Genomic DNA, 55,917 nt, shown 5'->3' with positions numbered 1-55,917 from the left:
CCCATCGGCGGCGCCACGGGCGGCGCGCCCATCGCCGGCGGCTTCGGCGCGGCCGTCGGCTTCGGCGCGGCCGGCGGCACCGGCGGCGGCGCGAACGCGGGAAGCGCAGGCGGCGCCGCGGACGTCGGCTCCGGCAACTTGGGCAGTGCCATCACCGTGTCCGCGAGCTCCAGCCGCTTGCCTCCCACCTTCCCTGCGGCCGCCGGATCGAGCACCTCCGGCAGCGTCGGGGGCACGATCGCCGGCGGAGCGTCGACTCTCCCCGCTCCGGGCGTGAGAGGGGGAGGAATGGGCGTGACCTTCCCCGCTCCGGACGTGAGCTTGGAAGGACCGGGGACGACCTTGTCCGCGCTGCCCCCGACCTTCGGCCCTGACGGGACGACCTTCTCCGTCCCGGTCATGACCTTCGCCGGCGCAGCCATGACCTTGCCCGATCCGAGCGTGGGCGGCCCCGGTGGAGGCGTCACCCTGTCTTTTCGCGCCGTCACCTGATCGGGTTCGGTGATCGCCAGCGCGGCCTTCTCCCGCTCCTCGGCGGTGAAGCCCATCGCTGCCAGGCTGATGCCCGAGCGCGACGTCGCATCTTCGAAGAGCTGATCGAACAGCTCCTCGTCCGGCACCGATTCCTTCCACTCGCTCTCGGGCACCACGGCCCCGAGCGGCGCCGCGATCGACGGCTTCGACGGCCCCCGCGCCGCGCCCGCCGGCGTCTGCGCCGGCCGCACCGTGGGCGCCTCCGGCTGCACGTCCGCCTCGGCCTCGACCACTGCGAGCGGTAGCTTCGGCGGCCCCGGAACGCGCTCGGCGAGGGCCCGCAACAGCGGGTACACCGAGGCCGGCCCATCGCCGCCGTCCGCCGCGGGTCGTTCCGACAAACGCCCCGGCGGCCGTGAAGGCGGCGGCACCGAGAGCCGCTGCTTGCTCGACGGCGGCGGCTTCGCGGGCCGCACCGACTCGAGCGGCACCCGCTTCCGCGGCCCGCCCTCCCCTTCGGTCGCCTTCGACCGCGGACCCTTGAGCGGCGCGACCTTCTCTTCGAGGTCCTTCTGCCCCAGTTCGATCCCCGGCGCCTTGTTCAGGACCCGCTCGAGCTCCTGACACGACACCTTCCGTTTGTCCGGGGAGGGCTCCAGCGCCGCGTCGATCGCGCTCGTCAGCTCCTTCGGCAGATCCGACCGCAGCACCGCGAGCGGCATGGGCCGCGTGCCCACCTCGGGCGGCTTCGCCCCCGCGTAGAGCGACCAGAGCAGCACCGCGAGCCCGTACGCGTCGGCCTTCGGCGTCACGCGCTCGCCGCGCGCCTGCTCCGGCGCCATGAACCCCGGCGCGCCCTTGATCACGAACGCCACCGTGTCCGGGCTCCGCCCGAGGATCTTCCCGAGCCCGAACCCCGTCAGCCGCACCTGACCGTCCCAGCCGATCAGCACGTTCTCCGGGTGCATCGTCCGGTGGATGACGGGCGTCGGCGTCCCCTCCTCGTCCTTCGCCGCGTGCGCGTGCGCGAGCGCGCCGCCGAGCGCGCGACCGAGGAACGCGATGGTCCGGTCGTCGAGCTTCGACTTCTGCCGCCCGAGCACGTCCTGGAGCCGATCGAGCGTCACGCCTTCCACGTGCTCGAGCACCAGCACGAGGTGCTTGTCGTGCTCGAAGAAGTCGAACATCCGCTGGATCGACGGGTGGTTCAGCACCGCGCAGATCGCCGCCTCGCGCACGAGCTCCTCGGCGAAGTGCGCGTCGCCCTCGATCGTGTTCCGGACGAGCTTCAGCGTGCAGAGCCGCGAGAAGCCCATCGGACCTTCCATGCGTCCGACGTACACGTCCGCCGAGCCCGCTCCGGACAACCTTCGGAGCACTTTGTACGCCCCGATACGCTCGGGAACGGGCTCACTCGGGAACATTGGCGCGATCATACCGGAGCCGAGTCGTCTTCCCCAAATCGCAGGCACGCTGTCGGCGGATCCTGTCCACACGCGCAGGTTTCCCCCCGCCACGGACGGAAAAATCGAGCAAAGCGTGCGCAACCGTGGGGTACGGGCGCTTCGACAAAAGTGTGCTCAACTACATCAGCTCGATGTACCTCCACCCCGTGCGCCTCAAGGTGCGGCCTTCCAAGCGTGTGCGGCTGGCGCGTGCGCTCGACACGCTGGGCATCCTGGACCGGCTGCTCTCCATGCGGACGAAGCTCGTCGCGCGATCCCTCATGGTGCTCACGTACCACCGGATCGCCGACGCCTCGGCCGTGGGCGAGCTCGACGCCGACGTGCGCGAGACCGACGCGCGCGGGCTCGCCGAGCAGATCAAGGTGGTGAAGCAGCACGGCGCGTTCGTGTCGCTCCACGACGTGCGCCGCTTCCTCCGGGGCGGGCCGCTGCCCGCGAACGCCGTGATGCTGGCCTTCGACGACGGCTACCGCGATTGCCACGACGTCGCCCTGCCCGTTCTGACGAGAGCCGGCGCGACCGCGACGTTCTTCGTCCCCACGGCCTTCCCCGACGCGGGGCGCATGTTCTGGTGGGATCGCATCGCGCTGCTCCTCCGGCGCTGCCAGAAGCGCACGCTCGTGATCACGTATCCGCGCACGATCCTGCTCGACCTCGGACGTGATCCCGCCGCCGCCAAGCGCTTCCTGCTCGACCTCGTCAAGCGCACGCCGGGGCTCGATCTCGCGCGCTTCTTCGACGAGCTCTCGCGCGCCGTCGACGTCACGCTCGACCCCGCGGAGGAGCGCTCCATCGCGGCGCGCACCATCATGAGCTTCCGCGAGGTCCGGGCGCTCGCGGACGCCGGGATGAGCGTCGCCTCGCACTCGCACGAGCACCGCGTGATCGCCACGATGACGCCCGAGGAAGCGCTCACCGATCTCGGCCGATCGCGCCGCGTGCTCTCCGACGTGCTCGAAGAGGACGTGCGCACCGTGGCGTATCCCGTGGGCCATCAGGTCCAGGGGCCGTTCCTGCGTGTCGCGCGCGACGCGGGCTTCGACCTCGGCTTCACGAACGCGACGGGCTTCTGCATGCGCGACCGAGCGGACCCGCTCAACGTGCCGCGCATCGCGATGGGCCCGGAGTTCGAAGGACCGCTCTTCAAGGCGCTGATGATCGCACGGCCTTGATGGGGCCTTGCAGCCCGGACGTCCTCTCGGGAGCGGCTCCGATCTGCCCATCCGCGAGGCCCGGTGTTTGCCCATCTCGTTCGCGGGCTTCCGCCCGGGAAGGTCAGGTGGCTCGTGTCACGCAAACTCCGTCGTCGCTCCCTCGGGGCTCTCCTGCTTTCGCTCGCCATGGCCTCCGCCGCCTTCGCGGCCGTGGGTTGTGGAGCTGCGCCGAAGGGAAACCGGGACGCCCGCTCGGCCAATCCGAACATCGTGAAGGTCGCGGGAACCACCGAAGATCCGGCCCTCGTGGAAGCGGCCGACGAGCGAGCCGCGCAGCGCGTCTGGTGCGAGTACCTCGAAGCGCTCTACCAGCGCGCCACGGGCGACAAAGAGCGCTGGCCGAGCCGGGACGAGTGCATCGAGGCGAAGACGATGGCGTCGCCGGAGATGCTGAGGCGCACGGCGAGCTGCTCGCGCGCCGCGCTCGACAAGTTCGACGGCGATCCGTTCACGAGCGCCTACGCGGCCGAGGTGAGCCGCTGCGGATCGTCCGCGCTCGACGCGGTGGTGGTGAAGGTCGAGGAGATCACGCCGTACGTCACCGCGATCTGCGGGCGCATGGCCCGATGCGGCGAGGCCACGTACGACGAGTGCCGAGGCGAGCTCGGCAATGGCCTCGCGCCACACCTCGAGCGCGCCGTCGGCGCGATGAACCGGCGCGGCCGCATGGCGTTCGAGGTTTGCCTGAAAAACCTCTCGTGCGGCGACGTCGGCTCGCAGGTCGTGAGTTGCCTCGAGCCGATCATGGACGGCCTGCTCTGGCTGCCTGGTTGATACGGACCTGGGTTATGCTGAGCGGGTATGGGTAAGAACGTCATCGTGTCGGAGGAGACGCTCCGGGATCTCCTGGAGGCGCACGCATCTCTTTCGGCCTGGTATTACGAGCTCTCGGCCGCGCTCGCGACGGCCGGGGCCTCGGCGCGGTCGCCCGACGACGCCTCCCGCGCGGCGTTCGTCGAGGGGATCGGCAAGATGTTCCCCGAGGTCGCGCAGGTCGCCGCCTCGATCCGCGTGCCCCGCCCCTTCGTCCCGCCCCCGCCTCGCGTGTCGATTCCGGTCCCCGCCCTGGTCCCGGACGATCAAAAGCGCTGACGCTAGCTTTCGGCGTCCACGACTCGCAGGACGAACCACGCGAGCCCGAGCGCGGCAATGCCGAGGCTCAGGATCTTCACGCCGCGCTTCTCCAACCATTTGCGCTTCTGCGCCGTGACGAGCAGCGGCAGCACGACCGCGAGCACGGCGATCTGCCCGGCCTCGACGCCCAGGTTGAACGCGAGCAGCGCGCCTGGAATCTGCGGCCTGGGGAGCGCGATTTCCCCGAGCGCGCCCGCGAACCCGAAGCCGTGCACGAGGCCGAACGGGAACGTGATGAGAAAGCGTTTCTCGGCGTCCTTCACGAACTGGTTCTCGACCCCGACGTACGCGACGGAGAGCGCGATGATCGGCTCGACGATCCGCCCACTCGGCGCCCAGATCCCGAGCACGGCGAGCCCGAGCGTGATCGAATGCGCCACCGTGAACGCCGTGACGACGAGCAGGAGCGAGCGCAGACGGCCGCCGACGAGCACGAGGCCGAAGAGGAAGACCAGGTGGTCGTAGCCGAAGAGGATGTGCTCGATGCCCATCCGGAAAAAACCGACGAAGCCTTCGCTCTTCGGCTCGGCTTTCGGCGCCGCCGCGGACGCGCCGCCGCCGGGCAAACCCGCGATCCCCATCTCGCGATTCGCCCCGAAGAGCACGTGCTCGGTGGGCCCTGTGCCCACGTCGGCGCGCGCGACGTGGCGATGGCCGTAGGGGAGATCGTCGAGCACGTCGAGGCGCACGCGCACCGCGCGGGGAGGCGCCGGGCATCGGTACACGATGCGCAGGGAAAAACCGTCCTCTTCCACGAGAAACGCGTCGTCGAGCCTCCCCGGACAAACGCCTTCGCCGGCGCGCACGGAGACCCGCTCGACCACCGCGCGGCCGAGCGCATCGCGGGCGTGCTGGATCTCGGTCGGTGAAATCGCCCCGTCGCCGTCCTCGTCCATGCTCCGGACGAGCGACAGCACCTCGCGCCGCGCGAAGACGAGCTCCGCGGTGATCGTGGCCCCGTCGATCTTGTATTCGCCCCGGGACAAACCCACCTGATGGGCCGACGCGTCCCGCGAGAGGAGCACGAGGAGCACGCCGAGGAGCGTGATCAGCGCGGCGAAGCGGGCGCGGAATCGCACGCCTAACCTCCCTCGCCGAGGAGCTTCTTCGCCTCGGCCACGGCGGCCGCGTCGAAGTGCGGGTTCATGGTGAGCGCCTCGCGCACGAGCTTCTCGCCTTCTTTCTTCTCGCCCTGCGCGATGCGGATCGCGCCCGTGTGAAACAAGAGCATCGGCTCACGCGTGCCGTGCGCGCGCGCCGCGTCGCTCTCCTTGCGCGCGGCGGCGAAATCGCCCTTTCGGTAGAGCGCCCACGCGAGGACGTCCGTCGTGTGGATGCCTTTGCGGACCTTCATCTCCTCGCGGATGAGCGCGAGCGCCTCGTCGTGCTCCTCGTCCTTCGACGCGAGGAACGCCGCGAGCGTGCGCTTGTCGCTCGCGCGGCCGATCTCCCGGACACGCTTGTACGCCTCCTCCGCGCCCTTCTCGTCGCCCGCGGCCTTCCGCGCGTCGCCGAGCAGCCACGCCGTCTCGCAGAGCGGGCTCTTCGCGAACGCGCGCGCGGCGAGCTCGGCGGCGCGCTTCGCGTCGCCCTTCGCGAGCGCCACGCGCGCCTTGCCGACGAGCGCCGGCGGATGGTCCGCGACGGCGCTGAGCGCGCGATCGAAGCCCTTGTCCGCGCCGTCGACGTCGCCCTCGTGCCAGAAGACCTTCGCCGCCTCCACGAGCACCCACGCCAGCGGCTCGGGATCACGCGGATCACTCGCGTCCATCGCCGCACGGTAGTTCTTCTTCGCGGCCGCGGGATCCCCTTGCAGCCAGCGCAGAAGGCCCGCGCGCCCGTACGCCGGCAGGCTCGGCTTCAGATCCATCAAGCGCTGCGCGCTCGCGAGCGCCTCGTCGAAATTGCCGAGTTCGAGCGCCGCGTCCGCCTTCGTCCCGAGCGCGAGCAGATCCTCCGGATCGTCGGCGAGGATCTGATCGGCGAGGTCCTTCGCCTCCACGAACGCGTGGCCATCCAAGAGAACCGCTGCGCGCAGGTTCCGCGCCGGCCGGTTCTTCGGCTCGCGGCCGAGCACCAGATCCGCGACCGCGCCGGCATTCAAGTAGTACCCCGGATCCGACTCGTGCCGAGCTTTCCGGATCCACGCGCGCCCGAGCAGGATCCATGGATCGATCGGATCGGGCGTCTTCTCGATGCGCCGCTCGAGGATCTCGATCTCCTTGTCGACGGCGCTCGATCCGCTCGGTTTTTGCAGGGCGAGCGCGCGTGTCGTCCTCGTCGCTTCGTCCTGCGTCGTGGCCGACGAAGCGACGGCGGCCGAGGCGATCGGCGCGGGCCCGGCTTCCTGCTCGGCCTTGTTGCAGGCGGGGATCACGAGGACGAGCAGGGCTGCGAGGCAACGCATGCTCGGGGTTCGGGAGATACGCTCGCTCGGGGGCACGATGGCTTCACGCGCTACGCGCAACGGGCCTCTCCGGCCCCACGAAAACGTATCAAAAAAAAGCCTTGCTGGGCGGGGACCGTCTCTGCGATGCGATGATCTACGCATGAGGCCCGCTTTCCTTCTGCTCTTCGTTTTCGCCGCGTTCGGCGGCTGCACGTGCGGGAAGGACGCGGGCCGAGAAGCCGCACCTTCGGCGAGCGCGAGCGCCTCCGCGGCGCCGAGCGCGAGCGCGCCGACCGCGAACAAGTCGTCGGGTGACGACGAGGTGCGCCCGGTCTACCCGAAGACCAATGACCCGCCCGATCCGCTCGCCGAGAAGCTCTGCGAGGCGCTTCACGGCGTGCCCACGAAGCGCAAGGCGACCTGTTGCGGACACGCGCCCGGGTTCTCGCTCGCCGCCGAATGCACGCGCACCTTGAGCTACGCGCTGCGGGAAAAGGCCGTCTCCGTGGACGCGGCCGCGGCCGACGCATGCATCGCCGCGATGGAGAAAGCGCACGACGGCTGCGATTGGGTTGGTCCGACGGGCGCGCCGCTGCCTGCCGCGTGTGACGGCCTCGTGCGGGGTACGGTCGCCGCGGACAAACCATGCCGATCGTCGCTCGAATGCAGCGACGGACTCCGATGCCTCGGCGTGGGCCCCACGGACATGGGCACGTGCCGCAAACCGCTCCCGACGGGGTACCCGTGCGGCGTCTCGGTCGACACGCTCGCGGCCCTCACGCGGCAGGACACGTTCGAGGCGCGCCACCCCGAGTGCTCAGGCTACTGCGGGCAGCGCCGTTGCCGCGATCTCGTGGTCGAGGGCGGCGCGTGCAAGCTCGACGTCGAGTGCGGCGCGGGCAAGATCTGCGACGAGGGCAAATGCCGCGCGGGCGCTCTCCCGCGCGAGGGACAACGCTGCAAGCGCGTGTGCGCCCCGGGGTTCTCCTGCGAGGTGGGCACATGCATCGGCCCGAAGGAGCCGGGCGCTCCGTGTGATTACGACATCGAATGCCGCGGCGGCTGCCTGCACCGCGGCGCGAGCAAGGCCGGCACGTGCGGCATGAAGTGCAGCATGTTGTGACGAACGAGCGAGCTCGCTCAACGCCACTGCAACATGTCCGCGTCCATCTGCGGCGGCGGCGTCGAGGGCTTCGGCGGCGGCCCGGGCTGGCCCGTATACGGATCCTTCCCATCGAGCGGGCGCAGCAGCGAGAGCTGCACCTTCCCCCCGCGCACCGTCACCTTCACCTGCCCCGAATCGAGCAGCGCTTGCACCTTGCGCACCGCGGCCGCTCGCTCCTCGGCCGAGCCTTGCTCTGCCGCGCGCCGCGCCGCTGCGACGTCGCCCTCGGGCGGCACTTCCGTCGCGTGGATGCGCGACACCATGCCCTCGACGCGGGCGAGCCGGGCGGACATCTCGGCGATCCGCTGATCCCGCTCGTCGTCCTTGTCCCTCCGCGCGTCGCGGCCATAGCTCGCTTGCGCCAGGGCCATCACCATGGCCATCTGCTGCGTGAACGCGGCTTGCCGCTCCTCCAGCACGCGGATCTGCGTCTCGCGCGCGGCGGACTCTCGCCTCACGGCGTCCATCTCGGCGAGCGCCCTGTCTTCTCGCCCCGGATCGACGCACCCGGCCCCGAAGACGCCGAGGCACATGATCACGAAGCACCTTGTCACCCAGCGACTGGCCATGCCCACCTCCACCAAACTCCATCGTATCCCGACCCTCCGGCGGGCGAAATGCCCGCCGCTTCCGGCCGCTGAGGTCCTCCGATGAGCGGCAGCATGTCGGGCGGCCATTTCCTGGGTTTTTACGTCGCCGTCCTCGGGCTCGTGACGCTCGTCGTGGCCCTCGCCCGCCCGCAGATCAAAGCGCGCCTCGGCGACCGCAGGCTCCCCGTCGGCCTCGCCGGGATCGTGCTCCTCGTCGCGCTCGCCTTCTTCGGCAGCGGCAGCCGCCGCATCACCCTGCGCACGGCCATCGGACCGAGCAGCGGCCTGCCCGCGCGCCTCACGCAGGCGCACGTCGACGCGGCGCTCGCGAAGGCCACCTCGCCCTCGTTCGTCGCGTATGTCGCGGCCGTCTGCGACCTCCCGCCGCTCGACCACCCCGAGCGGCTCGGCGCGCGTTTGTCCGTGCGTCACGTCTCCGGCTTCGACCTTCCGAACGAGGGCATTCGTGTCTCGCCGCCTCCGAAGGTCGGCGAGCCCTGGATCCTCGTCTCGTACGACGACACCGAGAATGCCGTGCTCGCGGCCTTCGACGGGGGCGAGGGCATGCGTCGCATGCAGGTCGTGCAGCGCCTCGCGATCGACGTATTGCCCGAGCTCGTCGTGATCGAGGCGCTCCGCGCGGCGGAGACGGACGCGGAGAAAATCGAGATACTCCGCGGACAAACCCTCACGGTGCCCCGCGCGGCCGAATTTCTGGCCCACGCGCTCGACGACATCGCGACGACCGCCTCGCCCGCGCTGAAGGACGTGATCGCGTCGAAGCGCGCCTACGTGCAAAAATACATCGACGACCCGACGATGCGAGGTTTGCCCCCGGGGACACGCCTCTCGCCCCCCGCGTTTTCCCCCAGATAGCGGAAAGCCCCGCCGAGGCGGGGCTCTCCATGGCAACCGATTGCGATCGAGAAACCGCGATCACTCCCCCTTGCCGCGCGTCGACCCCTCCCAGGGCGGCGCGAGGTACGGGAACGTGCTCTTGAACGTCGCGTCGTTCGTGTCCACGCCGTCAGCCACGGGCGCCGCGAGCTTGCAGAGCAGCAGGCTCAGCTCGACGTCGGTCACGTCCTCTTCCTTGTTCGTGCCCTTGTTGACCTTGCGGCCGTTCGGGAACGTCGAGGCAATGCCGAGATCGACGCGCAGCACGTCGCCGATCGCCGTGATGTTGTGCCCGAGCGCGCCGTTCAGGCTGATGATGTCGATGATGTCCGTGCGGTTCGACTTGAGCCCCGCCGCGCCGCCCGGACAACCCGCGAGCGGACCGCCGGCCGCGTAGAAACCCGCAAACTCGGCGTCGCGCACGATCACCGGATTCAGGATGTACGCGCCGAAGTTCGCGACGTCGTCCTTCGGGTGCGTCCGGTTGAACTTGTCCTTGTCCTGAATGCCGATCACCGCCTCGTTGATGAGCGGCAGGCCGAGGCGCGAGACCTGCACCCAAGGGCCGAAATCGTCATGCGCCTCCTTCTTGCGCAGAATGCGGGTCTTGCGGCGGCTCGCCGAGGCCCAGACGCCGATCGTCTGGGCGTCGTTCGCCGTGCCCGGGACGACCGCCGTGCCGCCGTTCGCCACCGTGAGCGGGATTTCGAGCGCGATCGTGTGCACGTTGTATCCCGACACGTTGTCGTAGGGCGTGCCGCCGAGCACGGTCTCGAGGCCGGCGAGATCGAAGACCGCGCCGAGGTCGACGCTGAAGCCGTCGTCGCGCGGGCCGGCGAAGACGCGGCCCTCGCCGCCATTGAGGCTCCGGATGACGGACGTCCCGCTCTCGTCCACGAAGAACTGCTCGTACGTCGTGCCTGCCGGGATCTCGTAGGCGATCGAGTTCGTCCGGGGACCGACGTTCGGCGGGGCGACGGGCGCGTTCTGCACGATGATCGTCGGGTTCTTCCCATCGACGAGCTTCGTCACCGAATACGTCTGCTTCGAGCCGGAGAGCTGGGAGAAGAACTCCTTGCCGCCGCCGACGGGGGCCTGCATGTTCGCCGGATCGACGACCGGATACGGCGACGAGCTGAAGCGGATCTGATAGGTCAGCGCGTCATCGAGGCTGTTCGGGCCGCGCGCGATGTGAATCTCGTAGAGCACGTCGTCCGAGAACTTGTGCCAGTTCGGGCCGGCGGCGGGCTCCTCGAGGGGAATGTAGTTCGCCAGGATCACGAGGTTCTGCCCCTCGACCCAGGCATATAGATCGGTGTTGTCGGCGCGGGGGTCCTCGCCGATCGCCGGCGCCTCGCCGTGGCTCGAAGCCATCGCCGTGCCCGCCGTTCCGAGAATCGTGAGTGCCGCGAGGGCAGCGCTCGTCCGGATCATTCGCTTCATCATGATGAGACAAACTCCTTTTTTTGCCCTCTGGCGCTCACGGTAACGTCACGCGGAACACGGTCCCACCGTTGGCCGTGCTATCGACGAAGGCGAACGTATTGCCGCCCTTCTTGGCGCGATGCAGGCCCGCGGCCTCATGGAACGTGTCGATGTCCTGCGACAGGTACGTCGGCGCGTTCGTCCCGAGATCCACGGAGATCAAGACGTCGGTCTGCTTGCCCGTGTCGAGCGCGGAGACGAGCAGGGTGCTGTCGCCCTTCGTGAGCGCGACGCCGCAGGGATACCCCACGCGAATGCCCGAAAGGATCGTCGTCATCTGGCCATTCTGCGGGACGGCGACGATGCTGCCGAGCCCGTCGCCGCTCACGGTATTGCAGGTGTACACGGTGCCCTCGACCGACACCGCGACGCCGCTGGGGTCCACGATATCGGGCCCCTTGGCGACGTTCGACACGCTGCCGCTTCCATCAGCGGCTAGCTTGAAAATGCCGGGGATGCCGTTCGGATCGGTGCCGGCGAAATAAATCACGTCCTTGCCGCCCTCATCGCGAATCTCGATGCCGCGCGGCCGGTAGGCGTCCGCCGCCGTGATTTCGATCAGCGTGCCGCCGTCGTTCGCGATCGAGAAAATGCGACCGCGATCGCCCGTGGGATCCTCGGCGCCCACGTCCGCGATGAAGAGCTTGCCGCCGTCCGTGCTCGTCGCGAGGTTGAGCGGCGCCACGAGCGGCGCGCCCTTGAAGAGCACCTGCGGAGGCGCGGAGTTATCGCCCTTCGCCTTGAAAATGGCCGGGTCGCCATTCGCGTCGAGCCCCGTGAAATAGACGTCCCCGCCCGCCGGATCCGGGGTCGCGTCGAACGGGCGCCGGAACGACGCGTGATTCGAAGCGGTCGCGACATCGAACGTGCCCGCCCCCCCGCTGCCGCCCGTGCCCCCGGCGCCTCCCGTGCCCCCGGTGCCTCCCGTGCCCCCTGTCCCGCTGCTGGACGAGCTCGACGACGTCGTCGTGTTTCCAGGCGGCTTCGGATCGTCACCACAACCCTGCGCGGCGATGGCGGCGAAAAGCAAGCCCGTCACGGCGATGGGGCGCAAGAGGCGGAAATGCCTCGTTTCCCTCATGCTTCCTCCTTCAATGGGCCTCCCCACCCAGCCGCCGCGCTTGCAGCTCGTGCCACGACCGATTAAATCGGTGGCACGAACCTCGACGAGAGGGATGCGTGGATCGACCGGCGATACCCCTTTATCGGGGTTCGCGGGCTACGCCCGACGAGTGGCCGCGGTTGCGCGATGCTGCACGTGATTCGGGGAATGGCGCGATTCCCTGACGGAGGAAGCGGGCATCGACCACGAACGCCCCTCGATCTAGACTGCGCGCGCCATGTTCGACGTTGCGAAGTCCATCTACGCCCAGACCCTCAGCGAGATACGTTCGGCCGGCCTCTACAAGGACGAGCGCGTCGTCACGACGCCCCAGGGCGCGAGCATCCGCACGACCGGCGGCCCCGCAGGCGCCGCGCCGCGCGAGGTCCTGAACTTCTGCGCGAACAACTACCTCGGCCTCTCCTCGCACCCCGAGGTCATCGAGGCGGCCAAGCACGCCATCGACACGCACGGGTTCGGCCTCTCCAGCGTCCGCTTCATCTGCGGCACGCAGGACCTGCACAAGCAGCTCGAGGGCACGATCAGCCGCTTCTTCGGCACCGATGACACGATCCTCTACTCGTCGTGCTTCGACGCGAACGGCGGCCTCTTCGAGACGCTGCTCGGCGAGGAAGACGCGATCATCTCGGACGCGCTGAACCACGCCTCGATCATCGACGGCATCCGACTCTGCAAGGCCGAGCGCCACCGCTACACGAACGGCGACATGGCCGCGCTCGAGGACGCGCTGCGAAAGACGCAGGACAAGCGCATCCGCATGATCGCGACCGACGGCGTCTTCTCGATGGACGGCTACCTCGCGAAGCTCGACGTGGTCTGCGATCTCGCGGACAAGTATCGCGCGATGGTGATGGTCGACGACTCGCACGCGACGGGCTTCATCGGCGCGACGGGCCGCGGCACGCCCGAGGAGTGTGGCGTCCTGCACCGCATCGACGTCATGACGTCCACGCTCGGCAAGGCCCTCGGCGGCGCGAGCGGCGGCTTCACCACGGGCCGGCGCGAGATCATCGACCTGCTCCGCCAACGCTCGCGGCCGTACCTGTTCTCGAACACGGTCGCGCCGCCGATCGCGGGCGCGTCGATCGCGGTCTTCGAGCTGCTCGAGCGCGAGCCCGCGCTGCGCGAGCGGCTGATGTCGAACGCGCGCCGCTTCCGCGAGGGCATGACGGCGGCGGGCTTCACCATCAAGCCGGGCATCCACCCGATCGTGCCGATCATGCTGGGCGACGCGCGCCTCGCGGGCGAGATGGCCGCGGCGATGCTGGAGGAAGGGATCTACGTGATCGGCTTCTCGTACCCGGTGGTGCCGAAGGGCGAGGCCCGCATCCGCGTGCAGCTCAGCGCCGCGCACACGCCCGAGCACGTGGAGCAAGCGATCGAGGCGTTCACGCGCGTGGGAAAGAAGCTCGGCGTCCTGAGCTGAAAACGCGCCTCCACACCCCTCTCCCGCGACGGGAGAGGGGCCGGGGGGGAGGGTGTTTCAGCTCAATACCGGATGACGACCTTCGGATAGGTCGTGATCGCCTTCTGGAAGTCCGACGCGTCGTACTCGCGGAAGTCGAACATCGTCCCCTCGCCGCGCTTCAGGATGACCTCCCAGATGAGGTCGTGGATGTTCGGATCACGCGACTCCAGGAGATGCCGCGTGATGTGCCACGTCTCGAAGATCCGGCGGCCGATCACGCTGTGCAGGCTGATGCCGTCGACGATCAGCCGATCGAAGTTCTCGATCACCGCGTCGCCGCTCTTCAGGCCGAACAGGATCACGTCGCCGCCGCGACGAACCGCGTGAATCGCGTTGTTCACGCTCGAGTTCACGCCGCTCATCTCGAGCGCCACGTCCACGCCGACGCCGTCCGTCAGCTTCCGGATGCGCTCCGTCAGCTCCGGGTCGCTCTTGTGCGGTTTGTCCTTCGAACCATTCTGCAGCTGCGGCCGGAGCACCACGTCCGCGCCGAGCCGCCGCGCCATCTCCGCGTGGCTCTCCATCGGCTCGACGCCGATGATGTAGTTCGCGCCCATCGCCCGCGCGACGGCCACGGCGAACAGGCCGATCGTCCCGCATCCGACGATCGCCACGCGCTTGCCGCGCAGGTTCACCTTCGTGCACGCGTGCACCGCGTTGCCGAACGGCTCCTGGATCGCCGCGACCTCCGGCCGGATCTTCGTGATGTCCGTCCTCCAGAGGTTCTTCGCGGGCAGCTTCACGAGCTCGGCGAAGCAGCCGTCCTCGCTGATGCCGATGATCTTGTCGTCCGCGCAGACGTGCGTGTCGCCGATGCGGCACTGGTAGCAAACGCCGCAGGGGATGTGGCTCTCCGTCGTCACCACGTCGCCCACCTCGAGCCCGAATTGCCGCTTCGCGTCCGTGCCGAGCTCCACCACGCGGCCGAGCAGCTCGTGCCCGATCACGCGGGACGACTTCTTGTCGCGCTCGAGCGACTTGAAGATCATGTCCTTGAAGGCCGTGCGGAACCAGATGCCACGATCCGAGCCGCAGAAGCCGGTCATGATGGGCTTGATGAGCACCATCGACCGATCGTGGTAGTCGCTCGTCTCGTCGATGCGCGGCTTCTCCACCTCGGTCTTTCGCAGGCCCGTGGTGTTTTCCCACGGATCGGTCTCGCGGTCGTACGTCAGGGCCTGCATCGCGTCGCTCACGTTGTGCGCCTCCTCGAAAGACACGTCGGCCAGTGTCGTCGCGGCGCGCGACGGCGCAAGTCCCAAGGCGAACGATCGCTGCTTGACGCAGCGAGCTAACGCAGCTTGCGACCTGGCGGAGGCGTCGTCTGGGAGACCGGCGGGCGCTCGCGCATGCACTTGTCGAGGCCTGCTTGCAGCGAAGCGTCGAGCCCGCCGGGGAGCTTCGGACGACCCATCACGTTCACGAAGAGCCTGTCCTGCGCGATACCGCCGCCCGGCGCGAAGCTCATCCACACGAACATCGCGCGGCCCTTGATGTTCTCGAACGGCACGCCCGCGCCCATCCCGCCGCGCCAGCTCCGCGAGTCGTGGCTGTTGTAGCGGTTGTCGCCCATCACCCACACCTCGTTCGCGCCCACCTTGAACGGGCCCTGGTGATGACCGCAGATCCCAGCCTTGCACGACTGCCCGATCCCGCAGTCCTCTTGCCCCTTGCACACGGGTTCGTCGGGGCCGTTCGGGTGCGTGTCGTCGTGCGCGAACAGCGTGAAGTACGACTTGTCCTCCAGGTACTCCACGTACAGCCAGCCGTCGCTGCCGTAGCGCCCCACGTAGCAGTGCGGCACGAGCCAGCCGTTGATGATCGGGCGGCCGTTGATCGCCTCCAGCGTGTCGCCGGGGCCAGCGATCGCCCGCTTGATGAAGTCCTGCTCCTTGTTCTCCGGGAACTTGAAGACCATCACGTCCCCGCGCGTGGGCGGCAGGCTCGAGAAGAGCCGCTTCTCCGTCCACGGGATCAGCGGGCCGTAGGTCAGTTTGTTCACGAAGATGTGATCGCCGATCATCAGGCTCGGGATCATCGAGCCGCTCGGGATCTTGAACGCCTCGATCACGAACGCGCGCAGGATGAGCGCGACCGCCACGGCCACGCCGATCGACTCGGCGTACTCGCGCATCTCGCCCTTGCGCCAGCGCGACAGGTGCTCGCCCACCGCGCGGTCGGCGCGCGTGTGCGCCGCGTCGAACTCCGCGAGGTCGAACGACTCGGCGGTCATCGCCTTCTCGAGGCTGCTGATGGCCTCTTCGAGGCGCTCACGCTCGGCCGACCGGAGCCCCGAGTTCACCTCGCGCGCGTTCTGCTTGAGGATGCGCCGCGCCTCGTCGACGAGCGCCTGCGCCTCCTCGTATCGCGCCCGCGCTTGCGGCGGGATGTCCTTCCGCCCGACGCCGATCGCGCTCGAGAGCGGCAGCTCGTAGCGGAAGTGCCACGCGAGCATCGCGAAGATCGTGAAGAGCACGATGCCCGCGGGGATCGGCTGATCCTTGACGAACTCTCGCAGCCCGCCGGCCAGGACGTCCTCGGGCGACGGCGTCAAGAGCCAGACGACGAGGATGGCCAGGACAAACGGCAGCGTGACGACCCAGATCGCGTAGAAAAGACCGCGGAGCCAGGTCGGTCCGGCGCTGCCCGTGTTCGGCCGGGGCGAAGGAGACGGGTCGGATCCCTCCGTCGCGCCGCCTTCTTTGGCGAGGGCGGGCGAGCTCTCGGGAGACCGTTCTTCCGGCGTGGTTGCCAAGGGGTTAGCCTTTCTATACGCCGCCCTGGGGCAGGGCAAGGGCGAGAGGCACCGCGTAGCTCAAGGCGCGGCCCCGACTTCGACCGCGTAACTCACGAGCGCGGCTCGGTCATCACCGGCCGCGCTGGGCGGAGCCGTCCTGCCGGCCGCCGCCGTGTTGTCGAAGACCACGTAGTACTGCCCGGCCGGCAGCGGCAGCGGTCTCCGCCACACCATGCCGCTCGTCACGGGCTCGTCCAGGACGGGGGGCGCGGGCGGAGGCCCGAGCGCCACGCTCGTCGTGTACTGCTGCAGCCACGCGTCACCCACGCCGCGATGCACGACGATCACGTCGACCGCGGGCGCGCCGTCGACCGCCACGCTGAGGTAAAGGGCCTGCCCCTTCCCCTTCACCTCGAAGGGCCCGGTGTAATCACGCTGGTTCTGGTGCACCTCGACGCGCTCGTTCGCGACCACGAGCCGGCCGTTGTCCGCGGTCTTGTACGGCGAGCCCGGGCGCTTGCCCTTCTCGACGACGCCGAGGCCGAAGTCGACGCTGCCGTCGGCGTCACGGATGACCGTGAAGCCGCGGCTGATCTCCTTCTTCAGGACCGCGCCGCCGACCTGATCGAGGAAGCCTTGCGTCGATCCGCCGGGCAGGCCGAAGGCGCCGGGCGCGGGCGGCTGCTCGACGAGGCGCGAGCCGAACGTCGTGGCGCTCGTCGCGCGCTCGCGGAAGTAGACGTACATCGTGCTGCCATCCATCAGGAAGTCGTGGTCGTACTCGACGGCCGCGCTCGCATCGAAGCCGATGCGCTTCGTGATGTTGGTCCAGGCGTAGCCATAGCCGCCGAACTGCAGGAAGAGGTTGCCCGAGGCGAGCTCCTGCGCGGCGCAGGAGAGCGGGAAGAAGCGGCCCGTCGCGGGATCTTCCTCGCGCAGCTTGAGCGGCACGCTGCGCATCTGCACTTCGCGACAGATCTGGCCGCGCGCGAACGAGAAGATGCCGCGGCGGAGCGTGAGGTTGCCCGGATCGTTCACGACGCCGGGCATCACCGCGAGCGACGTCTGGCCGCAGCTCGCGCCCACGAAGGAGAGCGCGAAAGCGACGGAGAGGAGGCGCGCTGTGACGGCACGGAAGGACATGGCGGGGGAGAATAGTGCATACGCCCGGCCTCGGGCAGGTTTGGGGCGCAGCTCGGCTTGTCCGAGCGGAGCCCCAAGCGTTGAAAGGGGTGATAGCGTTTTTGCCTCATGTCGAAGGTGGCAGTCCTCGGCGCGGGCGCGTGGGGCACGGCGCTCGCGAAGGTCCTCGCAGACAAACAAAACCCGACGTTCCTCTGGTCGCACCGCGAAGAGCTCGCGCTCCTCATCAACGAGCGGCGCGTCAACGAGCGGTACCTGCCCTCGGCCCCGCTGCCGCCGACGCTGCGCGCGACCGGCGACCTCGAAGAAGCGCTCTCCGGCGCCGAGCTCGTCGTGCTCGTCGTGCCCTCGCACGCGATGCGCGAGGTCGTGAAGCTCGCGCGGCCGTACATCCCGGAGCGCGCGCTCCTCTGCAGCGCGACCAAGGGCATCGAGAACGACTCGCTCATGCTGATGAGCGAGGTGCTCGTCGACGAGCTCGGGCGCGCGATCGAGCCGCGCCTGTCGTATCTGTCGGGCCCGAGCTTCGCGAAGGAGGTCGCCGCGGGGCAGCCCACGGCCGTCGTCGTCGCGGGCAAGAGCAACGACGAGACCGTCGCGGTGCAGCACGCGTTCGCCACGGAGCGGCTGCGCGTCTACCAGTCGGACGACGTCGTCGGCGTGGAGGTCGGCGGCGCGCTGAAGAACGTCGTGGCCATCGCGGCGGGCGCCGTCGACGGGCTCGGCTTCGGGCACAACGCGCGCGCCGGCGTGATCACGCGCGGCCTCGCGGAGATCGCCCGTATCGCCATGGTCAAGGGCGGTAGCCCCCTCACGCTCGCGGGCCTCTCCGGGCTCGGCGACCTCGTGCTCACGTGTACCGGCGAGCTCTCGCGCAATCGCACCGTCGGCTACGAGATGGGCCGCGGGCGCACGCTCGACGACGTGCTCACGCACCTCGGCCACGTCGCCGAGGGCGTCAAGACCGCGAAGAGCGCCTACGATCTCGGGACGAAGCTCGACGTGGACCTGCCCATCACGACCGAGGTCTATCGCGTGCTCTACGAGCAAAAGACCCCGCTCCAGGCGGTCGTGGACCTCATGAACCGGTCGCTGCGCAAGGAATGACGCGCCCGATCGCGCCTCGCCGACGCGATCGACATCGCGCAGAAGAAGGCAGGAGAGCGGGAAAGGTGTAGACTCCCTGGCGCGATGCTACGTGCGCGTTGGTTCGCTCTTCTTGCTGCAGCTCTTTCCATTGGCGTTGCCGCGACCGCCGCGGCGCAGAACCCGGTCCCGGATCCGTCCGGTCAGCCGCCGCCTCCGCAGCCCTTCCCGCTGCCGACGACGCTGCCCACGATCCCGGGCCTGCCGCCGCTCGTCCCGCAGCAGCCCGCGCCGCAGCCGGATCCGAACCAGCCCCAGCAGCCCCCGCAACAGCAGCCCACGCTCCCCGGCCTGCCCACGATCCCGGGCCTGCCGCCGCTGATCCCGCAGCAGCCCACGCAGCCGCAGCAGCCCACGCAGCCGCAGCCGAACCCGTACGGACAGCCCTACGGACAGCAGCCGTATGGGCAGCAACCTTATGGCCAGCAACCTTATGGGCAACAACCTTATGGCCAGCAACCTTATGGCCAGCAACCTTATGGCCAGCAGCCCTGCGTGCAGCAGCCTTATGGCCCGCCCTGCCCGTCCGTGCAGCCCGTCGTCCCGCTCGTGCAGGATCGAACGAAGCTCGAAATGGGCTACCTCTACGGCGCCTCGATCGCCTGGGGCGTGACCACCGGCGTCTGGATCGATCTCGAAGCGGAGACGGAAAACCCCGGCCTCGCGCTCATCGCGCCCGCGCTCTTCGGCGCCGCCGCGCCGACCGCGATGTTCTTCCTCGACCGCCCGAAGATGCCCCTCGGCCGCCCCTCCGCGATCGCCACCGGCATCATGCTCGGCTCGGGCGAGGCCGCGCTCATCTGGACGCGCCAGTACACCACCGCCAAGTCGGGCGAGGAGTGGGGCCCGAAGGAGTACTTCCGCGCCCACGTCATCAGCTCGACCGTCGGCGGCGTCGGCGGCTTCCTCGCGCATTACGGCCTCAAGTTCCGCCCGCAGACGAGCATGTTCGTCGGCTCGGCGGCGCTCTGGGGCGCGATGGCGGGCGGCGCGTTCGGCGGCGGCGGCAGCAGCGGATCGTGGAGCGCGTGGGCCAACGACGGCGTCTTCCTCGGCGGCCTCATCGGCTACAACCTCGGCATGGTCACGGCCGCGGGCGTCTCCGCGGTGTGGACGCCGTCGTGGAACCAGCTCGGGTGGATGTGGGGCGGCTTCGGCGCGGGCGCCGCCGTCTCTGCGCTCGTCTATCCGTTCTACGCGCTCTCGGACGACGCCGATCCGCGCAGCGGCCTGATCTTCCAGGGAGTCCTCTCCCTCCTCGGCGCGGCCGGCGGCGCGCTCATCGGCGCGCCCGAGTCCAAGAGCCAAACGACCCAGGCGCCCGCGACGACCATGGGCATCGGCAATCACCCCAAGTTCGCGCGCATCCTCGGCCCCTCCATCATGCCGGTCCAGGGCCCCGGCGCAGGTGTCTCGCTCGTCGGCGAGCTTTACTGAAGCCCGGCAACGTAGCCGGGCCTCCCTACATCGAACGGCGCGCCGGGGCCGACGCCCGCGGCAAAAGCGCTATCCTCCGGGTCCCCATGCCGACACTGAAGTACTTCGCCGCCCGCGGGGCGCCTCGGGTGTATGCCGTGCACAAGCCGGTCACGACGATCGGCAAAGCGCTCGGAAACGACGTCGCGCTCGCGGGGGCGGGGCTCGCGGACCACCACGCGCAGATCTCCTTCGATGGCCGCGACTTCGTCCTCGAAGAGCTCGACCGTGACGGCGACATCCAGATCAACGGCAAGAAGAAGCGCCGCGCGCGCCTCGTCCACGGCGACCGCGTCACGCTCGGCAGCGTCGAGCTCGGCTTCTCGATGTTCTCCGAGGCCACGAAGGCCCGCCAGGACGACGACGATGGCCAGAGCGAGAAACGCGAGACGCCCGGCGTCTCGGCGGAGCTCGCGGGCGTGCGCAAGCTCTTCGCGTTCAGCGAGAAGCTCATCAACCGACGCAGCGTCGACGAGCTGCTCGAAGCGATGCTCGACGACATCATCGAGCTCACGCACGCGGACAAGGGATTCCTCCTGCTCGTGGAAGGCGCCGAGGAGGCCGCGGATCCGGGCAAGGGCGCGCGTCGCGACGCCCAGGGCGAGGAGCGCAAGCTCGTGGTGCGCGCCTCGCGCAACGTGCGGCGCGAGGCGATCACGGACGCGCAGGGCTCGATCTCGGACAGCATCGCGCGGCAGGTCCTCGCCTCGGGCAGGTCGCTCATCGTCTCGGACGCGCTCGCGGACACGCAGTTCGGCCGCAGCGAGAGCGTCATCGCGATGAAGCTCTCCAGCGTCATGTGCGCGCCGCTGCTCTCGCAGGGCGAGGTGATCGGCGCGCTTTACGTCGGCAACGACAAGGTCAAGCACCTCTTCGATCGCACGCAGCTCGAGCTGCTCGGCATCTTCGCCTCGCAAGCCTCGCTGATCCTGCAAAACGCGATGCTCCTCAGCGCGCTCCGGGCCGACAAGGCGAAGCTCGAAGCGGAGCTCAAGGACAAGAAGTTCGGCGAGATCATCGGCGCGTGTCCGAGCATGCTCGAGGTCTTCCGCAAGCTCACGAAGGTGGCGGCGACGGACATCAGCGTGCTCATCACGGGCGAGACCGGGACGGGCAAGGAGCTCATCGCGCGGGAAATCCACAGGCGATCGAACCGCGAGAACGGGCCGTTCGTCACGATCAACTGCGGCGCGATCCCGGAGAACCTCATCGAGAGCGAGCTCTTCGGTCACGTGAAGGGCGCGTTCACGGGCGCCATCGCGAGCCGGCCCGGAAAATTCCAGGTCGCGGACAAGGGCACGCTCTTCCTCGACGAGATCGGCGAGCTACCGCTGAACTTGCAGGTCAAACTGCTTCGCGCGCTGCAGGAGCGTGTCGTCTTCCGCGTCGGCGACTCGAAGCCGGAGAAGGTCGACATCCGCATCGTCGCCGCGACGAACCGAAACCTCGAAGAGGAGATCCGCGCGAGCCACTTCCGCGAGGACCTCTACTACCGGCTCAACGTCGTGAACCTCTGGCTCCCGCCCCTGCGCGAGCGCGGCGACGACGTGCTCATCATCGCGAAGGCGCTGCTCTCGAAGTACGCGGACGAGCTCGGGAGCTCGGTGCGCGGCTACAGCCCCGCGGCGCTCGCGGCGATCAAGAAATACGGCTGGCCCGGGAACATCCGGCAGCTCGAAAACCGCATCAAGAAGGCGCTCGTGCTCTGCGACAAGACGCTGCTCGGCCCCGAGGACCTCGATCTCGGTCCCGGCGCGGAGACCGCCATCTTGCCGCTCGAGAAAGCGAAAGAAGAATTCCAGCGCAGGTACGTCCTCGAAGTGCTGGAACGCAACAACGGGAACCGCACGCAGACCGCCCGCGACCTCGGCGTCGATCCACGCACCATCTTCCGGTACCTGGAGAAAGAGCAAAACCCGATGCCGAGCGGCGCGGGCGGCACGCCGCGGGATCCCTCCGAAGGCTGAATGGAAAGCACCGAAGCCCGGACCCTCCCCCACCCGTGTCCCGACAAAACGCGCGCCGATCTCGAATGGGATCGGCTGCTCGCGGCGCTCGCCGATCGCGCGGCGAGCGAGGCCGGCAAGCGCATCGCCCGTGATCTCCCGTTCGCCTCGACGCACGAGGGCGTGCGGGTCGCGCTCGGCGAGGTGCAGGAGGCCGTCGATCTCGACCGCACCGCCGAGCCCTTGCCCGCGCCCGACGTGCCCTGGGTCGAGGCCGCGCTCGATCGCGCGCGCATCGGCGCGACCTTGGCGAACGAGGAGCTGCGCGCCGTGGGCCGTTGCCTCGCGGAGGCCGGCCGGCTGCGTCGCTTCCTCGCGGCGCGCAAGACGCGTGTTCCGCTGCTCTTCCGCGCCTGCTCGACCGATCCGGGCCTCGACGCGCTCGAGCGCGAGGTGAGCTCCGCGTTCGATCCCGACGGCACGCTCTCCGATCGCGCTTCGCCGCGCCTCGCGGAGCTCCGCGCCGAGCGGCGAAACCTGCGCGATCGTCTCGTCCGCAAGCTCGACGAGATCATGCACAAGCACGCGGACATCCTGCAGGACACCTACTACACGGAGCGGGACGGACGGTACGTGCTGCCCGTGCGCGCCGACGCGCACGAGCGGTTCCCGGGCATCGTGCATGCGACGAGCGGGAGCGGCGCGACGCTCTTCGTCGAGCCGCGTGTCGTCGTCGAGATGGGCAACCGCCTGAAGATGGTCGAGGCCCTCGTGCAGCACGAGGAGGAGCTCGTCTACGCGGCGCTCAGCGCGAAGATCGGCGGCGAGATCGACTCGGTCGCGGCCGCCGTCTTTGCCCTCGCGCACGCGGACGTGCGCGCCGCGGCCGCGCGCCTCGCGAAGGATCTACGCTTCACGTTCCCCGAGGTGCCCGAGGCCGGATCCATCGGGACGATCCGCCTCATCGGAGCGCGTCACCCGCTGCTCGCGCTCGACGGCGTCTCCGTCGTCCCGAGCGACCTCGGGATCACGGCGGGCCACGCGATGATCGTCTCGGGCCCGAACGCCGGCGGCAAGACCGTCGCCCTGAAGACGCTCGGCCTCGCCGCGCTCTGCGTCCGCGCGGGCCTGCCCGTGCCGGCCGACGAGGGCTCGCGCGTCGACGTCTTCGAGGTCGTGCTCACGGACGTCGGCGACGATCAGAGCCTGCACAAGAACCTCTCCACGTTCAGCGCGCACGTGCAGAACCTCGCGCACATCCTCGCGGATACGCGGCCCGGCGCGCTGGTTTTGCTCGACGAACTCGCGGGCGGCACGGACCCGCGCGAGGGCGAGGCGCTCGCGTCGGCCGTGCTCGACTCGCTCTGCGCGCGCGGCGGCACCGTCGCGACGACGACCCACTACGAGGGCCTGAAGGCGCTCGCGCTCGCCGATCCGCGCTTCGAGAATGCCTCCGTCGGCTTCGACATCGCCACGATGAGCCCGACGTTCCGGCTCTCGATGGGCATCCCCGGCGCGTCGAGCGCGCTCGCCGTGGCGCGTCGCTTCGGCATCCCGGGCACCGTGCTCGAACGCGCCGAGCGGTTCCTCTCGCGCGAGGCCGTGCGGTTCGAGGACATGGTCGCGAAGCTCCAGGCCGAGCGAAATGCGCTCGAGGTCGCGCGCACGTCGGCCGAGCGCGAGGCCGAGATCGCGCGCGACAAGCAACGCGCGCTCGACGAGGAGCTCACGCGCCTGCGCGCCGAGGAGCGCCGCTACGTCACCGAGGCCGGCCGCGAGCTTCTGGAGTCGATCCGCAAGGCGCGGCAGGACATCCGCGACGCCCAAGCGCGCCTCCGGGCCAAGCCCACGACCGAGGATCTACGCGCCGCGGCCCGCGCGATCGACGCCGTCGCCCAGAAGACGAGCACCTTCGGCGAGCTCGAACCGACCGGGCGTGACGAAGGTTTGTCCCGCGGAACCATCGCGCCGGCGGAGATCCGCGTGGGCACGCGCGTCTACGTCCCGCGCCTGCGCGCCGAAGCCGACGTCGTCGAGGTCCTCGCGGGCGGCCAGCTCCGCGTCGCCGCCGGGCCCCTCAAGCTCACGACCTCGGTCGCCGAGGTGCGCGCGGCCGATGGGGGTTCGTCCGATAAAACCCGCGCGGGAAGCGGCAAGAAGCGCGTCGATCTCGACGCGGCCGCCGATCCCGACGTCCCCATCCAGACGAGCGAGAACACCGTCGATCTCCGCGGCCTCCGCGCGCACGAGGCCGTCGGCATGGCCGAGCAGTTCCTCGATCGCTCCGTCGGCGCGGGCCGACGCGTGGCCTTCCTGATCCACGGCCACGGCAAGGGGGCCCTGCGCGACGCCGTGCGGGACGCGATGCGCCAGAGCCCCTACGTCTCCCGCCTCCGCCCCGGCGAACCTCGCGAGGGCGGCGACGGCGTCACGGTCGTCTGGCTCCGCGCCTAGCGGGCCGGTTTCCTCCACCGCCTCCGCCGCCGTCGCGTTTGCCCACGCCCTTGCCGGGATCGGCCGGCTTGCCCGCCGCGGCTCGATCGCGATCCACGCGCCCGAGATCCTCGGCGATCCGATCGAGCACGCCGTTCACGAACGCCGACGAGTCCTCGCTGCCGAAGCGCTTGGCGAGCTCGACCGCCTCGTCGAGGATGACCGCGCGCGGCACGTCCCCACCGTTGATGAGCTCCCACGCGCCGAGGCGCAGCACGTTCCGATCGACCCGCGCCATCCGCTCGAGCCGCCAGTTCACGCTCGCCTTGCGAATCGTATCGTCGACCTTCGTGAGGTTCTTCTCGACGCCTCGCACGATCTGGTCGGCGTACTCCCTGCCTTCCGGATCCCCGGGCGTCAAACGCCAGTAGTGCATGATCACGCGCTCAGCGGAGCTCGTGCCCTGCTCCAGCGCGAACAACATTTGCAGCGCCGCCTCGCGGCCCGTCGACCGAGCGCCCATGGTCCCGAGAGCTTTCGATCAGAGCCCGGCGCCGTCGAGGGCCGAGGCGAGCGAGACCATCTCGATCGCGCTCACGGCGGCCTCCCAGCCCTTGTTGCCTGCTTTCGTCCCGGCGCGCTCGACCGCCTGCTCGATCGTGTCGGTCGTCAGGACGCCAAACGTCACGGGCACGCCCGTCTGCAAGGAGACCTGCGCGATCCCCTTCGTCACCTCGGACGCCACATAGTCGAAGTGCGGCGTCGAGCCGCGGATCACCGCGCCGAGCGCCACGACCGCGCTCACGCTGCGCTTCTCCGCGAGCCTGCGGACCACGACGGGGATCTCCCACGCGCCCGGCACGCGCACGATCGTCACGTCCGAGATCGAACCGCCGTGCCGCGCGATCGCGTCGAGCGCGCCCTCGACCAGCCTGTCGACGATGAAGTGGTTGAACCGGCTCACGACGAGGGCGAACTTCGCCCCCGACGGGACGACCAGGTGGCCCTCGACCGTGCGCGGAGCGCCGCGCTCTCCGTTGGTGCTCATCCTAATTTCCTCAAGCCTCGCCCTGCATGGATACGAGCGGCACGCGCTCGACCACCTCGAGCCCGAACCCGTCGAGCCCTGCGATCTTCGTCTGGCTGTTCGTCAGAAGCCGGAGCTTCTGGCAGCCGAGGTCCGCGAGCACCTGCGCGCCGAGCCCGAACTCCCGCAGCGCCTGCTGCGGCGCGCGCGCGTCCTGCGTCGTGCGGCCCTTCGCTTCGAGCTCGGCCCCGAGATCGAGCCGCGGCGGGATGTAGAGCACCACGCCCTCGCCCGCCTTCTCGATCAGCGAGATCGCCTCGCGCAGGTTCGAGCCGCCCTCGAACGGCGTCGAGCTGAAGAGGTCGGCCACGAGCGCGCCCGAATGCACGCGGCAGAGCGTGGGCTTCGCGCCGTCCACCGTGCCCTTCACGAGCGCGAGGAACTGCCGCGCCTCGCCGATGATCTCGTACACCGCCGCCGTCCACGTCGTGCCCGTCTGATCGAGCCGGAGCTCTCGCTCCGACACGCGACGCACGAGCCGCTCGGTCTGCAGGCGGTACTGGATGAGGTCCGCCACCGACAGGATCACGAGTTCGTGGTGCGAGGCGAACCGCTCGAGGTCCGGCATCCGCGCCATCGTGCCGTCGTCGTTCATGATCTCGCAGATCACGCCCGCGGCCCTGAGCCCCGCGAGCCGCGCGAGATCCACCGAGCCCTCGGTTTGTCCCGTCCGAACCAGGACGCCGCCGCGCCGCGCGCGCAGCGGAAACACGTGTCCCGGCGTGACGAGGTCCACGGGCCGCGCGTCGGGCGCGATCGCGACCTGGATCGTCCTCGCGCGATCGGCCGCGCTGATGCCCGTGGTCACGCCCGTGCGCGCCTCGATGCTCACGGTGAACGCCGTCCCGAGGGGCGGACCGCCGCGCCCCGGCGCGCTCATCATCGGCAGCTCCAGCCGGTCGACCTGCTCCTCTTCGAGCGTGAGGCAGATGAGGCCACGGCCGTGCTTGGCCATGAAGTTGATCGCCTCCGGCGACACGCGCTCGGCGGCCATGCAGAGATCGCCCTCGTTCTCGCGGTCCTCGTCGTCGACGAGGATCACCATCCGACCGTTGCGGATCTCGTCGAGCGCGCGGTTCACGCGGCCGAGGACGGCAGAGTCGATCGTCAGTCGATGCGGCATGGTGCCCCCGCCCTTTTCACCCGCGCGCCCCGCCGCGAGCTCATCAAAGGAATCCCCCCGATCGGAGCTTCGCGAGGAGGCGTTCGTCCCTGGATTCGTGGTGGTGGTGCTCATCGTTCTCTGCGACCTCTCCTCCCCACCCCGGCGCCTCTTCCGACGAAGGCGTAGCGCGCGCTCCGCTCGCGATCGAAAGCTGCCGCGCCACGTAGCGCGCGAGCACATCGACTTCAAGATTCACGGCCTGCCCCGGCCGAAGATCGCCGAGGTTGGTCCGCCCGAGCGTGTGCGGCACGAGCATGACCTCGAACAGGACACGTGACGAGCGCCCCTGCCCCTGATCCGTCACCCGGTTGATCGTCAGGCTCACGCCGTCGATCGCGATCGAGCCCTTGTCCGCGAGGTACGGCGCGAGCCCGCCGTCGGTCTCGACCACGAGCCTCGTCGCGTCCCCGCTCGGCGCCCGCTCGCTCACGCGCCCGATGCCGTCCACGTGGCCGAGCACCATGTGCCCGCCCATCCGCCCGCCGAGCTTCATCGCTCGTTCGAGGTGCACCCGCGCGCCCACCGCGAGCGCGCCGAGCGTCGTCCGCTCGAGGGTCTCTTCGGACATGTCGCACTCGAACCCGCTCGGCCGGATGCGATCCACCGTGAGGCATGCGCCGTTCACGCTGATCGACTCGCCGAGCTCGAGCGGCCCGAGCGAGCACTCGATGAACGCGCGCGCGACGGGGCTGCCGGCCCTTTGCCGGAGGATCCCGATGGTCTCGACGAGGCCCGTGAACATCCGCTTCGGTTCGATCCGAGGGCTTACTCTTTGTTTGCCTGCGCGGCGAGCAGACGGTCGACGATCCGCTTCGACTCTTCGCCGAGCTCGGTGAACACGACGCCCATGCCGGGCGGGTCGTCGTGGACGCGAACCACCTCGCCGATGCCCTCGATCGTCTCGATGTCGTCCATGATCACGGTGAAGCGCAGGTTGACCTTGGTGCCGACCTCGAGCGGGATCTTCGAGCGGACGAACACACCCGTGCGGGAGATGTTCGACACGTACTCGTTGATGAACGAGTCGTAGCTCTCGAACTCCTTGTTGATCGTGACGCGCTCGTCCTTGCGCGGGCCGTGGTCAACAGGAGGACGGTCGCTCTCGTTCATGCGTCACCTCATCTGCCGAGCAGGTCGAACTGTTCGAGGTGGTATTCCTTGCGGGGGACGAGCTCGATCCGGCGCGTGAACAGGCGCTCGGCCTCTTGCACGGCGACCCGCTCGTCGTTCTTCAGGAGGTCGACGATCGCCGGGTGCGCGTTGACGATCACCACGTACCCCGGGAGGTTCAAGCGCTCGCGGCGGATCTGCCGCAAGATCTCGTACGCGATGCTCTGCTTCGACTGGAGCTGCCCGGTGCCGTCGCAGTAGAAGCACGGCTCGAGCATGATGCGCCCGAGGCTCTCCCGCGTGCGCTTGCGGGTCATCTCGATGAGGCCGAGCTCCGAGATCCGGTTGAACGTGGTCTTGGCCTTGTCCTTCGACAGGAGCTCCTCCAGGCGCTTGCGCACCTTCTCGCGGTTGCCCGCGCGCTCCATGTCGATGAGGTCGAGGATGATCAGGCCGCCGATGTTCCGGAACCGGAGCTGGTAGGCGATCTCCTCGACCGCCTCCAGGTTCGTCGTGAGGATCGTCTCTTCGAGGTCGCGAGATCCTTTGCCCACGAACTTTCCGGTGTTCACGTCGATCGCCGTGAGCGCCTCGGCCTGATCGATGATCAGGTGGCCGCCCGAGGGCAGCGGGACCTTGCGCGACAGGGCGCGCTGGATCTCGTCCTCGATGCCGTACGCGTCGAAGATCGGCTCCTCGCCTTCGTAGAGCTCCACGGCGTCCACGCGCTCCGGCATGAACATCTCCATGAAGCGCTTCAGCCGCACGTACTCCTCGCGGCTGTCGATCACGATCTTCTCGATGTCGTCCGTGAAGAGATCCCGCGCCGTCTTCAGCACGAGATCGAGCTCCGTGTAGAGGCACGCCGGCCCCCGCACCACGCTCTCGCGCTTCTTCACGACCTCGCCCCAGAGCCGCACGAGGTAGCCGACGTCCGACTTGAGCTGCTTCTTCGTCAGGCCCTCGGCCACCGTGCGCACGATGAGCCCGCCCTGCGGCGGCTTCATCGACTCGATCGCCTCGCGCAGCCGCGAGCGCTCCTTCTCCGAGCCGATGCGCTTCGAGATGCCCACGTGATCGACCGTCGGCAGGTACACGACGTACCGGCCCGGCAGCGAGACGTGGCTCGTCACGCGCGCGCCCTTCGTCCCGATCGGCTCCTTCGAGACCTGCACGAGGACCTCCTGGCCCTCGCGGATCACCTCACGGATCGGCGTGGTCTTCGAGACGCGCATCGGATCGTGATGGCTGCCGTGCGCTCGCTTCGTGGTCGTACGATCGCCCCCGCGATCACGACCTCCGCGACCTCCATCCCGACCGCGTCCCTTCTCGCTGCGGTCGCGGCTGCGCCCTTCCTTCGGCGTCCGCGACGTCTCGCGTGCGGCCTCCTTGGGCGCTTCCTTCACCGCCACCACCACCGCAGCAGCTGCGGCCTCCGGCCGACGATCGCGGGTTCGTCCGGACCGACGCACGCGACCACGTTGCCCACGACCACGCCGTGAGCGCCCGCCGCGCGGCTCCGTCGGCGAGGTCTCGGCCGCCTCGCTACCTGCGCCCTCGACCTTCACCTCGGCCGCCTGCGCCTCCGCGCCCTCCTCGGCCTGCGCTGCGTCCTCTTGCTCCTCGGGCTCCGCGCTCGCTTCGGTCGCCTCGACGGCTTCAACAGCCTCGACGTCGCCTTCGTCTTCCGACTCCGTCGCGTCGTCCGCCTCTTCCTCGACGCGCGCCTCGTCTGCGAGAGCTTCCTCCGCGGCGGACTCCTCCGAGGCCGGTTCGTCCGAGGTCGGCCCCTCGGTGCTCTGCGCCTCGGCGGCTTGCTCTTCGTCGCCCTCTTCGAAGACTTCTTCGCCGCTCGGCTCGGCCATCACGTCGAGCGCGGTCGGCAGCGAGATCGACACGTCGCGCTCGGTGCGCACCGGCTCTTCGGGCACGTGCGCCGTGATCTCGGGCGCGACGTGCGCCGGCCGTTCTTCTTCTTCGTGCGACGTGCCGTGTGTGTGCCGACCTGCGAGATACGCGTCGAAATCGTCCGGACGGATCAGGTCCTCGACGTGCAGGAAGGCCGCGCGTTCGAGCCCGATGTCGATGAACGCGGCCTGCATGCCCGGGAGAACACGGCTGACCCTGCCGAGGTAGATGTTCCCGAGGGTCCCCTTCTGCGCATCTCGCTCGATGTGCAGCTCGGCGATGATCCCGTTTTCGATGAGGGCGACGCGCGTCTCGCGGATGTCGACGTTGATGACGAGGAGATTCTTACCCATGCCACTGGAGCGCCCTTACCGCGCCGCGAGCGAAGGGTTACCACGACAAGCCCGGGCCATGAAGCCGATTGGCTCGCCTTTCGTTCAGGGCTCGTCCTTCGCGACGGACCCGCGCTTCGCCGGTGCCCCCGGCGGCGCGACCAGGGGCCGCGCTCGGGTCGGGCCGGCCGAACCGGGGAAGTGCAGGAAAACAGGAAGGTTCCAGCCGCGCTGCTAGGGGCAGATGCTCGCGGAGTCGGCGCACGAGGTCGGGCAGGACTCGCAGACGATGCAGGTGATGAGCGCGTTGTACCGGTCGGCGCCGAGGGGATTTCCCATGGCGCACCCGTTCTGGCAGGCGACGTCGTCCTCGCAGCCGGCCATGCACATGTTGAATTCGACACAGGATTTGTCGCCCAAGCAGCCCTCGTAGGCCACGACGCACGGGCCCTTCACCGCGCAGCCCGTGCAGCCGCGGCTGTAATCGCCGCACGAGGCGAGCTCGTCGCAGTTCTCGGGGGGCTTGGTCGCGGCGTCGGCCCCCGCGTCGGCCCCGCCGCCGCTGCCGACGGCCGTGGTCCCCATGCCGCCGCCGCCTCCCTGGTTCCCTTCGAAAAACCCCCCCGCTTGGTCAGCGTCCGCGCAGGCCAGGAGGAACACGAGCGCCGCCCCGAAAATGCCGTTCCGTTGCGCCATAAGTGCAACGGATCAGCGTACTTCGGGGCGGTTCGTCGCGAAAGGGCGACATCGCCCTACATGGACATTGTTCGTCCGATCGTGCCGGCGCTCAGGTCACGGCGGGCACATCGCCGCCTGCTGGGCGCAGGCGCTCGGGCAGTTGTCGCAGATGAGGCAAACGGCGACGGCGTTGTAGGGCGCGAGGCCCGCCTGGTTCATCTGCGCGCAGGTCTGCTGGCACGCGGCGTCCGCGCAGCCCTGGAGACACTGCGCGAGCAAGGTGCAGGCCATGTTGTTCTGGCAAGCCTGGATCTCGGTCTGACACCCGCCGCCCATCTGCGTGCAGGTCTGGCAGCTCTGGCAGCTCGCGCCCGCCGTGTCGCAGGCCGGGTTGCCGCCGCCCGAGCTGCTGCTGCTCGCGCCCATGCCGCCCATGCCGCCGCTGCCGCCCGAGGCGGAGGCCGCCGACGTGGTCTTGCCGCCGCTGCCGCCCTCGCCGCCCCAGTCGTCACCGCCCTCGCCGCCACCACCGCCGCTACCGCCGCCGCCGCTGCTGCACGCCACGAGCGCCCCGAGCGACACGAACACCGCCGCGAACGTCCACTTCATCGGAAACCTCCAAGGATGTGCGACCCCGACCTCGAAGAAAGGATGAGAGGCCGAGGACAAACGCGTCCGTACACGCGACGTATCGGCAAGGCAACGAGATCGCGAGGTGTCCCCCTCGGGACTGCCTAGAGCGGAATGTTGCCGTGTTTCTTCGGCGGGTTCTTGTCCCGCTTGTCCCGGAGCAGCTCGAGCGCGCGATCGAGGCGAATGCGGAGCGTCCGCGGGTGGATCACCTCGTCGATGAAGCCGAGCTCCGCGGCCTTGTAGGGGTTCGCGAACTTCGCCTTGTACTCCTCGACGAACCGCGCGCGCGCCGCCGCCGGATCCGAAGCCGACTGGATCTCCTTGCGGTAGACGATGTTCACCGCGCCGTCGGGCCCCATGACCGCGATCTCCGCCGTCGGGAAGGCGAGGTTGTAGTCCGCGCGGATGTGCTTCGAGGCCATCACGTCGTACGCGCCGCCGTAGGCCTTGCGCGTGATCACCGTGATCTTCGGGACCGTCGCCTCGGCGAACGCGTAGAGCAACTTCGCGCCGTGCGTGATGATGCCGCCGTACTCCTGATCGGTGCCGGGCAAGAAGCCGGGCACGTCGACGAACGTGACGAGCGGGATGTTGAAGCAGTCGCAGAACCGCACGAAGCGCGCGCCCTTGATGCTCGCGCGGATGTCGAGGCAGCCCGCGAGCACGTTCGGCTGGTTCGCCACGACGCCCACGGTCCGGCCGCCGACGCGCGCGAAGCCGCACACGATGTTCTGCGCGTACCGCTCGTGCACCTCGTAGAGGTAGCCGTCGTCGACGACCGCGCGGACGACGTTCTTGATGTCGTACGGCTTCGAAGATTCCGTCGGCACCATGGTGTCGAGCTCCGGCACCTCGCGATCCGTGGGATCGGTCGAGGGCCGGCGCGGCGGATCCTCGGTATTGTTGGAGGGCAAAAAGGAGAGCAGCTCCCGCACGCGCGCGAGCGCCGCGCGATCGTCGGGCGCCGTCAGGTGACAGACGCCGCTCTTCGCCGCGTGCGCGGATGCGCCGCCGAGGTCCTCCTTGGTCACGTCCTCGTTCGTCACCGTCTTGATGACCTCGGGGCCCGTGATGAACATGTAGCTCGTCCCCTCGACCATCACGATGAAGTCCGTGATCGCCGGCGAGTACACGGCGCCGCCCGCGCACGGGCCCATGATGGCGCTGATCTGCGGCACGACGCCGCTCGCCAAGGTGTTCCGCAGGAAGATGTCCGCGTAGCCCGCGAGCGACTCGACGCCCTCCTGGATCCGCGCCCCGCCGGAGTCGTTGAGCCCGATCACGGGCGCCCCGATCTTCATCGCGAGATCCATCACCTTGCAGATCTTCTGCGCGTAAGCCCCCGAGAGCGATCCCCCGATCACCGTGAAGTCCTGCGCGAACACGCAGACCTTGCGGCCGTCGACGAGCCCCCAGCCGGTCACCACGCCGTCGCCGAGGATCTTCGTCTTCTCCATGTCGAAGTCGTTGCAACGATGGACGACGAACCGGTCGATCTCGACGAAGGAGCCAGGGTCGAGCAAGAGCTCGACGCGCTCGCGCGCGGTGAGCTTGCCAGCCTCGTGTTGCTTTGCGATTCGGGCCGCGCCGCCCCCCTCGAGGGCGCGGCGGTTCATGTCGTCGAGTCGTTCGATCGCGGCTTTCGCGCGGGAGCTCTGTTGTTCGGACATCGCGGGAGGGCCCTACCATGGGCGCGCGCGCGCCGCCTCCCCCCGCCGCCCGGCGACCGAACGGGCGTTGCGCTGGGCTCTGCGCCAAGTACGATTTCCTGGCCCGAGCGAGCCCGCGCCTGCGCGGTGACGAGAAGAGCGACGGAAACGAAGAGAGAGGGGGGCCGCGCTCGCCTCGGGCACACAACGCATGAAGCCCGCCCCGACCTGCGAGGCCGGCGCGTCGGCCCTGCCGAACGCCACAGCTGATGCACCCTCGTTCGAGGAGACGGAGCCCTTCGCTCCCTCGCTCCCCGACGGAGGCACGCGCTACCGCATCGTCGAGCGCCTCGGCAGCGGCGGCACGGGTGTCGTCTACGCCGCCGTGGACCACGCCGCGAGCCGCCTCGTCGCGCTGAAGACACGCAAGGACGACAGCGACGATCCGCACGACAGCATCGAGCTCTTCCACCACGAGGCGCGCGTCGCCGCGCAGCTCGAGCACCCCAACATCGTCCCCGTGTACGACGTCGGCCACCTGCCCGACGGCCGGCCCTACTACACGATGCGCATCGTCAAGCAGCAAAGCCTGCACGACGTGCTCATGCAGCCCGAGCTCCACCCGAAGTGGCCGCTCGCGCGCCTCGTCTCCGCGTTCGTCCAGATCTCGCGCGCCCTCGCCTACGCGCACCGCCGCGGCGTCGTCCATCGCGACATCAAGCCGGAAAACATCCTGCTCGGCGACGAGGGCGAAGTCTACCTGAGCGACTGGGGCAACGCGCGCATGCTCACGGGCATCGAGCCCACCTCGCCGCTCTCGCTCCCGGACGACGATCCCTTCTTCATCGGTTATCCGAGCGGTTTGTCCGGGACCCCGGGCTACATCGCCCCCGAGCAGATCCGCGGCGAGCGCGCGAAGATCGATCACCGCGCCGACCTCTTCGCGCTCGGCGTGGTGCTCTACGAGATGCTCACGGGCGAGCACCCGTTCGACGCGCCCACCGTGCTCGGCGTGATCCTCGCGACGCAGACGCGAGATCCGAAGCCGCCGCGCGCCGTCTCCCCGAGCTGCCCGCTCGTGCTCGAAGACCTCTGCCTCGCCATGCTCTCGAAAGATCCCGCGAAGCGGCCCTCGTGCGCCGCGGCCGTCGCGGGCGGCGCCGAGGCCTTCCTCGAAGGCGCGAAGGAGCGAGATCGTCGCCGCGCCGAGGCGCGATCGCTCAGCGAGCTCGCGCGCGAGCCCGCCCTGCGTGACAAGGCCCTGCGCCTCGAACGCGCGCAGCTCGACGCCGAGGCGCGGCGCCTGCGCGCCGACGTGAAGAGCTACGATCCCATCGACCGCAAGCGCCCCGCATGGGCGCTCGAAGATCGCGCCGCCGCCGTCGAGCGCGAGCAGGCGCGCGCCATGGCCGAGGCGATCGACCTCTACACGAAGGCGCTCGCGTACGACCCCGAGCTCGAAGAGGCGCGCTCGGGCCTCGCCGATCTCTACTGGGCCCGCGCCGTCGCCGCCGACACCGAGCGCCGCCACGCGAGCCGCATCTACTACGAGGCCCTCGTCTCCGAGTTCGACGTCGGCAGCTACGCCGCGCTCCTCCGCTCCGACGCGTGCCTCGTGATCGAGACGAACCCGCCCGGCGCGCGCGTGCTCGCCTATCGCTACGTCGAAAAGGATCGTGTCCTCGTCCCGAGCGAAGAGCGCGACCTCGGCCGCACGCCCGTCGACGAGGTCCGCCTCTCGCCGGGCAGCTACCTGCTCGTGCTTCGCCGCCCCGGCTTTCGCGACGTGCGTTATCCCGTCCTACTCCGCCGCGGCGAGCGCCATGAGGCCACGGTCAACCTCTACACCGAGGAGGAGATCGGCGAGGGCTTCGTCTACGTACCCGGCGGCTCGTTCATCGCGGGCGGCGACGACGACGCGCCCGACGCCCTCGCCCGCGCCGAGCCCGTCGTCGCCGACTTCGCGATCTCGCGCTTCCCCGTCACCTTCCGGCAGTACTGCGACTACCTCGATCGCATCGAGGAACGCTCGCACGCGCTCGCGCTCATGCGCGCTCCGCGCGACTTCCGCGGCACCGAAGGCTACGTCGTGCGCCGCGGCGAGCACGGCCAGTGGGAGCCCGTCCCCGGCCTCATCGAAGGCGACGCGCGCAGGCAGTTCCCGTACGAAGAGGGGCACCTCTTCGACGTGCCCGTCCTGCTCGTCGACTGGTTCGACGCCGCCGCGTATTGCGCGTTCCACACCGAACACGCGGGCTTCGAGCTCCGTTTGCCCACGGAGCTCGAATGGGAGAAGGCCGCGCGCGGCACCGACGGCCGCATCCATCCCTGGGGAGATTCCTTCGACCCCACCTTCTGCCTCATGCGCGCCTCGCGCCCATACCTCCCGCAGCCCGAGCCCGTCGGCACGTTCCCGCTCGACGAATCTCCGTACGGCGTGCGCGACATGGCCGGCGGCGTGCGCGAGTGGGTTGGCGACGTGCACGGCGAGCGCACGTGGTCCGAGACGAGCGCCGAGCCCGAGCCCGTCCCCGGCGCGGTGCGCGACGCCTCCGAGTGGCGCGTCATTCGCTCGGGCGGCTGGTCCACGACGCACGAGTACACCCGCAGCGCGGCGCGCACGCGCTTCTTCGCGCTCACACGCGCGACGCACCTCGGCTTCCGCGTCGCGCACGATCTGCCGCGCCGCCGCTCGCGCTGAGGTTCGTCTCTCCGAACCCCAGAGCAGCGACCTGTTCGCTGCTCTGCGAGATCGCGAAGCGAGCGCGCCTCGGGACTAAGGCGATCCTGCGTCGCCCGCGCCGCCGTCCGCCGCCTCTTGCCCGGGCGGCGTGTATCCCGGCAGCACCCACGGCCCCGGATCCTTGCCTTCGAACGGCTTCACGCCCTCGGGCAGCTTCACCTTCGCGAGCGCCGCGTCGTCGATCTCCACGGCGAACTTCTTCCGGAGCTCCGCTTCGAGCGCCTTCTCGCGCTCCTGCATCTTCTGCTGCAGGAGTTTCACGCGAATCGATCGATCCGCCTCCTGCAAGGTCCGGTTGTGCCCCGCCGTGATGCCGTTCATCCGCACCACGTAAAACCGACCGTCCGCCTCCACGACCTCGTCGAGCACCGACCCCACGCTGCCGATCTTGAACACCGCCGCGCGGATCGACTCGGGGATCTTCGGGTTCTTGCCGCGCGGATCGTCGGGCGCGCCGACCACGCCGAGATCTCCCGCGAGATCGAGCGACGCGTTCGGATCCTTCGCCTTCGGCGCCGTCACCGAGTGCTTGTGGAAGAGCTCGCCCCACTCGGCCGCGGTCTTGATCTTCGTCGCGTCCTTCAGCACGCGCTCCGCCGTCTTCTTGTCGGACAGCACGATCGCCGCCACGCGACGCCGCTCCGGCTCGCGGAACTCCTCCGCGTGCGCCTCGTAGTACGCGCGCACCTCGGCCGCGGGGATTTCGGCCGGCGCGGGCAGGCCTTTGCGCGCGTCGGCGAGGATCGCGTCGCGCAGGATCTGCCGGATCGCCTCTTCCGTCTCGGGCTGCTTGTCGAGCCCGCGGCGCCGCGCCTCGGCGGCGAGCAGCTCCACGTCGATGATCTCGTCGAGCAGCTCTTTTCGACGCTCCTTCGTCTGGTAGCGGAGCCTGTCGAACTGATCCATCCGCTCGAGCGTCGCGGCGAAGTCGCCGAGCGTGATCACCCGATCGCCGACCTTCGCGAGCGTCCGCGCGGCCTGCTCTTGCGAGAGCCCTGCTGCGGGCGCTGCGGCGTCCGGCGCGGGAGGCGTCACGGCCTTGTCGTTACAGCCCGCGGAGAGCGCGACGATTGCCGCGACGAACAGGGACGATTGCGCGCGCCTCACCAGCATCGAGCGGCCGGTCTAGCACTTCTCTGAGGCGTTTGGGGCGGTTCTGCGAGGTTATCGCGCCGCACCTTGCCGCTTCTCCGGCCTTTTGCCGAACGACGCGTTGCGGACGAGGCGAACCGGGGCTACGAGACCCCGCGTGACCCGCGACGCGACCCGGAAAGACCGCGACGACTCGACCCTTCCTCCTCCGCCGAGCCCGGCCCCTGGCCTCAAGTACCGCCGCATCGTCCTCAAGATCAGCGGCGAGGCCCTGTGCGGCGAGGGCAATTTCGGCATCCACCCCGACACGCTCCAGCGCGTCGCCGCCGAGATCGCGGAGCTCTCCTCGCTCGGCGTGCAGATCGGGATCGTCGTCGGCGGCGGCAACATCTTCCGCGGCCTGAAGGGCGCGAGCGCCGGCATGGATCGCTCGCAGAGCGACTACATGGGCATGCTCGCGACGGTCATCAACTCGCTCGCGCTCCAGGATGCGCTCGAAAAACACGGCGTCCCCACGCGCGTGATGACGGCGATCGAGATTCGCCAGGTCGCCGAGCCGTACATCCGGCGCCGCGCCATGCGACACCTCGAGAAGGGCAGCGTCGTCATCTTCGCGGCCGGCACGGGCAATCCGTTCTTCTCGACGGACACCGCGGCGGCGCTCCGGGCCATGGAGATCCAGGCGCAGGCGCTCTTCAAGGCCACGAAGGTCGAGGGCATCTACGACCGCGATCCGGCGCGCCACGAGGATGCGCAGATGTTCACGAAGCTCTCCTACGACCGCTTCCTCGTCGATCGCATCGGCGTGATGGACTCGACTGCCGTCACGCTCTGCCGCGAGAACAAGCTCCCCATCCGCGTCTTCAAGTTGACGACGCGCGGGAACATCCTGCGCGTCTGCAAAGGCGAAAACATCGGCACCGTCGTCGAGGCGTGAGCGAAGCGTTCCTGACGGACGGCCGTGCGGGAACGCAAGTTGCGCCTTTGTCCGAGGACGGCTAACCTCCCGAGTCCCACCTATGGCACGCGTCACCGTCGAAGATTGCCTCGAGCGTGAAGAGAACCGCTTCGCCCTCGTCGTCCTGGCCTCGAACCGCACCCGGCAGCTCATGAAGGGCGCCGAGCCTCTGCTGAAGACGAGGAACAAGCCCGCTGTGACAAGCTTGCGCGAGATCGCGGCTGGCAAGGTGCACTTCCACCGGAACTCCTCGGAAGTCGTGTACGAGTGGCTCCGCCACCAGCACGCCCTCGACCGCTGATCGCGTCGCCGGGCAGCCCCGGACATGTCTTCTTCCCCGAGCAAACGCTCCGAGCGCACGCGCACGCGTGCCCGGCGTGATCTCGAGCTCGAGGCTGGCACCTCGGCTCATTACGAAGACCCCGCCTACTACACCAAGACGTACCGCTCTCGGCTGGACGACGTCCGTTTCTACGCGGACTACGCCGCGGAGCGCGGCGGCCCCGTGCTCGAGTACGGCTGCGGCAACGGCCGCATCACGCTCCCGATCGCGCGGCTCGGCCTCGACGTCACGGGCGTCGATCTCTCCGCCGAGATGCTCGCGGATCTCCGCGCCCGCCTTCGCGACGAGCCTGCGGACGTCCAGGAGCGCGTCACCACGAAACGCGGCGACATGCGCGCGGTCCGGCTGGGACGGCGCTTCCCGCTCGTCATTTGCCCCTTCAACGCCTTCCTGCACCTCTACACGCGGGTCGACGTCGAGCGCTTCCTCGCGCGCGTACGCGCGCACCTCGCGCCGCGCGGCGAGCTCGTCTTCGACGTCTCGATCCCCGAGCCCGAAGAGCTCGCGCGGGACCCTGGTCGCGCTTATGCGACGCCGCGCTTCAACTACCCGGCGCCCGGCGGCAAGGGCATGCCCGTCCGGTACACGGAGCGCTTCGACTACGACAAGATCCGCCAGATCCTGTTCGTCGCGATGGAGTTCTCCCCGGTCTCCGGCGAAGACCCCTGGATGACGCCGCTCGCGCACCGGCAGTTCTACCCGCGCGAGCTCGAGGCGCTCCTCCACTACAACGGCTTCGAGATCCTCGACGCGTGGGGCGACTTCGACCGATCGCCCCCGACCCGCGACTCGATCACGTTGATCCTGCGCGCCCGCGCCCGTCGGCGCTGATCAAGCGGACGCTTCCACTGAACCCGCCGGGAGCAACGCCTCAGCTCGGCCCCGCGTAGATCCAACGCTTCAGCTCGAACCCGCGGGGGGTGGGGGGGCAGAGGAAGGCTCGCATCGCGAGCCGACCGGAGCCCCCCACCATGACTAAACGCCGATGTACAACCGATGCGCGAAGTTCCGCTCGAGCTTCGCCCGCAGCACCTTCTCCGCGGCGGTCTCGATGTCGTACTCGACTCGTTTGAACTCGAAGCGTTTTGCGTCGCTGTCGTAGATCGTGTAGCTCGCGCGGTTGTCATAGTCGCGCGGCTGGCCGACCGATCCGACGCTCACGATGTACTTCCTGTTGGGGTCGAGCGTGAAGTCGACCGCGGGCAGCTCCTCCACGGTCGTCGGCGTCAGCGCGAAGACCTTGCAGAGGTGCGAGTGTCCGATGAGGGTCAGATGCCCGAGCTCGGCGTACATCGGCAAACACTCGCGTGCTTGCTCCGGGGCGAAGATGTACTCGAACTCCTCGAGGCGAACCGGTGAGCCGTGGCAGAGGTCGACGCCGATGTCCGTCAACTTCTCCTGGTACGGCAGGTTCTTGAGCCAGGCGGCGTTCTCGGCCGAGAGCATCGACGCGTGCGTGTCGAGCGCCTGACGAGCGGCCTCGTAGTAATACGAGTAGTCCATTCGTCCGGCGACGGCCGCGTCGTGATTCCCGAGGATCGTTTTCTTGGCGATCTTCCGGACCAGATCGGCGCACTCGTTTGGGGATCCGCCATAGCCTACCGTGTCGCCCAGACAGTAGTAGACGTCGATGCGCTCGCGCCGGTACGCCTCCAGCACAGCACTGAGCGCCTCGTAGTTGGCATGCGTGTCGCTGAAGACTCCAATCCGCATGTGCGTGAGGACCGGAGGGTAGCATGAGGCACCTACCGTTACGGTAGTATTTTCGCACAAAAAATTTTTACTTCGGATCAGCGTTTTTCAAAGGGTTTCGTCGCTAAAAACGTTGCCCTTCGTTAGAGAACGAACACCAAGATCCAGCGTGTTCTCGCGCTTCACGAGCGCCAAAGCGAGCGCTCGTGGATCCCGCGCCGAAGAGATGGAAGGAAGGCTCGCGTGACAGGGACGAACGGGAAAAGCAACGGCAAAACCAACGGTCACGCGATCCCATCGGCGACGACGCCGGGCGCGAGCGAACGTTCGAGCACGCCCATCAAGCCGCCGCCGCGCGCGGTCCAGGACCTCGCAGAGTCATGCGTGCGATTCGTCGAGCGAGCCCTCGGCTTCAAGCTCGACTTCCAGCCCGAGACTTTGCCCGTGCTCGATCACTACGTCGAGAAAGCACGCGAAGACACGCGTGATCGCAAGGAGGCGCGCCCGCTCCTCGCGCAGGCGATCGGCGCCTACCTCGGCGAGGTCGCGCGCCGCCAATTCGACGGCTTCTGGCGCCTCGAAGACGAGCACGATCCTCGCTCGTGGCGCGTCGAGCTCGAGCCCGTCTACCTGATCCTCCGCCCGATCGAGCTCGCCACGCGCGCGCTCGATCTGCCCCCGACGCCCCCGCGCGACACGTCTCCGATCCGCGAGCGCAAGGACGAGGACGACGACGACGACGAGGGCACGGAAGCCGCCGTAGAGAGCGAGAAGGCACCCGAGGAAGCGGTCGTCCCGGATCCCACGGATGACCTCGGCCCTGCGCTTCTCGAGCTCGACGAGGACGACCGAGCGGCCGTCGCCGAGCGCCTCGCCTTGCTCCCGCCCGTCTCCGACGCGGAGTACCACGCCCCGTCGACACACCTGGAAGTCGTCGAGATCATCGTCGAGACCATCCGCGCCCGCCGCATGGCCGCGGGCATGGAAGCCGACGCGCACCTCGAGCCCGACGACTACTCCTGAACACGCGTCTTGCTCGCGAAAACCGCCCACGATGCGGCGCGACGGGCTCGATCCAAAGGATGCGGAGCGAGGGAGGCGCCTCGTGATAATGTCGTTCCACCGTGTGGTGGGTTCTCTCTGCGCTCCTCGCGCTGATCGTCTGGGCGCTCTGGTACATCCTCAAGCTGTCGCTCTGGCTCCCGATCGTCGGCACGGTGCTCATCGTGCTCGTCTCGGTCGTGCGGCTCCTCTGGAACCGCATCCGGGCAAGCCGCGCCGCTTCCGCGCTCGAGCGCGCCATCGCGCAACAAGGCGCGCAGCAGGCGCTCAACGCGCGGCCCGAGCGTCGCGCCGAGATCCAGGAGCTCCAGAAGCAGGTCCAGGGCGGCATCAACGCCCTCAAGACCTCGAAGCTCGGCAAGAACAAGAAGGGCGGAGCGGCCGCGCTCTACTCGCTGCCCTGGTACGTGATCATCGGCCCTCCGGGCGCCGGCAAGACGACCGCGCTGAAGCACTCCGGCCTCGTCTTCCCCTTCGCCGATCCGCGCGGCGGCGGCGTGCGCGGCGTCGGCGGCACCCGCAACTGCGACTGGTGGTTCACGAACGAGGCGATCCTGCTCGACACCGCGGGTCGCTACACGACGGAGGGCGACGACCACGACGAGTGGATCTCGTTCCTCCAGATGCTGAAGAAGTACCGCAGCCGCAAGCCGATCAACGGCGTGCTCGTGGCCATCAGCATCGCCGAGCTCATCGACGCCTCCGAGCAGCAGATCGAGTCGACCGGCAAGAAGCTACGCGCCCGTATCGACGAGGTCATGACCCAGCTCCAGATGGTCGTGCCCGTCTACGTGCTCTTCACGAAGTGCGACCTCATCGCCGGCTTCATCGAGTTCTTCGGCGACATCCGCAAGAGCGACCGCGCGCAGGCCTGGGGCGCCACGGTCAAGCTCACCGAGAACAAGTCGAACCCCCAGCAGCTCTTCGAGCGCGAGTTCGACACGCTCGTCCAGAAGGTCCACGCCCGCTCGCTGAAGCGACTCGCGCAGGAGCGAAACCGCGAGGCGCGCGAGCGCATCTACCAGTTCCCGCTCGAGTTCGCGGGCATCAAGCGCAACCTCACCGAGCTCGTGCAGACGATCTTCGCGGTGAACGCCTTCCAGGGCACACCGCTCTTCCGCGGCTTCTACTTCACGAGCGGCACGCAGGAAGGTCGCCCGCTCGATCGCGTGCTCGCGCGCATGGGCCACGCGATGGGCATCCGCCCGCCGGAGACCGCGGCGCAGCAGGTCACCGAGTCGAAGAGCTACTTCCTGCACGACGTCTTCATGAACGTCGTCTTCCCCGACGGCGACGTCGCCTCGCGCAGCGCGGCCGAGATCAAGCGGCAGAAGATCATGCGCATCGCGGTCAGCGCCGCCGCCTTCACGCTCGGCTTGATCCTCTCGATCCCGAGCATTCGCTCCTTCGCGATCAACCGCGAGCTCATGTTCACCACGCAGGAGCGCGTGGAGAACGCTATGAAGATCAACTGGGGCGAAGGCGAGCCGGGGCCGAAGCTCGAGCAGCTCGATCCGGTCTACGACCGCCTGAAGAAGCTCGACGAGTTCCGCGCCGAGCTGCCCCTCAGCCACGGCTGGGGCATGTACCGCGGCGAGGAGATCTACCGCCCCACGGTCACCGCCTACGTCGCGCTCTTGCAGACCGGCTTCGTGCTGCCCTGCAAGACGAAGCTCGAGGGGCGCCTCAAGGCCGCGAAGGGCAAGCAGTATCTGCGCGAGCGTACGGACCTGAAGACGTACCTGATGATGAGCGACGTCGCGAACCTCGACGTCGAGTGGGAGACGGGCCGCCTCACGGGCCTCTGGGCCGAGATGCTCAAGGCCACGAACAGCACGATGCCGGAGTACGAGCTCAAGGAGCGGCTCGCGAAGCACGTGAAGTACTACCTCCAGCTCGTCAAAGAGAAGAAGGTCCTGCCGCTGCCCCCCGACAAGGATCTCGTCGACAGCGTCCGCAAGACGCTCCAGTCCGTCCCGGTGCAGGACCGTTACTACGAGCTCTTCGTCAACAGCCTGAACGACGAGCGGTACGACGAGGCCGGCGACGATCGCAAAGAGAACCGCAAGTACCCGCCGCTCAGCCTCGCCGACCTCTTCGTCGATCGTCCGAACGCGACGAAGTTCATCCAAAGCGCACGGTACCAGAAGGACAAACGCTACAAAGACGTCGAGGGTCCCTACACCGACAAGGGCCACTACATCGTGGTCCTCAACGTCGCGAACGCCGAGGCGCTCTTGCTCAGCGAGCAATGGGTGGCGCCGCTCGGGCCCGACGAGGCGGTCGACAAGATCCCGACGAACCTGAAGCGCCTCTCCGAGGACTACGATCAGCGCTACATCGAGCAGTGGAGCGACTTCCTCGCCGACATCACGATCGTCCCGCCATCGACCGTGAAAGAGGCGCTCGACCTCTACAACATCCTGCTCAACACGCCCTACCCGTACCTGCAGATCCTGCGCGCGGTCGAGGACCACACGCAGTGGAAGAAGTACAAGAAGGGCGACGGTCCGAGCGTGAACAAGGACGAGTTGAACAAGATGTTCAACACGAAGCTCCAGCAGCAGTTCTCGCAGAAGACCGGCGGCCTGCGCATCACCACGAACGTCGACGTGACGAAGATGGGCGAGCGCCCGAGCACCGTGCCGCCCTCGTTCGCGGGCCTCATCTCGTTCGGCGTTCCGCCCGAGAACACGCGCCCGGGTCAGCCGATCACGGACACACCGCTGCAGAAGTACCTCGACAGCCTCACGGAGCTGCGCCGGGTCATGCAGGACATCCCGGTGCCGCCCACGTCGAACGACATGATCAACCTGAGCGAGCAGCTCTCGGACGCGGCGAAGAAGGTCGAAGCATTCCTGCAGCCGCTCGACGAGAAGGCCAAGGCGCTGCTCCGGCCGCTGCTCCTGAACCCGCTCCGCATCTCGGGCACGCGCATCGCGGCCGTCGGCGGCGGCAACTACGTCGACAAGCCCAAGGACCGGTTCCCCAACCCGTTCCGACGGTAGCAGCAGCCGCTACGCGAGGACGCGCTGCATCTCCAGCGCGTCCTCGTCGTTGTCCGCGTAGTACTTCTCCCGCACCCCCGACACGACGAACCCGAACTTCTCGTAGAGCCGGATCGCAGGCTCGTTCGAGCGTCGCACCTCGAGCAGCACGAGCCGCACGCCATTCTCGGTCGCGAACGCGAGCGCCGTCTCCACGAGCACCGCGCCGATCCCACGCCGACGAACCTCCGGCGCCGTCGCCACGTTGAGCACGTGAAGCTCGTCGACGACATGCCACGCGACGAGGAACCCGAGCGCGCGCGGCGCCTCTCCCGGCACGCCGCCCCGCGCGACCCACACGCGCGCCCAGGGCCGTTCGAGCTCGTCCACCGGCGAGAACGACGGCCCCGAGAACGCCGCGCGCGCGATCTCCGCGAGCTCCTCCGCGTCTTCGACCCCGCGCTCCACGCGCGCCACCGACACCTGCAAACGCTCGTTCACTTCGGCATTTCCGTCGGGCAACCGCTCACGATCTGCACCTGCTTCACCTGCCCGCCCTGCAGCCGCTCGCATGCTTTGCCGAGCAGCCGCACGCTCCACGGCGGCTTCCAGATCCAGCCATCGGGATCGTCGTACGGCAAGACCTCGTCGTCCAGGTACACGTTCGTCATGCCCTCCTCGCCCGGCGGATCCACGATCGCGAACTCGCACGTCACCGCGACCGCCGCGATCTCCGCGAGCACGCCGCCGAGCGACCCGAGCTCGCTCACCGGGTAGTAGAACGGCGCCGTGTCCTTCGTCGAGCCGCCCGCGATCGCCATCGCGTCGAGCACGCCCGCGTATGCCTCGCTGCCTGGGATCCCGACGACGAACACCTCGAGCCCTCCGGCACGAAGCGCCTCGATCGCAGCCACCGACGCGGGCGCGTCCACGCAGAACGTTGGACCCCAAAGTTGTCCGGGCGCGCAGCAGTTCGTCCCCGTGGACAAACATGCCTCGTCGCCCTCCATGTTCGGCTGGCAGTCCTCACTCCCGCATACGGCCGATTCGTTGCAGTTCGGACCGCCGTCGGTCGCGAGGATCAGGTACGTCTTGCCTTCGAGCGCGAGCAGCGTCGGCGTGAGCGCTTCGAGCGTCGGCGAAATCGGCGTCCCCCCGACCGGATTCGTCCCCGTCGACGCGCGAATCCCCTTGGTCGTGGGCCCGTCCTCGCCCGTGATCGGATCGCCCTGCGTGACCGGAAAAACCTGCTTTCCCGGCGCGCATTGATCCTGATTCGACCCGTGCGCCGGCAGGATCGCCGCGCCCACCTTCACGAGCGGCCCGAGCTTGCGCACGAGATCCACGACCGCGATCCGCACCGCGTCGTAGCGCGTCCCCCCGGGCGCGGGCGCGTTCATGCTCCCCGAAGCGTCGAGCACGAAGTAGAGGTTCGGCGCATCGACGATCGCTTGATGCACCTCGTTGCCGCAGTACCCACCCGCGTCGGGCGCCGGCGGTCCGCCTCCACCGCCTCCATCGAAGCCGCCTTCACCCGCATCGGCCACGGGCCGCGGCGGACGCGGCGGGAGACGCTCATCACTCGCGGACCCACAGCCCCCGAGCGCCGATGCGATTCCCCACGCGCCCACGAGCACGAACGAGGCCACGATTCCCCGAACCGAACGAAGCGCGTGAGGGTCCATCACACCCGATCCTAGCAGGACCGGGCCACGCGCTCTCGATCGTCAGGGCTCGCGATAGAACCGCGGGACACGCCGCGAGATGCTCGTCAGCACCTCCCACGGGATCGTGCCCGTCGTCTCGGCGATCTCCTCCGCCGTGATGACGTCGCGCCCGAGCGCGCCCTCTTGCTGCCCGAGGAGCACCGCCTCGTCGCCGATGCGCGCGCCCGGGATCTCCGTCACGTCGAGCATCGTCAGATCCATCGACATCGTCCCGACCATCGGCACGCGCCGCCCGCGCACGAGCGCGTGCCCGCGGTTCGAAAGCTTCCGATCGAGGCCATCCGCGTACCCCATCGGCACGGTCGCGATCACGCTCCGCCGCGGCGCTCGCCACGTGTACCCGTAGCCGATCGGCTCACCCGCCTCGACCGTTCGCAGCGCGACGATCTCCGTCCGCACCCGGATCACGGTCTTGAGCTCCGGCGCGAGCCCACGCATGGGCTGCACCCCGAAGAGCGCGATCCCCGGCCGTACGGCATCGAAGCGCGCCTCCGAGAGCCGCATCGCGCCCGCGCTGTTCGCCGCATGCACGACCCGCGGCGAGAACCCGCGCGCCCGTACCCGCGCGCGCGCCTGCGCGAACCGCGCGAGCTGCTCCTTCGTCGGCTCGAGATCTTCGCCGTCCGCGCAGGCGAGGTGCGTCATCAGCCCGTCGAGCTGCACCTCCGGCCGACCGTCGAACGCGTCGAGCACGTCGTCGAGCTCCGACATCGTCACGCCGAGCCGCCCCATGCCCGTGTCCACCTTCAGGTGCACGCGCACCGGCCGCCCTTCCGCCTCGTAGCGCGCGAGCGTCGCGATGCGCTCGATCTGCCCGGCGTCGTAGACGACCGGCACGAGGTCTCGCGCGAGGATCTCCTCCAGGCCCTCGCGCCGCGGCCCGTAGTAGCCGCCCATGACGAGGATCGGCACGCGGATTCCCGCGTCCCGGAGCTCGATCGCCTCTTCGAGCAGCGCCACGCACAGGCCCGGCATCCCGGCCCGCTCGAGCGTCCGCGCCACCGCCGCCGAGCCGTGCCCGTATGCGTCGGCCTTGAGCACGCCCCAGATCGCGGGCTTCGTCTGGCCGTCGCCGAGCATCTTCTCGAGGACGCGGTAGTTGTGCCGCAAGTGCGCGAGGTTCACCTCGGCGCGCGTCGGCCTCACGGCGTCCGCGGGTGCGGCCCTGCGTGGCTTCAACACCCGAATTGCACCCCGCCCCCCCTCATGGGGAGCCACCCCGTCGTCGTATGCGGGTAGCGACGTCATCTCGTTTGCCGATACCCATACGCCGAGCAAAACGTCAAGATTCCGGGTCTTTTTGCCTAAGCGCGCCCGTGCTCAGTAGCACTTGCGCATGCAGCGCTTGTACTGCCCCGTGCATCCGCGCTCGCACGTCGCCGTCGTGCAGGCCGCCTTGCACTCGTTCCACGTCGCTTCACACGACGACGCGCACGCCGATCCCGGCGGCGCCGTCGACGTATCCACCGCTCCATCCGCGGACGCGTCCGCGTCGGGCCCCGGGGCGCCAGCGTCCACCGCGAGCATCATCGGCGGCGGCGCGAGCGCGCTCGTCGGCTCTGGCACTGCGGATGCCACGCGCGGCTCCTCCGTGCTGAGCTCCGACTCCTCGAAGTCGCTCGCACCGCTGAGCTGCTTCATGCGCAGCTTCGCGTACTCCACGCGATCACGCGTCTGTCCGAACGTGTAGAACTTCGTCCACTCTTCCCAGCACGCCTTCCGGATCGTGGGCTTGACGTGCTTCTCCATGTCGAGCGCCATGCAGTGTTCGAACCGCACGTCGCCCTCGTAGACGGCGTTGATGCTTGCGCCGCACGAGGCCGTCACGAGCGCCACGACGCCGCCGAGGCCGAGACGCACCCGCGTGATCGCCCTGGGCAGAGCCCTTCGGGGACGTGACGGCGTGGGCGCTCTCGGCATCGGCTTCGAGTCTACCGCGAAGGCCGTCTTCCGCAGACGACCTCGACCTTGCGTGAAAACTTCGCGATCTCGTTTGAACTTCGAGCCGACATGGCCTACCTTCCCGCCCTCCCTACAGGAGCGGCCGTCCATCGCGCCGCACAAGACGAGGAAGTCGGCTCATGTTCCTGATGCTCTCGAAGGGTCCTCGGAAGACCAACCGCAGCAAGTCGAAGCGCTACCGCGCGAAGTTGAAGGCGAAGAACAAGGGTCGCCGCAACCGGATCTACCAGCGCGGGTAAGCCCAGGGCTCTCGCCCGAAAAGCCAACGGCCGAAGACGTCTCCACGAGGGACCTTCGGCCGTTCGGCATTTTGTCGTCATGGAACAAGAACGCCCCGGCCCCTCGCGTGTGCGAGAAGCCGAGGCGTATCAGCAGGCTGTCGAGAAACGCCGCGAGCGCCCTGGAGCTAGGGAGGAGGACGCAGGAATACTTCAGTATTCCGAGGACGACGACCGACGCTCCAGGGCGCGCAGCAAGTTTATCGGCAGCCTGCTAGGGGCCGCCTTTACGGAGCTCGGTGAGCACGAGCTTCGCGACCGCCTTCAGCGTGTCGAACACGCCGACGCCGGTACGGGCGACGCCCTCGAAGTCGGGGACGTTCATCGGGTTGAGCTTCTCGCGAAGCTCCTCGACGCTCGCGACCTCGGGCAGGTCGCGCTTGTTGTACTGGATGACGTACGGGATCTTCTCGAGCTTGTAGCCCTGCTCCTCGAGGTTCGTCTTGAGGTTCTCGACGGACTCCTCGTTCGCCTCCATGCGGTCGACCTGCGAGTCGGCCACGAACACGACGCCGTCGACGCCCTTCAAGATGAGCTTGCGGCTCGCGTCGTAGAAGACCTGACCGGGCACCGTGTAGAGGTGGAACCGGGTCTTGAAACCACGAATTTCGCCGAGCGCGAGCGGCAAGAAGTCGAAGAAGAGCGTGCGATCCGTCTCGGTCGCCAGCGAGATCATCTTCCCCTTCGCGTCGGGGTTCGTGCGCTCGTAGATGTACTGCAAGTTCGTCGTCTTCCCGCACAAACCCGGGCCGTAATAGACGATCTTGCAGTTGATCTCGCGCGCCATGTAGTTGATGAAGCTCATCGCGCGCGCTCCTAGTCGTTGAAGAGGTTGTCGATGTCTTCGTCGGTGATCTCGGCGAACGGAGAGTCGGCGCCGGGATCCGCGACCTTCTTCAAGAGCGCCTCGAAGATGTGGTTCAGCTCCTCGCTCGCCCGGCGGACGCGCAAACGCACGAGGCCGAGGCTGGACTTGGAGTCGAAGATCACCACGAGGATGACGCGGTTACCGACGAGCTGGATGTGGATGTTCGCCTTCTCGCCCTCGTGGAACTGAGTTGCGAACTCGTTCTCCTTGAGGAGCTTCGCCATCCCGCCGGTGGCCGCGATGTTGCCGGCCGTCAGCGATGCGAGCGACGTGGTGTCGAGGTTGTCCACGTCGCCGCTCGCAGCGATCAGCTGCCCGTTCTTGTCAACGATGAAAACGACCTTCGCATTGGCGTCCTTGACGAGGCGATCCACGACACCCTGGATCTGATTGAACTCCTCCTCGTACATCACCATCTGAGGATTGACCATCGTTCCTCCGCCAGCGCTTCCGCGATGGGGTCTTCGTCTCGTTGCCTAGAGTGCCTTCGTTCCGCCGGATCCGCCGGAGGGCCCCGTCCCCGAATGACGGCGCGGGAGAGCCACCCTCGCACACCCGCTCGAGCTCTTCGCACGGGCGCACGTTCGACGCGTGCAGCGATGGTTCTATCCGAAGCAGGCGCCGCGGAGCAAGGTGGCCTTTCGGAACGAACGCGCAGATTCCTGCCCGACCCCTCCACGAGCGCCAAACCCAAGGCACCCCCGCACCATGAATCCCCCCGAGGATCGAGGAGCGTGGTAATGCGGATGACCACCCCACCCCACGCAGCTCACGCGTTTCCCGCGAAACCTCACAAAAACGCTGCGAAAACGCCGGCGGTGCAGCGGCCGGATCCACCCGCGCCCGTACGGTCGGGAGGCTCGCAGGACGGCCCGTTGTCATCCCCTTGACCAGCCGGTCATCGCACGGGATAGCCCGTCGATGGCTCGTTTACGTGGTGCTCACCTGGATCGCGCGACCCGCGCGAAGGCACGGCTCGCCCTCGCGGTGACTTTCGCCTGCTGCGCGATCGCTCCGGCACACGCAGCGAGCGCAGAGGGCGGGACGATCCACTCCGAGGTGCTCGACGCGACCTCCTCGATCGCCTCCGCGAAGGGGCCCGAGGCCTACACGGCGCTGCGGGAACTCTGGCGCACCTGGGATCGCGCAGATCCGACGCACGTCGAGGAGGCGCTCGTCGCGGCGACGGAGAACAAGGCGCTGTCCGCGCCCGTGCGTGTCTACGCCGAGCTGCTCGGCGCGTACGCGAGGCGGCGGCGCGGCGACCTCGAAGGCGCGCTCGCGCGGATCGAGAAGCTCGGGTTCGTCGGCCGCTACATGACCGTGGGCCCGTTCGACAACGACAACAAGACGGGCTTCGCGATCGACTACCAGCCCGAGGCGGAGCTGAGCGAAGCGATCCCCGCGGGCCGCGCATATGAAGGAAAGGAGCGCGCCGTTCGCTGGCGCGTGCCGCCGACGTTGTCGTCGTACGGATGGTTCGACTTCGGCGACATCCTCCGCCCGCGCGAGTCGGTGTGCGGCTACGCGACGACGTTCATCCGCACGCGCCCCGGCACGAAGGCGCGCAAGGCGACCTTGTGGATGGGCTCCGCGGGCGCGTTCAAGCTCTACTACGACGGCGAGAAGATCCTCGAGGACGCGGCGTATCGCGAGCTCGACATCGATCGGCTCGCGACGACCGTGACGCTGCGCCCGACGTTCAGCCGCATCACGGTGAAGGTCTGCGGCGACGAGGACGCGCCGAAGTTCGCGCTGCGCATCGGCGACGAGACCGGCAAGCCCGACCTCGACGTCGAGGTGCGCGCGGACCTCGAAGCGAGCACCGAGGCCGCCGACGCGATGATGGAGCGCGCGAAGAAGAAGGAGCCGAAGGAGCAAAGCCGCGTGGTCGGGCCCGTGCAGGCGTTCGAGGCGGTCACGTCCGGCAAGAACCCCGCGCCCGCCGCGCTGGAGCACTACGCGCGGTACCTCGCGATCACCGGCGGTGATCCGAAAGCCGAGCACAAGGCGCGCGACCTCGCGCGCCGCGCCGCCGAGGCCGAGCCCACGGTGCAGAGGCTCCTGCTCGCAGGCGAGCTCGCGGAAGATCGGAACCAGCGGCGCGCGTGGGTCGAACGCGCGAGCGCGCTCGCGAAGACGAACGAGGAGAAGCTCGACGTCTTGCTCTCCGAGGCGCACCTCGCGCGCACCGGAGCGAACTGGCGCGACGCGGTGCCGATCTACGAGCGCATCCTCGCGCTCGACCCGGACAACCTCGGCGGCACGCTCGGCCTGGTCGAGCTCTCCGTCGAAGCGGGCCTCAAGCGCACCGCGCTCGGCATGCTGGAGAAGGCAGTGCAGAAGAACCCGCGCTGCGTCTCGCTCCTGTCTGCGCTCGCCGCGCAACTTCGCTCGCTCGGTCGCGACACCGAGGCCGAGGAGGTCGAGGCGCGTTACGCGTCGCTGCGCTTCGACGACGCCGACTTCCTGAGCCAGAAGGTGGAGCTCGCGGTGGCGCGTCGCGACGCCGCGGGCGCGGAGCGGTGGCTCAATCGTTTCCTCGGCGTCGACGCGGGCTCGGCGTGGGCGCGTGGGCTCGCGGCGCGCACGTACCGCGCGCTCGGGCAGAAGGACCGCGCGCTCGCGACCTACCAGCAAGCGCTGGCGATGGCGCCGGAAGACGTGCAGACGCTGCGCGCGCTCTCCGATCTCTACGGAGAGGAAGGCGATCGCGACAAGCAGCTCGACCTCTTGCGGCAGATCCTCACGATCGTCCCGCAGGCGAAGGAGGTGCGCGAGTACGTCGAGCACATCGAGCCGAAGGCGCCGCGCGCGGACGAGGCGTACGCGTGGGCGCCCGAGAAGTTCCTGCCGATGCGCAAGGAGGCCGCGCAGGGCTACCCGATGCGCTTCATGCGCAACCTCACGGTGACGACGGTCTACCCGAACGGCCTCGCGAGCCGCTTCCACCAGGTCGTCTTCCAGCCGCTCACCGACGAGAGCGCCGCGTCGGCGCGGCAGTACGACTTCGCCTACGAGGCCGATCGCCAGACCGTCGATCTGCGCGCCGCCCGCGTCTATCGCGCGAACGGGAAGATCGACGAGGCGATCGAGAGCGGCGAGGGCGCCGCGGACAACCCCGCGATCTCGATGTACACGTCGCAGCGCGCGTTCGTCGTCCTCTTCCCGCGCCTCAACGCGGGCGACGTCGTGGAGCTCCGCTACCGCGTGGAGGACGTCGCGCCGCGCAACGAGAAGAGCGACTACTTCGGCGAGGTCCAGTACCTCCAGAACGACAAGCCCATCGCGAGCAGCGAGTACGTCCTCATCACGCCGAAGTCGCGCCGCTTCTTCATCCGCACCGACCGCCTCCCCGGGCTCGTCGAGGACGTGAAGGAGGAGGGCGACAAGCGCATCTACCGCTTCACGGGGACGAACGTCCCTGCGCTCGCGCCCGAGTCCAACATGCCGCCGTGGTCCGAGGTGCTCGGCACCGTGCACGTCTCCACGTTCGACACGTGGGACGCGGTGGGCGCGTGGTACTGGGGCCTCGCGCGCGAGCAGTTCGACGTCGACGACGAGGTGCGCAAGCGCGCCCGCGAGCTCACGAAGGGCCTGACCGACGACGCCGCGAAGGTGAAGGCGATCTACAAGTTCGCCACGCAGACGCGTTACGTCGCGCTCGAGTTCGGCATCGAGGGCATCCGGCCACGCCGCGCCGCGCAGACGCTCGCGCGCGGCTGGGGCGACTGCAAGGACAAGGCGACCTTGATCGTCACGATGCTGCGCGAGCTCGGCATCAACTCGACGATCGTCCTGCTCCGCACGCGCATGCGCGGCGACATCGCGCCCGAGCCCGCGAGCCTCGCGCCGTTCGATCACGCGATCGTCTACGTGCCCTCGATGGACCTCTACCTCGACGGCACGGCCGAGCATACGGGCTCGATGGAGCTGCCCGTGATGGATCGCGCGGCGATCGGCCTGCTCGTGAACGAGGGCAAACCCAAGCTCGTGCGGCTGCCGCAGCCGCCACCGGAGCAGTCGCTCACGCGCCGCCACGTCGACGTGACGCTCGCGGATGGCGGCTCGGCGCAGCTCGTGTCCGACGTGCAGGTGACCGGCGCGTACGCGCCCGACTGGCGACGTCGTTACCTCGCCGAGGGCACGCGCCACGAGCGCGCGTCGCAGGACCTCGCCTCGGACTTCGGCCCGATCGAGCTCGAAAAGGGCCGCGCGGGCGTGGAGACGGGCGACCTCGACGATGTCGAGCAGGCCGTGAAGATCCGCACCCGCGGCAAGGCCACGAGCTTCGCGCGTCGCGAGGGCGACGCGCTCAGCGTGCCCGCCAGCATCACGCCGCGCCTCGTCGCCGAGCTCGCGCCTTCGTCGAAGCGCACGCTCGACGTCACGCTCTCGGCGCTCACGAGCCGTGAAGAGGAGTGGGTCATCAAGGTGCCCGCGGGCATGAAGGTGCGCGCGGCGCCTACGGCGCAGAAGCTCGACACGCCGTTCGGCGCGTTCCACGTCACGGTCGAGCAAGCGCCGGGCAAGGTCACGGTGCGGACGGGCCTGTCGTTCAAGAAGGCGCGTGTCACGCCGGCCGAATACGAGGCGTTCCGCTCGTTCTGCGAGGCCGTCGATCGGGCCTTCGGCCAGCGCATCGTGGTGGGCAAGTGACCGAACGCGCGAGCACGCCGGAGGGGCCGCCCGAGCTGCCCGAAGGCGTGCTCGCGGTGCGCCTCGGCCCGGGCGCGAACTGCTCGTCCGCGGGCAGCGCCATCGACATTCTCTTTTACGGGAGCGTCGTCGTCGGCGCGCTCGCGGTGGCCCTCACCGCGGCGCTGACGCCGCGCGAGCGCCGCGAATCGTCGGACCAGGACGACGACCGCAACGCGAACGACGCGAGCAAGAACGACACGAAGGATCCGAAGGACACGTAGACCGCCGGCGCATCGAACGCCGGCGGCCCTCGTAGTCTCTCAGGTGGACGGGTTCCACTCCTGGAGCGAGCGGACCCGATACGCGGCACGCGCGTCGTGCGCGCTCGCCTCGAGGACGTCGACCGCGGCCATCGCGGCCGCCATCGTCGTGAAGTACGGAACGTTGGCGAGCAAAGCATTCCGCCGGATCGGGTAGCTGTCGCGGATCGACCGCGCGCCCACCGTCGTGTTCACGACGAGCGAGACCTGCCCTGCCTTCATCGCGTCGACGACGTGCGGCGAGCCCTCGTTCACCTTGTTGATGGGCGTCGCGGGGATCCGCGCGCGGGCGAGCGCTTGCGCCGTCCCGCTCGTCGCGAGGATCGTGAAGCCGAGCGCGCGCAGCCGCCGCGCGATGACGCACGCCGCGGGTTTGTCGTCGTTCTTCACCGAGATGAACGCGCACCCCGTGTTCGGGAGCTGCATCCCCGAAGCCCGCAGCGCCTTGCCGAACGCATGCGCGAACGTCGGCGCGATGCCCATCACCTCGCCCGTCGATCGCATCTCCGGCCCGAGCTGCGTGTCGACACCCGGGAACTTCGCGAACGGGAAGACGGACTCCTTCACCGCGACGTGTTGCGGCATGACGCCGTCCGTGATCCCGAGCTCCGCGAGCGTCTTGCCCGCCATCACCTGCGCCGCGATCTTCGCGAGCGGCCGGCCCGTCGCCTTCGACACGAAGGGCACGGTGCGCGATGCGCGCGGGTTGACCTCGAGCACGTAGATCGCCCCGCCCTTCACCGCGAACTGCACGTTCATGAGGCCGATGACGCCGAGCTCCAGCGCGAGCTGCCGCGCCTGCTCCTCGATCGACGCCACGACCTCCGGCGGCAGCGAGTGCGGCGGAAGCACGCACGATGAGTCGCCCGAGTGAATCCCGGCCTCCTCGATGTGCTGCATCACGCCGCCGATCACGACCTCGCGACCGTCGCCGAGCGCGTCGACGTCCACCTCGATCGCGTCCTTCAGGAACTCGTCCACGAGGATCGTGTGCGTGCCGGCCTCGCGCGCGGCCTCGACCGCCGCGTGGGTGTACGCCTCGAGCTCCTTCTCCTCGTGGCAGATCATCATCGCCCGACCGCCGAGCACGTACGAAGGCCGCACGAGCACGGGGTAGCCGATCGATCCCGCCGCCTCGATCGCCTCCTCGACGCTCGACGCCACGGCTGCGCGCGGACGCTTGAGCCCGAGCTTCGTGAGCAGCGCGTCGAAGCGACCGCGATCCTCGGCGCGATCGATCGCATCCGCGGGCGTACCGAGGATCGGGACGCCGGCGCGCGCGAGCGGCACCGAGAGCTTCAGCGGCGTCTGCCCGCCGTACTGCACCACGACGCCGACGAGCTCGCCGTCCTTGCGCTCCTCGTCGCAGATCGAGAGCACGTCCTCGAACGTGAGCGGCTCGAAGTAGAGCCGATCGGACGTGTCGTAGTCGGTCGAGACCGTCTCCGGGTTGCAGTTGACCATGATGGTCTCGAACCCGAGGTCTCGGAGCGCGAAGGCCGCGTGCACGCAGCAGTAGTCGAACTCGATCCCCTGCCCGATCCGGTTCGGACCGCCGCCCAGGATGATCACCTTGCGCCGCCCGCTCGGCGCGGCCTCGCTCTCGCGCTCGTACGTCGAGTAGAGGTACGGCGTCTTCGCCACGAACTCCGCCGCGCACGTGTCCACGCGGCCGAACACCGCGCGCATGCCGAGCGTCATCCGGAGCGCGCGCACCTCGTCCTCCGTCCGCCCGATGAACCGCCCGATCGCTCGATCCGAGAACCCGAGCCGCTTCGCGTCGCGCAGCGTCCCTTCGTCGAGCGTGCCCTTCTCCTTCGCGACCTCCGCGAGCGTCCGCTCGAACCGCACGATCCGATCGATCTGCGACAGGAACCAGCGATCGATGCGCGTCGCCTCGTACAGCGACTCGAGCGGGATCCCGAGCCGCACCGCGTCCGCCACGTAGAAGAGGCGATCGGCGACGGGCACGCCCACGATCTTCTCCAGCGCCGCGACCAGATCCTCGTGGCTCGGCGGCGGCATCTCCACGGGCACCGAGGGCTCGCGCGGCGCGTCCATCAACATGTCGCGCGCCTGGTTCGGATCACTGCCGAGCTGCCGGTAGTCGACCTTCCCCAGCAGCGACTCGAGGCCATCGCGCCCGGTCTCCAGCGAGCGCGCCGCCTTCTGCAGCGCCTCGGCGAAGGTGCGCCCGATCGACATCACCTCGCCGACGCTCTTCATCTGCGGCCCGAGCCGGCGATCCGCGCCCGGGAATTTTTCGAACGCGAAGCGCGGCCACTTCACGACCACGTAGTCGATCGTCGGTTCGAACGCGGCGCTCGTGCCCGTGATGTCGTTCGTCAACTCGTCGAGCCGGTAGCCCACCGCGAGCTTCGCTGCGATCTTCGCGA

The 55,917-nt window shown here is 69.0% G+C and carries 44 protein-coding genes and 1 pseudogene (1 of these 45 cut by a window edge); 18 read left to right on the top strand and 27 right to left on the bottom strand.

Annotated features, from left to right (window positions below; all coding sequences use genetic code 11):
* On the bottom strand, window positions 1–1,802 hold a 1,802-nt coding region (locus QHF83_RS24940), incomplete at its 3' end, for a serine/threonine-protein kinase (protein ID WP_282420423.1).
* 269 nt (window positions 1,803–2,071) lie between these two features.
* Here QHF83_RS24940 and QHF83_RS24935 point away from each other — a divergent pair.
* The 3 genes from QHF83_RS24935 (at window position 2,072) to QHF83_RS24925 (ending at window position 4,246) form a co-directional block, all read left to right on the top strand.
* Window positions 2,072–3,112, top strand: a complete 1,041-nt coding sequence (locus tag QHF83_RS24935) for a polysaccharide deacetylase family protein (RefSeq protein ID WP_282420422.1) — start codon at window positions 2,072–2,074, stop codon at window positions 3,110–3,112.
* A gap of 168 nt (window positions 3,113–3,280) precedes the next feature.
* Window positions 3,281–3,928 carry a hypothetical protein gene (locus tag QHF83_RS24930; protein ID WP_282420421.1) on the top strand — a complete coding sequence of 216 codons (648 nt, stop codon included), beginning with the start codon at window positions 3,281–3,283 and terminating at the stop codon, window positions 3,926–3,928.
* Between the two features lie 27 nt (window positions 3,929–3,955).
* Window positions 3,956–4,246, top strand: coding sequence for a hypothetical protein (locus QHF83_RS24925; protein WP_282420420.1), 291 nt, complete (start codon window positions 3,956–3,958; stop codon window positions 4,244–4,246).
* 2 nt (window positions 4,247–4,248) lie between these two features.
* On the opposite strand, the gene QHF83_RS24920 is transcribed toward QHF83_RS24925, so the two are convergent.
* Window positions 4,249–5,367 (bottom strand): HupE/UreJ family protein, encoded by a 1,119-nt coding sequence (locus QHF83_RS24920; protein ID WP_282420419.1) that lies wholly within the window; start codon window positions 5,365–5,367, stop codon window positions 4,249–4,251.
* Window positions 5,368–5,369: 2 nt separating this feature from the next.
* Window positions 5,370–6,695, bottom strand: coding sequence for a tetratricopeptide repeat protein (locus QHF83_RS24915; protein WP_282420418.1), 1,326 nt, complete (start codon window positions 6,693–6,695; stop codon window positions 5,370–5,372).
* A gap of 142 nt (window positions 6,696–6,837) precedes the next feature.
* Between QHF83_RS24915 and QHF83_RS24910 the strand changes: the two genes are divergently transcribed.
* Entirely contained in the window at window positions 6,838–7,800 is a 963-nt protein-coding gene (locus tag QHF83_RS24910) for a hypothetical protein (RefSeq protein WP_282420417.1), read from the top strand.
* 17 nt (window positions 7,801–7,817) lie between these two features.
* Here QHF83_RS24910 and QHF83_RS24905 read toward each other — a convergent pair whose 3' ends face one another.
* Window positions 7,818–8,381: a hypothetical protein gene (locus tag QHF83_RS24905; RefSeq protein WP_282420416.1), complete on the bottom strand. Its 564-nt coding sequence runs from the start codon at window positions 8,379–8,381 to the stop codon at window positions 7,818–7,820.
* Window positions 8,382–8,492: 111 nt separating this feature from the next.
* On the opposite strand from QHF83_RS24905, the gene QHF83_RS24900 reads away from it, so the two are divergent.
* A complete protein-coding gene (locus QHF83_RS24900) occupies window positions 8,493–9,308 on the top strand; it encodes a hypothetical protein (protein WP_282420415.1) in 816 nt (271 codons plus the stop codon).
* Between the two features lie 60 nt (window positions 9,309–9,368).
* On the opposite strand, the gene QHF83_RS24895 is transcribed toward QHF83_RS24900, so the two are convergent.
* Together QHF83_RS24895 and QHF83_RS24890 are read right to left on the bottom strand one after the other, a co-directional pair.
* Window positions 9,369–10,775, bottom strand: coding sequence for a DUF4331 domain-containing protein (locus QHF83_RS24895; RefSeq protein ID WP_282420414.1), 1,407 nt, complete (start codon window positions 10,773–10,775; stop codon window positions 9,369–9,371).
* Window positions 10,776–10,809: 34 nt separating this feature from the next.
* Entirely contained in the window at window positions 10,810–11,895 is a 1,086-nt protein-coding gene (locus tag QHF83_RS24890; protein WP_282420413.1) for a hypothetical protein, read from the bottom strand.
* Between the two features lie 259 nt (window positions 11,896–12,154).
* Here QHF83_RS24890 and kbl point away from each other — a divergent pair, with 259 nt between their 5' ends.
* The gene (kbl, locus tag QHF83_RS24885; RefSeq protein ID WP_282420412.1) at window positions 12,155–13,363 is read left to right on the top strand and encodes a glycine C-acetyltransferase; all 1,209 of its coding nucleotides are present in this window, start codon (window positions 12,155–12,157) and stop codon (window positions 13,361–13,363) included.
* 62 nt (window positions 13,364–13,425) lie between these two features.
* On the opposite strand, the gene QHF83_RS24880 is transcribed toward kbl, so the two are convergent.
* The 3 genes from QHF83_RS24880 to QHF83_RS24870 form a co-directional block, all read right to left on the bottom strand.
* Complete coding sequence (locus QHF83_RS24880) at window positions 13,426–14,625, bottom strand: zinc-binding dehydrogenase (protein WP_282420411.1); 1,200 nt, start codon at window positions 14,623–14,625, stop codon at window positions 13,426–13,428.
* A 71-nt stretch (window positions 14,626–14,696) separates the two neighbouring features.
* Window positions 14,697–16,160, bottom strand: coding sequence for a signal peptidase I (gene lepB / locus QHF83_RS24875; RefSeq protein WP_282420410.1), 1,464 nt, complete (start codon window positions 16,158–16,160; stop codon window positions 14,697–14,699).
* A gap of 60 nt (window positions 16,161–16,220) precedes the next feature.
* Window positions 16,221–17,285: a hypothetical protein gene (locus QHF83_RS24870; RefSeq protein ID WP_282420409.1), complete on the bottom strand. Its 1,065-nt coding sequence runs from the start codon at window positions 17,283–17,285 to the stop codon at window positions 16,221–16,223.
* A gap of 108 nt (window positions 17,286–17,393) precedes the next feature.
* Between QHF83_RS24870 and QHF83_RS24865 the strand changes: the two genes are divergently transcribed.
* The 4 genes from QHF83_RS24865 to QHF83_RS24850 all read left to right on the top strand — a co-directional run bounded on the left by QHF83_RS24865 (window position 17,394) and on the right by QHF83_RS24850 (window position 24,307).
* Window positions 17,394–18,392: an NAD(P)H-dependent glycerol-3-phosphate dehydrogenase gene (locus QHF83_RS24865; protein ID WP_282420408.1), complete on the top strand. Its 999-nt coding sequence runs from the start codon at window positions 17,394–17,396 to the stop codon at window positions 18,390–18,392.
* Window positions 18,393–18,476: 84 nt separating this feature from the next.
* The gene (locus QHF83_RS24860) at window positions 18,477–19,868 is read left to right on the top strand and encodes a hypothetical protein (protein ID WP_282420407.1); all 1,392 of its coding nucleotides are present in this window, start codon (window positions 18,477–18,479) and stop codon (window positions 19,866–19,868) included.
* A gap of 86 nt (window positions 19,869–19,954) precedes the next feature.
* Window positions 19,955–21,874 (top strand): sigma 54-interacting transcriptional regulator, encoded by a 1,920-nt coding sequence (locus tag QHF83_RS24855; protein WP_282420406.1) that lies wholly within the window; start codon window positions 19,955–19,957, stop codon window positions 21,872–21,874.
* Complete coding sequence (locus tag QHF83_RS24850; RefSeq protein WP_282420405.1) at window positions 21,875–24,307, top strand: Smr/MutS family protein; 2,433 nt, start codon at window positions 21,875–21,877, stop codon at window positions 24,305–24,307.
* 82 nt (window positions 24,308–24,389) lie between these two features.
* On the opposite strand, the pseudogene nusB reads toward QHF83_RS24850, so the two are convergent.
* From nusB to QHF83_RS24805, 9 genes and pseudogenes are all read right to left on the bottom strand, one after another.
* A pseudogene (gene nusB / locus QHF83_RS24845) lies at window positions 24,390–24,809 on the bottom strand (transcription antitermination factor NusB); the annotation flags it as partial.
* A gap of 18 nt (window positions 24,810–24,827) precedes the next feature.
* Window positions 24,828–25,334, bottom strand: coding sequence for a 6,7-dimethyl-8-ribityllumazine synthase (gene ribE / locus QHF83_RS24840; protein ID WP_272418499.1), 507 nt, complete (start codon window positions 25,332–25,334; stop codon window positions 24,828–24,830).
* A 10-nt stretch (window positions 25,335–25,344) separates the two neighbouring features.
* Window positions 25,345–26,496: a 3,4-dihydroxy-2-butanone-4-phosphate synthase gene (gene ribB, locus QHF83_RS24835; RefSeq protein WP_282420404.1), complete on the bottom strand. Its 1,152-nt coding sequence runs from the start codon at window positions 26,494–26,496 to the stop codon at window positions 25,345–25,347.
* 43 nt (window positions 26,497–26,539) lie between these two features.
* A complete protein-coding gene (locus QHF83_RS24830; protein ID WP_282420403.1) occupies window positions 26,540–27,280 on the bottom strand; it encodes a riboflavin synthase in 741 nt (246 codons plus the stop codon).
* Between the two features lie 23 nt (window positions 27,281–27,303).
* Window positions 27,304–27,648 (bottom strand): PilZ domain-containing protein, encoded by a 345-nt coding sequence (locus QHF83_RS24825; protein WP_282420402.1) that lies wholly within the window; start codon window positions 27,646–27,648, stop codon window positions 27,304–27,306.
* Between the two features lie 8 nt (window positions 27,649–27,656).
* Complete coding sequence (locus QHF83_RS24820; protein ID WP_282420401.1) at window positions 27,657–29,909, bottom strand: Rne/Rng family ribonuclease; 2,253 nt, start codon at window positions 29,907–29,909, stop codon at window positions 27,657–27,659.
* A gap of 213 nt (window positions 29,910–30,122) precedes the next feature.
* Window positions 30,123–30,584, bottom strand: a complete 462-nt coding sequence (locus QHF83_RS24815; RefSeq protein ID WP_282420400.1) for a hypothetical protein — start codon at window positions 30,582–30,584, stop codon at window positions 30,123–30,125.
* Between the two features lie 96 nt (window positions 30,585–30,680).
* Window positions 30,681–31,175, bottom strand: a complete 495-nt coding sequence (locus QHF83_RS24810; RefSeq protein WP_282420399.1) for a hypothetical protein — start codon at window positions 31,173–31,175, stop codon at window positions 30,681–30,683.
* A 125-nt stretch (window positions 31,176–31,300) separates the two neighbouring features.
* On the bottom strand, window positions 31,301–32,869 hold the full coding sequence (locus QHF83_RS24805) for an acyl-CoA carboxylase subunit beta (RefSeq protein WP_282420398.1): 1,569 nt from the start codon (window positions 32,867–32,869) through the stop codon (window positions 31,301–31,303).
* Between the two features lie 190 nt (window positions 32,870–33,059).
* Here QHF83_RS24805 and QHF83_RS24800 point away from each other — a divergent pair, with 190 nt between their 5' ends.
* The gene (locus QHF83_RS24800; protein WP_282420397.1) at window positions 33,060–35,549 is read left to right on the top strand and encodes a bifunctional serine/threonine-protein kinase/formylglycine-generating enzyme family protein; all 2,490 of its coding nucleotides are present in this window, start codon (window positions 33,060–33,062) and stop codon (window positions 35,547–35,549) included.
* A 75-nt stretch (window positions 35,550–35,624) separates the two neighbouring features.
* Here QHF83_RS24800 and QHF83_RS24795 read toward each other — a convergent pair whose 3' ends face one another.
* Window positions 35,625–36,704, bottom strand: coding sequence for a peptidylprolyl isomerase (locus tag QHF83_RS24795; RefSeq protein WP_282420396.1), 1,080 nt, complete (start codon window positions 36,702–36,704; stop codon window positions 35,625–35,627).
* A gap of 223 nt (window positions 36,705–36,927) precedes the next feature.
* Between QHF83_RS24795 and pyrH the strand changes: the two genes are divergently transcribed.
* The 3 genes from pyrH to QHF83_RS24780 all read left to right on the top strand — a co-directional run bounded on the left by pyrH (window position 36,928) and on the right by QHF83_RS24780 (window position 38,815).
* Window positions 36,928–37,620 carry a UMP kinase gene (gene pyrH, locus QHF83_RS24790; protein WP_272418627.1) on the top strand — a complete coding sequence of 231 codons (693 nt, stop codon included), beginning with the start codon at window positions 36,928–36,930 and terminating at the stop codon, window positions 37,618–37,620.
* Between the two features lie 82 nt (window positions 37,621–37,702).
* Window positions 37,703–37,942, top strand: a complete 240-nt coding sequence (rpoZ, locus tag QHF83_RS24785) for a DNA-directed RNA polymerase subunit omega (RefSeq protein WP_136930313.1) — start codon at window positions 37,703–37,705, stop codon at window positions 37,940–37,942.
* Between the two features lie 24 nt (window positions 37,943–37,966).
* Window positions 37,967–38,815, top strand: a complete 849-nt coding sequence (locus tag QHF83_RS24780; protein ID WP_282420395.1) for a class I SAM-dependent methyltransferase — start codon at window positions 37,967–37,969, stop codon at window positions 38,813–38,815.
* Window positions 38,816–38,959: 144 nt separating this feature from the next.
* Here the strand turns inward: QHF83_RS24780 and QHF83_RS24775 are convergent, their stop codons facing one another.
* On the bottom strand, window positions 38,960–39,697 hold the full coding sequence (locus QHF83_RS24775; RefSeq protein ID WP_281317880.1) for a metallophosphoesterase family protein: 738 nt from the start codon (window positions 39,695–39,697) through the stop codon (window positions 38,960–38,962).
* Between the two features lie 222 nt (window positions 39,698–39,919).
* Here QHF83_RS24775 and QHF83_RS24770 point away from each other — a divergent pair, with 222 nt between their 5' ends.
* On the top strand, window positions 39,920–40,699 hold the full coding sequence (locus tag QHF83_RS24770) for a hypothetical protein (RefSeq protein ID WP_282420394.1): 780 nt from the start codon (window positions 39,920–39,922) through the stop codon (window positions 40,697–40,699).
* A gap of 101 nt (window positions 40,700–40,800) precedes the next feature.
* Complete coding sequence (gene tssM / locus QHF83_RS24765) at window positions 40,801–43,746, top strand: type VI secretion system membrane subunit TssM (RefSeq protein ID WP_282420393.1); 2,946 nt, start codon at window positions 40,801–40,803, stop codon at window positions 43,744–43,746.
* Window positions 43,747–43,755: 9 nt separating this feature from the next.
* Here tssM and rimI read toward each other — a convergent pair whose 3' ends face one another.
* The 6 genes from rimI to QHF83_RS24735 form a co-directional block, all read right to left on the bottom strand.
* Window positions 43,756–44,226 carry a ribosomal protein S18-alanine N-acetyltransferase gene (rimI, locus tag QHF83_RS24760; protein WP_282420392.1) on the bottom strand — a complete coding sequence of 157 codons (471 nt, stop codon included), beginning with the start codon at window positions 44,224–44,226 and terminating at the stop codon, window positions 43,756–43,758.
* Window positions 44,223–45,410 (bottom strand): VWA domain-containing protein, encoded by a 1,188-nt coding sequence (locus QHF83_RS24755; RefSeq protein ID WP_282420391.1) that lies wholly within the window; start codon window positions 45,408–45,410, stop codon window positions 44,223–44,225. Before QHF83_RS24755 ends, rimI begins: the two co-directional genes overlap by 4 nt.
* 42 nt (window positions 45,411–45,452) lie before the next feature.
* A complete protein-coding gene (gene alr, locus QHF83_RS24750) occupies window positions 45,453–46,598 on the bottom strand; it encodes an alanine racemase (RefSeq protein WP_282420390.1) in 1,146 nt (381 codons plus the stop codon).
* Window positions 46,599–46,772: 174 nt separating this feature from the next.
* Window positions 46,773–47,372: a hypothetical protein gene (locus QHF83_RS24745; RefSeq protein ID WP_282420389.1), complete on the bottom strand. Its 600-nt coding sequence runs from the start codon at window positions 47,370–47,372 to the stop codon at window positions 46,773–46,775.
* Between the two features lie 534 nt (window positions 47,373–47,906).
* Window positions 47,907–48,497: an ADP-ribosylation factor-like protein gene (locus tag QHF83_RS24740; protein WP_272418479.1), complete on the bottom strand. Its 591-nt coding sequence runs from the start codon at window positions 48,495–48,497 to the stop codon at window positions 47,907–47,909.
* Between the two features lie 11 nt (window positions 48,498–48,508).
* Window positions 48,509–48,991 carry a roadblock/LC7 domain-containing protein gene (locus QHF83_RS24735; protein ID WP_282420388.1) on the bottom strand — a complete coding sequence of 161 codons (483 nt, stop codon included), beginning with the start codon at window positions 48,989–48,991 and terminating at the stop codon, window positions 48,509–48,511.
* Window positions 48,992–49,481: 490 nt separating this feature from the next.
* Here QHF83_RS24735 and QHF83_RS24730 point away from each other — a divergent pair, with 490 nt between their 5' ends.
* The gene (locus QHF83_RS24730) at window positions 49,482–53,219 is read left to right on the top strand and encodes a DUF3857 domain-containing protein (RefSeq protein ID WP_282420387.1); all 3,738 of its coding nucleotides are present in this window, start codon (window positions 49,482–49,484) and stop codon (window positions 53,217–53,219) included.
* Window positions 53,216–53,482, top strand: coding sequence for a hypothetical protein (locus tag QHF83_RS24725; protein WP_282420386.1), 267 nt, complete (start codon window positions 53,216–53,218; stop codon window positions 53,480–53,482). The genes QHF83_RS24730 and QHF83_RS24725 overlap by 4 nt, the downstream gene beginning before the upstream one ends.
* Before the next feature lie 39 nt (window positions 53,483–53,521).
* Here QHF83_RS24725 and carB read toward each other — a convergent pair whose 3' ends face one another.
* Window positions 53,522–55,917, bottom strand: partial view of a carbamoyl-phosphate synthase large subunit gene (gene carB / locus QHF83_RS24720; RefSeq protein WP_282420385.1) — the 3' portion only. Its footprint extends 976 nt past the window's final position; the window shows 2,396 of its 3,372 coding nt (coding positions 977–3,372); its start codon lies off the right edge, out of view — the gene reads right to left on this strand; it ends in the stop codon at window positions 53,522–53,524.

This window comes from Polyangium sp. 15x6 (assembly GCF_029960785.1).
GTDB lineage: Bacteria > Myxococcota_A > Polyangia > Polyangiales > Polyangiaceae > Polyangium.
This window is presented reverse-complemented; position numbering and strand designations above follow the sequence as displayed.

Bases quoted from the DNA above. Each gene is read 5' to 3' on its own strand.
- QHF83_RS24935 (WP_282420422.1), top strand. From the start codon at position 2,072: ATGTACCTCCACCCCGTGCGCCTCAAGGTGCGGCCTTCCAAGCGTGTG.
- QHF83_RS24930 (WP_282420421.1), top strand. From the start codon at position 3,281: ATGGCCTCCGCCGCCTTCGCGGCCGTGGGTTGTGGAGCTGCGCCGAAG.
- QHF83_RS24925 (WP_282420420.1), top strand. From the start codon at position 3,956: ATGGGTAAGAACGTCATCGTGTCGGAGGAGACGCTCCGGGATCTCCTG.
- QHF83_RS24915 (WP_282420418.1), bottom strand. From the start codon at position 6,695: ATGCGTTGCCTCGCAGCCCTGCTCGTCCTCGTGATCCCCGCCTGCAAC.
- QHF83_RS24910 (WP_282420417.1), top strand. From the start codon at position 6,838: ATGAGGCCCGCTTTCCTTCTGCTCTTCGTTTTCGCCGCGTTCGGCGGC.
- QHF83_RS24900 (WP_282420415.1), top strand. From the start codon at position 8,493: ATGAGCGGCAGCATGTCGGGCGGCCATTTCCTGGGTTTTTACGTCGCC.
- QHF83_RS24895 (WP_282420414.1), bottom strand. From the start codon at position 10,775: ATGATGAAGCGAATGATCCGGACGAGCGCTGCCCTCGCGGCACTCACG.
- QHF83_RS24890 (WP_282420413.1), bottom strand. From the start codon at position 11,895: ATGAGGGAAACGAGGCATTTCCGCCTCTTGCGCCCCATCGCCGTGACG.
- kbl (WP_282420412.1), top strand. From the start codon at position 12,155: ATGTTCGACGTTGCGAAGTCCATCTACGCCCAGACCCTCAGCGAGATA.
- QHF83_RS24870 (WP_282420409.1), bottom strand. From the start codon at position 17,285: ATGTCCTTCCGTGCCGTCACAGCGCGCCTCCTCTCCGTCGCTTTCGCG.
- QHF83_RS24865 (WP_282420408.1), top strand. From the start codon at position 17,394: ATGTCGAAGGTGGCAGTCCTCGGCGCGGGCGCGTGGGGCACGGCGCTC.
- QHF83_RS24860 (WP_282420407.1), top strand. From the start codon at position 18,477: ATGCTACGTGCGCGTTGGTTCGCTCTTCTTGCTGCAGCTCTTTCCATT.
- QHF83_RS24855 (WP_282420406.1), top strand. From the start codon at position 19,955: ATGCCGACACTGAAGTACTTCGCCGCCCGCGGGGCGCCTCGGGTGTAT.
- QHF83_RS24850 (WP_282420405.1), top strand. From the start codon at position 21,875: ATGGAAAGCACCGAAGCCCGGACCCTCCCCCACCCGTGTCCCGACAAA.
- ribE (WP_272418499.1), bottom strand. From the start codon at position 25,334: ATGAGCACCAACGGAGAGCGCGGCGCTCCGCGCACGGTCGAGGGCCAC.
- ribB (WP_282420404.1), bottom strand. From the start codon at position 26,496: ATGCCGCATCGACTGACGATCGACTCTGCCGTCCTCGGCCGCGTGAAC.
- QHF83_RS24830 (WP_282420403.1), bottom strand. From the start codon at position 27,280: ATGTTCACGGGCCTCGTCGAGACCATCGGGATCCTCCGGCAAAGGGCC.
- QHF83_RS24825 (WP_282420402.1), bottom strand. From the start codon at position 27,648: ATGAACGAGAGCGACCGTCCTCCTGTTGACCACGGCCCGCGCAAGGAC.
- QHF83_RS24820 (WP_282420401.1), bottom strand. From the start codon at position 29,909: ATGGGTAAGAATCTCCTCGTCATCAACGTCGACATCCGCGAGACGCGC.
- QHF83_RS24815 (WP_282420400.1), bottom strand. From the start codon at position 30,584: ATGGCGCAACGGAACGGCATTTTCGGGGCGGCGCTCGTGTTCCTCCTG.
- QHF83_RS24810 (WP_282420399.1), bottom strand. From the start codon at position 31,175: ATGAAGTGGACGTTCGCGGCGGTGTTCGTGTCGCTCGGGGCGCTCGTG.
- QHF83_RS24805 (WP_282420398.1), bottom strand. From the start codon at position 32,869: ATGTCCGAACAACAGAGCTCCCGCGCGAAAGCCGCGATCGAACGACTC.
- QHF83_RS24800 (WP_282420397.1), top strand. From the start codon at position 33,060: ATGAAGCCCGCCCCGACCTGCGAGGCCGGCGCGTCGGCCCTGCCGAAC.
- QHF83_RS24795 (WP_282420396.1), bottom strand. From the start codon at position 36,704: ATGCTGGTGAGGCGCGCGCAATCGTCCCTGTTCGTCGCGGCAATCGTC.
- rpoZ (WP_136930313.1), top strand. From the start codon at position 37,703: ATGGCACGCGTCACCGTCGAAGATTGCCTCGAGCGTGAAGAGAACCGC.
- QHF83_RS24780 (WP_282420395.1), top strand. From the start codon at position 37,967: ATGTCTTCTTCCCCGAGCAAACGCTCCGAGCGCACGCGCACGCGTGCC.
- QHF83_RS24775 (WP_281317880.1), bottom strand. From the start codon at position 39,697: ATGCGGATTGGAGTCTTCAGCGACACGCATGCCAACTACGAGGCGCTC.
- QHF83_RS24755 (WP_282420391.1), bottom strand. From the start codon at position 45,410: ATGGACCCTCACGCGCTTCGTTCGGTTCGGGGAATCGTGGCCTCGTTC.
- QHF83_RS24745 (WP_282420389.1), bottom strand. From the start codon at position 47,372: ATGCCGAGAGCGCCCACGCCGTCACGTCCCCGAAGGGCTCTGCCCAGG.
- QHF83_RS24740 (WP_272418479.1), bottom strand. From the start codon at position 48,497: ATGAGCTTCATCAACTACATGGCGCGCGAGATCAACTGCAAGATCGTC.
- QHF83_RS24735 (WP_282420388.1), bottom strand. From the start codon at position 48,991: ATGGTCAATCCTCAGATGGTGATGTACGAGGAGGAGTTCAATCAGATC.
- QHF83_RS24730 (WP_282420387.1), top strand. From the start codon at position 49,482: ATGGCTCGTTTACGTGGTGCTCACCTGGATCGCGCGACCCGCGCGAAG.